Annotated in this window: 59 protein-coding genes (2 of these 59 cut by a window edge); 47 read left to right on the forward strand and 12 right to left on the reverse strand. The window is 38.3% G+C overall.

Translation table 11 applies throughout. The annotated features are described in order from the left end of the window. The 14 genes from bcd to ACE38V_RS03645 all read left to right on the forward strand — a co-directional run. Positions 1-173 carry the 3' end of a branched-chain amino acid dehydrogenase gene (gene bcd / locus ACE38V_RS03580; protein ID WP_375839782.1) on the forward strand. It extends 922 nt beyond the left edge of the window, so 173 of the gene's 1095 nt are visible here — the last part of the coding sequence; its start codon lies beyond the left edge, outside the window; the stop codon is at positions 171-173. Positions 174-350: 177 nt separating this feature from the next. Continuing rightward, entirely contained in the window at positions 351-1457 is a 1107-nt protein-coding gene (buk, locus tag ACE38V_RS03585; RefSeq protein WP_375839783.1) for a butyrate kinase, read from the forward strand. A 16-nt stretch (positions 1458-1473) separates the two neighbouring features. Further along, positions 1474-2895: a dihydrolipoyl dehydrogenase gene (gene lpdA, locus ACE38V_RS03590; protein ID WP_375839784.1), complete on the forward strand. Its 1422-nt coding sequence runs from the start codon at positions 1474-1476 to the stop codon at positions 2893-2895. A 236-nt stretch (positions 2896-3131) separates the two neighbouring features. Beyond that, the gene (locus ACE38V_RS03595) at positions 3132-4124 is read left to right on the forward strand and encodes a thiamine pyrophosphate-dependent dehydrogenase E1 component subunit alpha (protein ID WP_375839785.1); all 993 of its coding nucleotides are present in this window, start codon (positions 3132-3134) and stop codon (positions 4122-4124) included. Between the two features lie 16 nt (positions 4125-4140). Continuing rightward, on the forward strand, positions 4141-5124 hold the full coding sequence (locus tag ACE38V_RS03600; RefSeq protein WP_375839786.1) for an alpha-ketoacid dehydrogenase subunit beta: 984 nt from the start codon (positions 4141-4143) through the stop codon (positions 5122-5124). Between the two features lie 63 nt (positions 5125-5187). Next, complete coding sequence (locus tag ACE38V_RS03605) at positions 5188-6486, forward strand: dihydrolipoamide acetyltransferase family protein (RefSeq protein ID WP_375839787.1); 1299 nt, start codon at positions 5188-5190, stop codon at positions 6484-6486. Positions 6487-6672: 186 nt separating this feature from the next. Continuing rightward, a complete protein-coding gene (locus ACE38V_RS03610; RefSeq protein ID WP_375839788.1) occupies positions 6673-8508 on the forward strand; it encodes a methylmalonyl-CoA mutase family protein in 1836 nt (611 codons plus the stop codon). Next, entirely contained in the window at positions 8501-10699 is a 2199-nt protein-coding gene (gene scpA, locus ACE38V_RS03615; protein WP_375839789.1) for a methylmalonyl-CoA mutase, read from the forward strand. Before ACE38V_RS03610 ends, scpA begins: the two co-directional genes overlap by 8 nt. Continuing rightward, positions 10692-11822, forward strand: a complete 1131-nt coding sequence (gene meaB, locus ACE38V_RS03620) for a methylmalonyl Co-A mutase-associated GTPase MeaB (protein WP_375839790.1) — start codon at positions 10692-10694, stop codon at positions 11820-11822. Before scpA ends, meaB begins: the two co-directional genes overlap by 8 nt. 370 nt (positions 11823-12192) lie before the next feature. Continuing rightward, positions 12193-12630 (forward strand): BrxA/BrxB family bacilliredoxin, encoded by a 438-nt coding sequence (locus ACE38V_RS03625; RefSeq protein ID WP_375839791.1) that lies wholly within the window; start codon positions 12193-12195, stop codon positions 12628-12630. Between the two features lie 249 nt (positions 12631-12879). Further along, positions 12880-13662 (forward strand): transporter substrate-binding domain-containing protein, encoded by a 783-nt coding sequence (locus ACE38V_RS03630; protein WP_375839792.1) that lies wholly within the window; start codon positions 12880-12882, stop codon positions 13660-13662. Positions 13663-13838: 176 nt separating this feature from the next. Beyond that, positions 13839-14498, forward strand: coding sequence for an amino acid ABC transporter permease (locus ACE38V_RS03635; RefSeq protein WP_375839794.1), 660 nt, complete (start codon positions 13839-13841; stop codon positions 14496-14498). Beyond that, positions 14491-15213 (forward strand): amino acid ABC transporter ATP-binding protein, encoded by a 723-nt coding sequence (locus tag ACE38V_RS03640; RefSeq protein ID WP_375839795.1) that lies wholly within the window; start codon positions 14491-14493, stop codon positions 15211-15213. Before ACE38V_RS03635 ends, ACE38V_RS03640 begins: the two co-directional genes overlap by 8 nt. Before the next feature lie 97 nt (positions 15214-15310). Continuing rightward, positions 15311-16303 carry an aromatic acid exporter family protein gene (locus tag ACE38V_RS03645; protein WP_375839797.1) on the forward strand — a complete coding sequence of 331 codons (993 nt, stop codon included), beginning with the start codon at positions 15311-15313 and terminating at the stop codon, positions 16301-16303. A gap of 102 nt (positions 16304-16405) precedes the next feature. Here ACE38V_RS03645 and prli42 read toward each other — a convergent pair whose 3' ends face one another. After that, on the reverse strand, positions 16406-16501 hold the full coding sequence (gene prli42 / locus ACE38V_RS03650) for a stressosome-associated protein Prli42 (RefSeq protein ID WP_375839799.1): 96 nt from the start codon (positions 16499-16501) through the stop codon (positions 16406-16408). Between the two features lie 248 nt (positions 16502-16749). On the opposite strand from prli42, the gene mce reads away from it, so the two are divergent. The 6 genes from mce (at position 16750) to gndA (ending at position 23778) form a co-directional block, all read left to right on the forward strand. After that, positions 16750-17172: a methylmalonyl-CoA epimerase gene (gene mce, locus ACE38V_RS03655; RefSeq protein ID WP_375839801.1), complete on the forward strand. Its 423-nt coding sequence runs from the start codon at positions 16750-16752 to the stop codon at positions 17170-17172. Beyond that, positions 17165-18715 (forward strand): acyl-CoA carboxylase subunit beta, encoded by a 1551-nt coding sequence (locus tag ACE38V_RS03660; RefSeq protein WP_375839802.1) that lies wholly within the window; start codon positions 17165-17167, stop codon positions 18713-18715. Before mce ends, ACE38V_RS03660 begins: the two co-directional genes overlap by 8 nt. A gap of 264 nt (positions 18716-18979) precedes the next feature. Further along, positions 18980-20101: a M20/M25/M40 family metallo-hydrolase gene (locus ACE38V_RS03665; RefSeq protein WP_375839803.1), complete on the forward strand. Its 1122-nt coding sequence runs from the start codon at positions 18980-18982 to the stop codon at positions 20099-20101. A 264-nt stretch (positions 20102-20365) separates the two neighbouring features. Next, the gene (locus tag ACE38V_RS03670) at positions 20366-20833 is read left to right on the forward strand and encodes a chemotaxis protein CheW (RefSeq protein ID WP_375839805.1); all 468 of its coding nucleotides are present in this window, start codon (positions 20366-20368) and stop codon (positions 20831-20833) included. A 120-nt stretch (positions 20834-20953) separates the two neighbouring features. Continuing rightward, positions 20954-22231, forward strand: coding sequence for a DNA polymerase IV (locus ACE38V_RS03675; RefSeq protein ID WP_375839807.1), 1278 nt, complete (start codon positions 20954-20956; stop codon positions 22229-22231). Positions 22232-22368: 137 nt separating this feature from the next. After that, entirely contained in the window at positions 22369-23778 is a 1410-nt protein-coding gene (gene gndA / locus ACE38V_RS03680) for an NADP-dependent phosphogluconate dehydrogenase (RefSeq protein ID WP_375839808.1), read from the forward strand. A 74-nt stretch (positions 23779-23852) separates the two neighbouring features. Here gndA and zwf read toward each other — a convergent pair whose 3' ends face one another. After that, positions 23853-25355 carry a glucose-6-phosphate dehydrogenase gene (zwf, locus tag ACE38V_RS03685; RefSeq protein ID WP_375839810.1) on the reverse strand — a complete coding sequence of 501 codons (1503 nt, stop codon included), beginning with the start codon at positions 25353-25355 and terminating at the stop codon, positions 23853-23855. 300 nt (positions 25356-25655) lie between these two features. Here zwf and rnz point away from each other — a divergent pair, with 300 nt between their 5' ends. Beyond that, entirely contained in the window at positions 25656-26591 is a 936-nt protein-coding gene (gene rnz, locus ACE38V_RS03690; RefSeq protein WP_375839811.1) for a ribonuclease Z, read from the forward strand. A 44-nt stretch (positions 26592-26635) separates the two neighbouring features. On the opposite strand, the gene namA is transcribed toward rnz, so the two are convergent. Continuing rightward, positions 26636-27655 (reverse strand): NADPH dehydrogenase NamA, encoded by a 1020-nt coding sequence (namA, locus tag ACE38V_RS03695; RefSeq protein WP_375839813.1) that lies wholly within the window; start codon positions 27653-27655, stop codon positions 26636-26638. Positions 27656-27747: 92 nt separating this feature from the next. After that, the gene (gene proC, locus ACE38V_RS03700) at positions 27748-28593 is read right to left on the reverse strand and encodes a pyrroline-5-carboxylate reductase (protein ID WP_375839814.1); all 846 of its coding nucleotides are present in this window, start codon (positions 28591-28593) and stop codon (positions 27748-27750) included. A 496-nt stretch (positions 28594-29089) separates the two neighbouring features. On the opposite strand from proC, the gene ACE38V_RS03705 reads away from it, so the two are divergent. Next, positions 29090-30055, forward strand: coding sequence for an MBL fold metallo-hydrolase (locus ACE38V_RS03705; protein ID WP_375839816.1), 966 nt, complete (start codon positions 29090-29092; stop codon positions 30053-30055). Between the two features lie 15 nt (positions 30056-30070). Beyond that, positions 30071-30862: an SDR family NAD(P)-dependent oxidoreductase gene (locus tag ACE38V_RS03710; protein ID WP_375839817.1), complete on the forward strand. Its 792-nt coding sequence runs from the start codon at positions 30071-30073 to the stop codon at positions 30860-30862. 361 nt (positions 30863-31223) lie between these two features. On the opposite strand, the gene ACE38V_RS03715 is transcribed toward ACE38V_RS03710, so the two are convergent. Then, positions 31224-31418 carry a YqzH family protein gene (locus tag ACE38V_RS03715; protein ID WP_375839818.1) on the reverse strand — a complete coding sequence of 65 codons (195 nt, stop codon included), beginning with the start codon at positions 31416-31418 and terminating at the stop codon, positions 31224-31226. Between the two features lie 156 nt (positions 31419-31574). Between ACE38V_RS03715 and ACE38V_RS03720 the strand changes: the two genes are divergently transcribed. Both ACE38V_RS03720 and ACE38V_RS03725 read left to right on the forward strand, forming a co-directional pair. Further along, the gene (locus tag ACE38V_RS03720; protein WP_375839820.1) at positions 31575-32834 is read left to right on the forward strand and encodes a Y-family DNA polymerase; all 1260 of its coding nucleotides are present in this window, start codon (positions 31575-31577) and stop codon (positions 32832-32834) included. A gap of 172 nt (positions 32835-33006) precedes the next feature. Further along, complete coding sequence (locus ACE38V_RS03725) at positions 33007-33300, forward strand: YolD-like family protein (protein WP_375839821.1); 294 nt, start codon at positions 33007-33009, stop codon at positions 33298-33300. A gap of 455 nt (positions 33301-33755) precedes the next feature. Here the strand turns inward: ACE38V_RS03725 and ACE38V_RS03730 are convergent, their stop codons facing one another. Then, the gene (locus ACE38V_RS03730; protein WP_375839822.1) at positions 33756-35543 is read right to left on the reverse strand and encodes a GMC family oxidoreductase; all 1788 of its coding nucleotides are present in this window, start codon (positions 35541-35543) and stop codon (positions 33756-33758) included. Between the two features lie 262 nt (positions 35544-35805). Further along, complete coding sequence (locus tag ACE38V_RS03735; protein WP_375839824.1) at positions 35806-36018, reverse strand: CDGSH iron-sulfur domain-containing protein; 213 nt, start codon at positions 36016-36018, stop codon at positions 35806-35808. 180 nt (positions 36019-36198) lie between these two features. Here ACE38V_RS03735 and ACE38V_RS03740 point away from each other — a divergent pair, with 180 nt between their 5' ends. Continuing rightward, positions 36199-36747: a hypothetical protein gene (locus tag ACE38V_RS03740; protein ID WP_375839825.1), complete on the forward strand. Its 549-nt coding sequence runs from the start codon at positions 36199-36201 to the stop codon at positions 36745-36747. Between the two features lie 74 nt (positions 36748-36821). On the opposite strand, the gene ACE38V_RS03745 is transcribed toward ACE38V_RS03740, so the two are convergent. Both ACE38V_RS03745 and ACE38V_RS03750 read right to left on the reverse strand, forming a co-directional pair. Next, positions 36822-37745 carry an alpha/beta hydrolase gene (locus ACE38V_RS03745; RefSeq protein WP_375839826.1) on the reverse strand — a complete coding sequence of 308 codons (924 nt, stop codon included), beginning with the start codon at positions 37743-37745 and terminating at the stop codon, positions 36822-36824. Between the two features lie 90 nt (positions 37746-37835). Continuing rightward, positions 37836-37967 carry a hypothetical protein gene (locus ACE38V_RS03750; RefSeq protein ID WP_375839828.1) on the reverse strand — a complete coding sequence of 44 codons (132 nt, stop codon included), beginning with the start codon at positions 37965-37967 and terminating at the stop codon, positions 37836-37838. A 196-nt stretch (positions 37968-38163) separates the two neighbouring features. On the opposite strand from ACE38V_RS03750, the gene ACE38V_RS03755 reads away from it, so the two are divergent. The 4 genes from ACE38V_RS03755 to ACE38V_RS03770 all read left to right on the forward strand — a co-directional run bounded on the left by ACE38V_RS03755 (position 38164) and on the right by ACE38V_RS03770 (position 41306). Beyond that, positions 38164-39351, forward strand: a complete 1188-nt coding sequence (locus tag ACE38V_RS03755; protein ID WP_375840129.1) for an acetyl-CoA C-acetyltransferase — start codon at positions 38164-38166, stop codon at positions 39349-39351. Between the two features lie 319 nt (positions 39352-39670). Continuing rightward, positions 39671-39916, forward strand: coding sequence for a YqkE family protein (locus ACE38V_RS03760; protein ID WP_375839829.1), 246 nt, complete (start codon positions 39671-39673; stop codon positions 39914-39916). 77 nt (positions 39917-39993) lie between these two features. After that, a complete protein-coding gene (locus ACE38V_RS03765) occupies positions 39994-40893 on the forward strand; it encodes a PhzF family phenazine biosynthesis isomerase (RefSeq protein ID WP_375839831.1) in 900 nt (299 codons plus the stop codon). 20 nt (positions 40894-40913) lie between these two features. Next, on the forward strand, positions 40914-41306 hold the full coding sequence (locus ACE38V_RS03770) for a thiol-disulfide oxidoreductase DCC family protein (RefSeq protein WP_375839832.1): 393 nt from the start codon (positions 40914-40916) through the stop codon (positions 41304-41306). A 43-nt stretch (positions 41307-41349) separates the two neighbouring features. Here the strand turns inward: ACE38V_RS03770 and ACE38V_RS03775 are convergent, their stop codons facing one another. Both ACE38V_RS03775 and mciZ read right to left on the reverse strand, forming a co-directional pair. Continuing rightward, the gene (locus ACE38V_RS03775; RefSeq protein WP_375839834.1) at positions 41350-42276 is read right to left on the reverse strand and encodes an aldo/keto reductase; all 927 of its coding nucleotides are present in this window, start codon (positions 42274-42276) and stop codon (positions 41350-41352) included. 214 nt (positions 42277-42490) lie between these two features. Next, complete coding sequence (gene mciZ, locus ACE38V_RS03780) at positions 42491-42634, reverse strand: Z-ring formation inhibitor MciZ (protein ID WP_375839835.1); 144 nt, start codon at positions 42632-42634, stop codon at positions 42491-42493. A 76-nt stretch (positions 42635-42710) separates the two neighbouring features. Here mciZ and ACE38V_RS03785 point away from each other — a divergent pair, with 76 nt between their 5' ends. Beyond that, the gene (locus ACE38V_RS03785) at positions 42711-43256 is read left to right on the forward strand and encodes an NUDIX hydrolase (protein ID WP_375839836.1); all 546 of its coding nucleotides are present in this window, start codon (positions 42711-42713) and stop codon (positions 43254-43256) included. Positions 43257-43259: 3 nt separating this feature from the next. Continuing rightward, positions 43260-44426: a TIGR00375 family protein gene (locus ACE38V_RS03790; protein WP_375839838.1), complete on the forward strand. Its 1167-nt coding sequence runs from the start codon at positions 43260-43262 to the stop codon at positions 44424-44426. A gap of 56 nt (positions 44427-44482) precedes the next feature. Here the strand turns inward: ACE38V_RS03790 and ACE38V_RS03795 are convergent, their stop codons facing one another. After that, on the reverse strand, positions 44483-45046 hold the full coding sequence (locus ACE38V_RS03795; protein WP_375839839.1) for a GNAT family N-acetyltransferase: 564 nt from the start codon (positions 45044-45046) through the stop codon (positions 44483-44485). 175 nt (positions 45047-45221) lie between these two features. Here ACE38V_RS03795 and spoIIM point away from each other — a divergent pair, with 175 nt between their 5' ends. The 15 genes from spoIIM to ACE38V_RS03870 all read left to right on the forward strand — a co-directional run. After that, on the forward strand, positions 45222-45860 hold the full coding sequence (gene spoIIM, locus ACE38V_RS03800) for a stage II sporulation protein M (protein ID WP_375839841.1): 639 nt from the start codon (positions 45222-45224) through the stop codon (positions 45858-45860). 141 nt (positions 45861-46001) lie between these two features. Further along, on the forward strand, positions 46002-46460 hold the full coding sequence (fur, locus tag ACE38V_RS03805; RefSeq protein ID WP_375839842.1) for a ferric iron uptake transcriptional regulator: 459 nt from the start codon (positions 46002-46004) through the stop codon (positions 46458-46460). 151 nt (positions 46461-46611) lie between these two features. After that, positions 46612-46839: a YqzK family protein gene (locus ACE38V_RS03810; protein ID WP_375839844.1), complete on the forward strand. Its 228-nt coding sequence runs from the start codon at positions 46612-46614 to the stop codon at positions 46837-46839. A gap of 5 nt (positions 46840-46844) precedes the next feature. After that, a complete protein-coding gene (xerD, locus tag ACE38V_RS03815) occupies positions 46845-47738 on the forward strand; it encodes a site-specific tyrosine recombinase XerD (protein WP_375839845.1) in 894 nt (297 codons plus the stop codon). A 232-nt stretch (positions 47739-47970) separates the two neighbouring features. Beyond that, a complete protein-coding gene (gene deoB, locus ACE38V_RS03820; protein WP_375839847.1) occupies positions 47971-49152 on the forward strand; it encodes a phosphopentomutase in 1182 nt (393 codons plus the stop codon). A gap of 12 nt (positions 49153-49164) precedes the next feature. Continuing rightward, on the forward strand, positions 49165-49986 hold the full coding sequence (locus ACE38V_RS03825) for a purine-nucleoside phosphorylase (RefSeq protein ID WP_375839849.1): 822 nt from the start codon (positions 49165-49167) through the stop codon (positions 49984-49986). Between the two features lie 136 nt (positions 49987-50122). Beyond that, positions 50123-51427 (forward strand): pyrimidine-nucleoside phosphorylase, encoded by a 1305-nt coding sequence (locus tag ACE38V_RS03830; RefSeq protein WP_375839850.1) that lies wholly within the window; start codon positions 50123-50125, stop codon positions 51425-51427. Positions 51428-51604: 177 nt separating this feature from the next. Then, positions 51605-52774, forward strand: coding sequence for a D-alanyl-D-alanine carboxypeptidase family protein (locus ACE38V_RS03835; protein ID WP_375839852.1), 1170 nt, complete (start codon positions 51605-51607; stop codon positions 52772-52774). A 145-nt stretch (positions 52775-52919) separates the two neighbouring features. Continuing rightward, positions 52920-53270, forward strand: a complete 351-nt coding sequence (gene spoIIAA / locus ACE38V_RS03840; protein ID WP_375839853.1) for an anti-sigma F factor antagonist — start codon at positions 52920-52922, stop codon at positions 53268-53270. Between the two features lies 1 nt (position 53271). Next, positions 53272-53712 carry an anti-sigma F factor gene (gene spoIIAB, locus ACE38V_RS03845; RefSeq protein WP_375839854.1) on the forward strand — a complete coding sequence of 147 codons (441 nt, stop codon included), beginning with the start codon at positions 53272-53274 and terminating at the stop codon, positions 53710-53712. A gap of 13 nt (positions 53713-53725) precedes the next feature. After that, positions 53726-54484 carry an RNA polymerase sporulation sigma factor SigF gene (gene sigF / locus ACE38V_RS03850; RefSeq protein ID WP_375839855.1) on the forward strand — a complete coding sequence of 253 codons (759 nt, stop codon included), beginning with the start codon at positions 53726-53728 and terminating at the stop codon, positions 54482-54484. A 216-nt stretch (positions 54485-54700) separates the two neighbouring features. Beyond that, a complete protein-coding gene (locus ACE38V_RS03855; protein ID WP_375839856.1) occupies positions 54701-55321 on the forward strand; it encodes a stage V sporulation protein AA in 621 nt (206 codons plus the stop codon). Then, complete coding sequence (locus tag ACE38V_RS03860) at positions 55311-55733, forward strand: stage V sporulation protein AB (RefSeq protein ID WP_375839857.1); 423 nt, start codon at positions 55311-55313, stop codon at positions 55731-55733. Before ACE38V_RS03855 ends, ACE38V_RS03860 begins: the two co-directional genes overlap by 11 nt. A gap of 60 nt (positions 55734-55793) precedes the next feature. Beyond that, positions 55794-56402 (forward strand): stage V sporulation protein SpoVABEA, encoded by a 609-nt coding sequence (gene spoVAEA, locus ACE38V_RS03865; RefSeq protein WP_375839858.1) that lies wholly within the window; start codon positions 55794-55796, stop codon positions 56400-56402. Beyond that, positions 56356-57671, forward strand: the 5' portion of a protein-coding gene (locus ACE38V_RS03870; RefSeq protein WP_375839859.1) for a spore germination protein. Its footprint extends 163 nt past the window's final position; 1316 of the gene's 1479 nt are visible here — the first part of the coding sequence; its start codon is at positions 56356-56358; the stop codon falls past the right edge of the window. Before spoVAEA ends, ACE38V_RS03870 begins: the two co-directional genes overlap by 47 nt.

Raw genomic sequence — 57671 nt, forward strand, 5'->3', positions numbered from 1 at the left:
AAAAAGTCGAAATGATATACAACAATATTGAGAAGGTCATCGAGATTGCTTCACGAGATGGCATTCCAACCTATAAAGCGGCCGACAGGATGGCTGAGGAACGGATTGAAAGAATGCGTAATTCTAGAAGTCAGTTTTTACAAAATGGACATCATATATTAAGTCGCAGATAGTAAAGAATTTTAACCAAGAGGCTGGCTAGACATGAAGGAACTATCACTACCTTTTCACTTGATTGTGTCTAAATGGGTAGTACTTCGTTAAGGCCGGTCTTTTGTGTATAATAAGCTTGTATTAATGATTAATCAGATTTTTGCTGATTTATTTATTAACAATGGGGGTTTAACAATTTGCAAGAGGTTCAGTTTCGAATTTTAATTATAAATCCAGGCTCCACCTCAACAAAAATCGGTGTTTTTCAAAATGAACAATCCCTTTTTGAGAAAACAATTAGGCATGATACAGAAACCATTAATACATTTAACACCATTATTGAGCAGTATGAATTTCGGAAAGAAACCATCTTAGAAGCATTAGATGATGAAGGAATTAATATTCATAAGTTTCATGCTGTATGTGGCAGAGGCGGCCTTCTACGTCCAATTGAAGGAGGGACCTATGCAGTTAATGATGCTATGCTGAAGGATTTAAGGGAAGGCTTTTCTGGACAGCATGCCTCTAATTTAGGAGGAATACTCGCTTATGAAATTGCATCCGGATTAAACATACCAGCTTTTATCGTTGATCCCGTTGTTGTAGATGAAATGGATCCAATTGCAAAAATATCTGGTTTTCACCTAATTGAAAGAAAAAGTATTTTTCATGCCTTGAATCAAAAAGCGGTTGCGAGGAAGGTTGCAAAGGATCTTAAAAAGAAGTATGAAGAATTAAATTTAATTGTAGCTCATATGGGTGGGGGGATTACTGTAGGTGCCCATAAGAATGGAAAAGTCATCGATGTGAATAATGGTTTATATGGTGAGGGTCCATTTAGCCCAGAGCGTGCCGGAACAGTACCGGCAGGCGATTTAGTCGCTTTATGTTATTCTGGAGAATATTATTTTGATGAAGTCATGAAGAAGCTGGTTGGACAAGGCGGTTTGGTTGGCTATTTAGGGACCAGTGACGCTTTAGTGGTTGAAAAGCTAATTTCAGCGAAGGATAACGAGGCGAAATTGATTTATTCTGCAATGGCTTATCAGGTGGCAAAGGAAATTGGAGCTGCAAGTAGTGTTTTATCAGGTCGTGTGGATGCTATCGTACTAACGGGCGGCCTTGCCCATGGACAGGAATTTGTGAAAGAAATCAGTCAGCGCATAAACTGGATAGCGGATTGCATTGTTCATCCAGGAGAAGATGAGCTGCAAGCGTTAGCCGCGGGTACTTTACGTGTTCTCCTTGGGGAGGAGCCGGGAAAAGAATATTTTGGATGCTTTGTATCGCAAGCTTTCAAATGATGAGGAGGAAGCAAAGATGGCAACTGAATATGATGTGGTTATATTAGGCGGGGGAACTGGAGGCTATGTCACTGCAATTCGCGCTTCTCAATTAGGCTTAAAAACAGCTATAGTAGAAAAGGAAAAGCTGGGAGGAACATGTCTGCACAAGGGATGTATTCCAAGTAAAGCACTATTAAGGAGTGCGGAGGTTTATCAAACCGCTTTAAAAAGTGAAGAATTTGGTGTTTTCACTAATGAAGTTGCCTTTAATTTTGCCAAGGTGCAAGATAGAAAGGTAAAAATCATTGATCAATTATATAAAGGTGTCCAGTTTTTGATGAAACAGGGAAAAATCGATGTGTATGAAGGTATAGGGCGTATTTTAGGTCCATCTATTTTTTCGCCAACAGCCGGAACTGTTTCTGTTGAAATGAATAATGGTTCTGAGAATGAAATGTTAATCCCCAAAAACCTTATCATTGCAACAGGTTCCAGACCTCGCACATTACCTGGACTTGAAATTGATGGGGAAAAAATCATGACATCTGATGAAGCGTTGGCGATGGAAGATTTACCAAAATCGATTTTGGTTATCGGTGGGGGTGTCATTGGCATTGAGTGGGCGTCTATGCTTCATGACTTTGGAGTTGAAGTGACTGTAATAGAATATGCTGATCGCATTATTCCAACGGAAGATCGAGAAATTTCAAAGGAAATGCAGCGTTTATTGAAGAAAAAAGGGGTAAAACTGGTAACAAATGCAAAAGTACTACCTGAAACCTTAATAAAAGATGCGAATGTCAGTATCACTGCTGAAGTAAAAGGAGAGCAAAAGGTTTTTACGGCAGAAAAGATGTTGGTTTCAGTAGGGCGGCAAGCAAATGTCGAAGGATTTGGACTTGAAAATACCGAGATTCAGTTAGACAAAGGCGTGATTGTTACCAATGAATTCTACCAAACAAAGGAATCCCATATTTATGCGATTGGCGATTGTATAGGTGGTTTACAACTTGCTCATGTAGCTTCACATGAAGGAATTCTTGCAGTTGAGCATATTGCTGGAGAAGATCCGACCCCAATGGATTATCGGCTTGTTTCCAAATGTATTTACAGTGCACCTGAGGCTGCTAGTGTAGGCTATACAGAGGAAGAAGCGAAAGAAAATGGCTTTCATGTAAAGATAGGGAAGTTTTCATTTCGCGCGATTGGAAAGGCACTTGTGTATGGGGAGGCTGATGGGTTTGTGAAAATCATTGCTGATGCAGATACCAATGATATTTTAGGTGTTCATATGATTGGGCCCCATGTAACAGATATGATTTCAGAAGCCGGGCTTGCCCGTGTATTAGATGCGACACCTTGGGAAGTAGCCCATACCATTCATCCACATCCTACTTTATCGGAAGCAATTGGTGAAGCGGCATTGGCGGTAGATGGATTGTCCATTCATTCTTAAGGAGTAAGAGCCTACAGCAACACTAATTGAAACACATATGGGCAGTACAATAATACGTTATACAAAGGGGATACTTTTTTATACGTAAAGAAAGTATAAATTGGCAGCAAAGAAGAAACTCGACGTAGTGGCCAATTTTAGGAATTTAGTATAAGGGCAACTACGCCTCTGTCTTCGCCCTTAGGGGCTCGACAATCGGCGAGTTTTCTTTACATATCGTTTAAGGAGGGAATGAAATGGGTGAAAATCGCCATCAAGCTTTAGGATTAAGCGATGCAAAAGTGTTGGATATGTATGAGACGATGCTTTTAGCAAGGCGTATAGATGAACGGATGTGGCTGTTAAACCGCGCTGGAAAAATACCATTTGTCATCTCATGCCAAGGACAGGAGGCAGCACAGGTTGGGGCAGCATTTGCTCTTGATAAGGAAAAGGATTACGTCCTTCCCTATTATCGGGATATGGGAGTGGTTCTAACTTTCGGGATGACGGCCCGTGATTTAATGCTGTCAGGATTTGCAAAGTTTGAGGATCCAAATTCAGGTGGACGACAAATGCCTGGGCATTTCGGACAAAAAAAGAACCGGATTGTGACTGGATCATCACCTGTTACCACGCAAGTACCTCATGCCGTGGGGATTGCACTAGCGGGAAAAATGGAGGGCAAAGATCTTGTTACTTTTGTAACCTTCGGTGAAGGCTCATCTAATCAAGGCGATTTTCATGAAGGAGCTAATTTTGCTGGTGTGCATAAATTACCGGTTATCTTCATGTGTGAAAATAATAAATATGCCATCTCGGTCCCCGTTGAAAAGCAGTTAGGGTGTGAAAGGGTGTCAGATCGGGCTATAGGATACGGGATGCCGGGTATTACGGTTAATGGTAACGATCCACTTGAGGTCTATCAAGCTGTGAAAGAAGCGGTTGAACGCGGACGTAGAGGAGAGGGTCCAACCCTTATAGAGACCATTTCCTATCGTCTAACCCCTCATTCGTCTGATGATGATGACAGAAGTTATAGAGAGAGAGACGAGGTAGAAGAGGCCAAAACGAAGGATCCCATTATTACGTTTGCAGCTTATTTAAAAGAAGCCGGAATTTTAAATGATGATTTACAAGAAGAAATCAATCATCGCGTGATGAGTATGGTGAATGATGCGACTGATTATGCGGAAAATGCTCCATATGCAAATCCGGAGCATGCATTGAAATATGTTTATGCCGAATAGGAAGGGGGAAAAAAGTATGGCAGTCATTTCTTATATAGATGCCGTTACGATGGCCATTCGGGAAGAAATGGAGAGAGACAATCGTGTTTTCGTATTAGGTGAAGACGTAGGGAAAAAAGGTGGAGTTTTTAAAGCCACTCAAGGTCTTTATGAACAATTTGGAGAGACGAGAGTGATCGATACTCCTCTTGCTGAGTCCGCTATTGCTGGAGTAGGTATTGGTGCTGCAATGTATGGTATGCGTCCGATTGCTGAAATTCAATTCGCTGATTTTATTATGCCAGCTGTAAACCAAATTATTTCAGAAGCAGCAAGAATTCGTTATCGTTCAAATAATGATTGGAGCTGTCCGATTGTCGTGCGAGCACCATATGGTGGTGGCGTTCATGGAGCACTTTATCATTCACAATCCGTTGAAGCTGTATTTGCTAATCAGCCTGGTCTGAAAATTGTGATGCCATCCACACCTTATGATGTTAAGGGTTTATTGAAGGCGGCGATTCGTGATGAGGATCCTGTTTTATTCTTTGAACATAAACGGGCCTATCGCCTAATTAAAGGTGAGGTTCCAGAGGATGATTATGTTCTCCCAATCGGCAAAGCAGAAGTGAAAAGAAGTGGTGAGGATATCACTGTCATTACATATGGACTATGTGTTCATTTTGCGCTTCAAGCAGCTGAAAAGCTTGCGAAGGATGGAATTTCAGCGCATGTTTTAGATTTGCGCACCATTTATCCATTGGATAAAGAAGCCATTATTGAGGCCGCAAGAAAAACAGGGAAAGTGTTACTAGTTACGGAGGATACAAAAGAAGGAAGTATTATTGGTGAAGTGGCCGCAATTATCGCAGAAAATTGTCTCTTCGATTTGGATGCGCCAATTAAAAGACTAGCAGGACCGGATATTCCTGCTATGCCATATGCTCCAACGATGGAAAAATATTTTATGGTGAATCCCGAAAAGGTTGAAAATGCAATGAGAGAACTTGCTGAATTTTAAATCGAGAGTATGAATCCACTAAGTAAGTGAACAGGAAGGTAAAGCAAGAAGGAGGTATATCCATTGGCTTTAGAACAAATTATCATGCCGCAATTAGGGGAAAGTGTTACAGAGGGGACCGTAAGCAAATGGCTTGTTTCCGTAGGTGATCACGTAAATAAGTATGATCCTCTCTTAGAGGTCATGACAGATAAAGTAAATGCAGAGGTACCATCGTCCTTTTCAGGAGTGATTAAAGAATTGCTTGCGGCTGAAGGCGATACGCTTAAGGTAGGGGAACTAGTCTGCACGATTGAAGTTGAATCGAAAGAAACATCTGATATAGAAGTCTCAAAGGCTTCCCAAGAACAGCAAAATTTTCAATCCATCTCAACAACGGTGCAGGGGAATTCGAAAAAGGCTCGGTACTCTCCAGTTGTATTAAAGCTTTCCCAAGAGCACGGAATTGATTTAACAAAGATTGAAGGCTCTGGAGCTGAAGGAAGAATTACAAGAAAAGATCTATTAAAAATCATTGAATCAGGTTACATAACAAAGAAAGAAGAAACAAAACCATCAAGTGAAGAACAAACGAGTCCTACCAAAACGCAGGCTCCAGTATTCACTACCGAAAGCAATACTCCTCTAACGACATCTGTTTCAAATGTTCAAGGGATTCCTGGAGATATAGAAATTCCTGTTAACGGAGTCCGTAAGGCAATTGCGACCAATATGCTTCGTAGTAAACAAGAGGTACCACATGCTTGGACAATGATTGAAGTGGATGTAACCAATCTTGTCAATTATCGTCAATCCATAAAAGACGAATTTAGAAAAACAGAAGGATTTAATCTTACGTATTTTGCCTTTTTTGTTAAGATTGTTGCGCAAACTCTTAAAGAATTTCCGCAAGTTAATGCGATGTGGGCAGGCGATAAAATTATCCAACGAAAGGATATTAATCTTTCCATCGCGGTTGCCACAGACACAGGATTATTTGTTCCTGTCATAAAGAACGCAGATGAAAAATCCATTAAAGGAATTGCTCGTGAAATTCAGGAGCTTGCTCATAAGGCTCGAACGGGGGGGTTAAGTTCTGCTGATATGCAAGGTGGAACATTTACCGTGAACAATACAGGTTCATTTGGTTCCGTTCAATCAATGGGAATAATTAATTATCCGCAAGCTGCTATCTTACAAGTAGAATCAATTGTTAAACGACCAGTGATCATGAATGGTGGAATGATTGCCGTTCGAGATATGGTCAATCTTTGTTTATCACTTGATCATCGTGTTCTTGATGGCCTTGTTTGTGGTCGTTTCCTACAGCGAATAAAAGAAAAATTAGAAAATATTTCAAAAGAAAATACTTCCATTTATTAAGCGCTGCATCTGCAGTGCTTTTTTCTATTATTAAATAATTAATGGACTATTCATTGCTACTCTTTCCTGTGTATACTAAAATAGAGATAAACAAAAAGATTTAGAATTTTTGTATAATTTCACATGAGCCATCATGAAGGGAGGGAGTGCTGTCTGTTTTGACAGCTCAAAATGAGTATTGATAATATGTTGCACAATACTTTTACAAGAAAAACAGTCGAAGAATGGACTGAAAAAGCAGAAGAAACATTAAAGGGGAAGGCGATTCAAACACTTGCCAGACATACTTATGAAAACATCAATTTGAAACCGCTTTATACGCGCTTGGATCAAGAAAACCATTTCACTATATCGGAATATCCCGGCTTGGGTGATTTCAGAAGGGGGAATTCTCCTCTTGGCTATCTCACTCAGGAATGGAAAATTGCGCAAAAAATTGAAGGAAACTCCGCACCTGAGCTTCATGAAAATGTCAAATCTGCCTTAGAAAGGGGGCAGACGGCAATATCTTTTGCTGTTACAGAAGAAGTGATTACTCAACTGAATGACATTGTAGGAGATTTATATCTTCAATATCCATTTAGCCTTGATGCAAAGGACTATTTCGAACAGGTTATCTCGGAATTAGTTCAATGGAATCATCTGGATAAGATCTCGGGATACATTGCAAGTGATCCCCTTGCGAAGCTTGTTACAGACGGGAATCTGCAGGATACTATTAATGGTATTTATCATAAGTGGGCGCGAACGATAGAAAAAGCTAATCTACACATGCCAAATCTTAAAACTATTTTAGTAGATACAACTCCATATCATAACGGTGGAGCAAATGCAGTTCAAGAAATTGCTTATGCCTTATCAACAGCAGTCTTTCATATTGAAAATCTAAAAAATGAGGGACAGGAGATTCAAGCTATTTTTAGAAATCTTGTATTTAAATTTGCAATCGGGGCGAACTTCTTTGTGGAAATCGCCAAGCTTCGAGCTGCCCGTTTACTTTGGAGTAAAATTGCTGAAAGCTATGGGGTCGATGAAGAATACAGACATATGACGATTTCAGCTGAAACCTCTTTGTTTACAAAAACGCAATATGATCCATATGTAAACTTGCTAAGAGGAGGAAATGAGGCATTCGCAGCTGTACTTGGAGGCGTGGAATACTTACATGTAACTCCATATAATGAAGTGTTTGAAGAGGTCAATTCTTTTTCAGATCGAATTGCCCGTAATACGCAATTAATTTTGAAGGAAGAGGCCCATTTAACAAAAGTAATTGACCCTGCCGGAGGTTCATGGTATGTGGAATATTTAACTGATGGGATTACGAACAAATCATGGGAGCTTTTTCTTGAAATTGAGGACCAAAACGGGATTTACGATCGTCTATTAGCAGGATGGATTCAGAAACAAGTGAAAACAGTGAGAAATAAAAGAGAAGTAGATGCTTCTACAAGAATACAGAGTATTATCGGAACCAATATATACGCAAATCTTTCTGAAAAAATAGAGGTTCAGAAAGGACAAGTTGTTGCCACCATTGAACAAAAGGCACAAATTGAACCAATTAAACCGACAAGACTTGCAAAATCTTTTGAGCAATTGCGTCAAAAAGCAGAAAAATTGGGTGGAATTCGAGTAGGCTTAATCTGCCTGGGAGCATTAAAGAATCATAAAGCCAGAGCTGATTTTATTTCAGGATTTTTATCTCCTGGTGGAATTGCTGTGCAAAAAAGTGATGCGATTGATTCCTTGGAGCAAGTGCTTGATTTTATGAATAAAACAAAGGCAAATCATTATTTTGTTTGTGGCAGCAATAAACAATATACATTGACGGCTCTTGAAATGGTTTCTTCCATTCATAAAGAAGATCCTGATGTTTCCCTATATTTAGCGGGGGTTCCAGATGAAGATCAGAATGAGTGGGAAAAAGCAGGTATTAAACAATTCATTCATCTCAAGAGCAACTGTTATGAATTTCTTTCTTCTCTTTTACAAGATACGGAGGTGAAGGGACATGAGTAAACCAAATTTTAAAAATATTTCTCTCGAAAATATATCTCTCCCTTCAAAAGGTGAATGGAAAAAGAAAGCAGAGAAAGAAATTGAACAATCACTGGATGATTTGCTTTTTGAAACAAATGAACAAATTAAGCTAAAACCGTTATATACAAGTGAAGATCGCGAGGGGCTTGAGCATGTTGACAGCTTACCAGGGCTTCCTCCATACTTGCGTGGCCCATATCCAACGATGTATGTCAATCGTCCATGGACAGTTAGACAATACGCTGGGTTCTCTACGGCTGAAGAAAGCAATGCCTTTTATCGCAGGAACCTTGCCATGGGTCAAAAAGGCTTATCTGTTGCTTTCGATTTAGCCACACATCGCGGCTATGATTCAGATCATCCACGTGTAGTTGGGGATGTTGGGAAAGCGGGAGTTGCGATTGATTCTATTCTGGATATGAAAACGTTATTTGATGGAATCCCGCTTGATCAAATGTCTGTATCAATGACGATGAATGGGGCAGTACTGCCAATCATGGCCTTTTATATTGTCACAGCTGAAGAACAGGGAGTCAGTCAGGAAAAACTTTCTGGAACCATTCAAAATGATATTTTAAAGGAATATATGGTACGGAATACGTATATTTATCCTCCAGAGATGTCTATGAAGATAATTGCTGATATTTTCGAATATACATCAAAATACATGCCGAAATTTAATAGCATCAGTATTTCCGGTTATCATATGCAGGAAGCAGGAGCCCCAGCAGATATTGAACTTGCTTATACATTGGCTGACGGTTTGGAATATGTAAGGACTGGTATCAGGGCAGGTATTAATATCGATTCCTTTGCACCAAGATTGTCTTTCTTCTGGGCTATCGGTATGAATTATTTTATGGAAGTTTCCAAGATGCGGGCTGGAAGATATATTTGGGCAAAAATGATGAAATCCTTTGAGCCCAAGAATCCAAAGGCATTAGCACTTCGTACCCATTCACAAACATCTGGCTGGAGTTTAACGGAACAAGATCCTTTTAATAATGTAATTAGAACATTAATCGAGGCCCATGCAGCTGCGATGGGACATACGCAATCCCTACACACGAATGCCCTTGATGAGGCAATTGCGCTGCCAACGGATTTCTCAGCAAGAATTGCCCGTAATACTCAGCTATATTTACAAGAAGAAACAGGAATTACCAATGTGATTGATCCTTGGGGCGGCTCCTATTACGTGGAAGCCTTAACCAACCAATTAATTGAAAGAGCCTGGAAGCATATTGAAGAAATTGAGAATCTGGGTGGTATGGCAAAGGCAATTGAAACCGGACTTCCAAAAATGCGGATTGAAGAGGCGGCAGCAAGAAGACAGGCACAAATCGATTCTGGCAAAGAAACGATCATCGGTGTTAATCGCTATCGCTTAGAACAAGAGGAAGCAATTGAAATTCTTGACATTGATAATACAGCTGTTCGGTTAAAGCAAATTGAAAAATTAAATCAATTAAAATCCACTAGAGATGAAGAGAAAGTTCAAGCTGCTATAAAAGCAATAACAGAAGCAGCGGAATCAGGAGAAGGTAATTTGCTTGCCCTTTCTGTTCAGGCGGCAAGAGTAAGAGCTACTTTAGGCGAAATATCATCTGCAATTGAGCGTGTAGCTGGTCGTCATCAGGCAACCATTCGCTCGATCAGTGGTGTTTATAGTTCTGCATTTTCTAATGATGAAGAAATTGCTGAAGTGAAGAAAATGACGGATGAATTTTTAGAAAACGAGGGTAGAAGACCTCGGATTCTCATTGCAAAAATGGGTCAGGATGGACATGACCGAGGGGCTAAGGTGATTTCAACGGCATTTGCGGATTTAGGTTTTGATGTGGATATCGGTCCTCTATTCCAAACTCCAGAGGAAACAGCTCTACAAGCGGTGGAAAATGATGTCCATGTTGTTGGGATGAGTTCCCTTGCTGCAGGTCATAAAACCCTTTTACCTCAATTGATTGGGGAGCTAAAGAAATTAGGACGTGAGGATATTCTTGTCGTAGTTGGCGGGGTTATTCCTGCTCAAGATTATCAATTTTTATATGATCATGGTGCAGCAGCGATATTTGGTCCAGGAACAGTAGTCCCAGTGGCTGCACAAAAGGTGGTTCGTGCTATCTATGAAAAGCTAGGCTATGAGGAAGTGGCCGAAATACATGAATGATGATAAAAAGCCTGAATGGAGTGATCCAGAGCATCCTGAATCTTTTTCAACGGTGATCAAAAAAGGGGTCATCCGCAAAGAGGAAGCCGTGGAAATCAAAAAAACATCCCGTTTTCAAAAAAGATCGAAGAATGATCCAACGATTGAGGAGTTATATAAGGGAGTTCTCACCGGCGATCGAAGTGTAATTGCACGAGCTATCACTTTAATTGAAAGTAATGCTGAGCACCATTTTAAGAAATCACAAGAATTGCTGCAAAGATTATTGCCACACTCCGGATCTTCTATTCGCATTGGCATAACCGGTGTCCCTGGAGCAGGAAAAAGCACTTTTATCGAGGCCTTTGGCATGTTTCTCTGCAACTTGGGATTAAAGGTAGCCGTGCTAGCGATTGATCCGAGTTCCAGTATTAGTGGAGGGAGTATTCTCGGGGATAAAACGAGAATGGAACAATTGGCACGGAATCCGAGAGCTTATATTCGTCCATCCCCATCTGGGGGAAAGCTTGGTGGGGTTCATCGAAAAACAAGGGAAACGATGCTTGTTTGCGAGGCGGCAGGGTTTGATGTAATACTCATCGAAACAGTTGGAGTTGGTCAGAGTGAAGTGATCGTTAGAAATATGGTCGACTTTTTCATGCTTCTGGTTTTGACTGGTGCGGGAGATGAATTGCAGGGAATGAAGAAGGGAATCATGGAAATCGCTGATACGATCATTGTGAATAAGGCTGATGGTGACAATAAAATCAATGCCCTGAAAACAAAAGAAGAGTATAATCGCATTTTACATTTCCTTCAGCCGGCAACAAAAGGCTGGGTTACGAAAGCCCACGCCTGTTCATCCCTTGCACAAGTTGGTATTGAAGAAATTTGGAACATGATTCGAACGTTTGAAGAGAGCACAAAAGAAAATGGCGTTTTTTATGACAGAAGAAGAGAACAGACGAAAGATTGGATTTATGCCATGATTATGGATCAGCTTCAGGTTAGTTTTTTTCAAAATCCTGAAGTGAAGCTGCTTCTGCCAAAGATGGAAAATGAAGTGATTTGTGGTGATCGCACCGTAACCTCCGCGGTTGAAAATTTATTTAAGGTTTTTTATCGGAATTTAAAAATGGACTAGAATAAGTCACTGTTCTGGAAAGAAGCTGACAAATGTCAGCTTCTTTTTAATACTTAAAGGAAGCATAAATTGGCAGCAATGATGAAAATTCGACGTAGAAGCCAATTTTAGGAATTAAGTATAAGTGCACAAAGGGAGGCTTCCGAGAGACGCTTCGCAGCCGAAAAAAGCGCTTTTCTTTTTTCGGTGAACTACGCCTAATCTTCGCCTGAAGGCTCGCCAATCGGCGAGTTTTCTTTAAATGAAATTTAGATATTGGAATGCTTTGAAGAGTGAAAATGATATTTGTAAGGTTGTAATGTTTGAAATAAAGTCGGCTTTATTGCTATTATAATCGTATAGTGAATACAAAAATAAGGAGCGGGTTCTCATGAATATGGATTTCAATCTATTTATGAATGATGTCGTGCGTCAGGCTAGACAAGAAATTGTTTCAGCAGGTTATCAGGAATTAAAAACCGTTGATGAAGTTGATGAAGCATTAAATAAAAAAGGAACTACCTTGGTTATGGTCAATTCTGTATGTGGATGTGCAGGTGGAATTGCAAGACCTGCCGCAGCACATTCACTTCATTATGATAAAAGACCGGATCATTTAGTAACGGTTTTTGCGGGTCAAGATAAGGAAGCAACTGAAAAGGCACGCAATTATTTTACAGGTTTTCCACCTTCTTCCCCTTCCTTTGCCCTTCTTAAGGATGGTAAGCTTTGCAGAATGATTGAACGTCATGAAATAGAAGGACATGAACCAATGGAAGTGGTTCAGAAACTACAAACTTCATTTGAAGAGTATTGCGAAGAAGTATAACCATGAATGATAAGTAGCTAAAGCTCCGAGAAATCGGAGTTTTTTTTATGCAAAAATTTAATAGAATAATAAATCGATATTTATAAATAATAATTTTATTGCATAAAAATTAATTTGTGTTAAAATACAAATTGTTATTTCATTTATTAATCGCTCGATTTATTTATTATTTATTTGTATAAAATATGATTATATACTCAGTTCGATTAATAAAATAAATTTTCTGATAATTATAGGAGGAAAATAAATATGAAAAAAGTATTATCGATGGTTTCTATGACCATCCTTTTAGTTGGGTTGTTAGCAGCGTGTGGAACAGGTGACAAGAATCAATCAAATGGTGCTAAAGATAATCATTCTAAAGTTTTAACAATGGGTACATCCGCTGATTATGCTCCATTTGAATATGTCGATACTGAAAAAAGTGATGAAATTATTGGATTCGATGTGGATATTGCTAAAGCAATAGGTAAGAAACTTGGCTACACCATTCAAGTGAAAGATATGGACTTTAGCGGATTAATTCCCGCTCTTCAAGCTAGTCAGGTTGATTTTGTGCTTGCGGGGATGACACCAACGGAAGAAAGAAAAAAGAATGTTGATTTTTCTGATCTCTACTATCAAGCAAAAAATTTGATTGTGACAAAAAAGGATAGCAAAGTAAAAACAGTTGAAGATTTAAAAGGAAAGACAGTTGGTGTTCAACTAGCTTCTATTCAAGAAGGGGTAGCGAAGGATTTAAAGAAAGACATCAATCTTAAGGTGGAAAATCGGAATCGAATTCCTGAATTGATTCAAGAAATAAAATCTGGCCGTTTTGATGCAATTATTATTGAAGATACAGTCGCGAAGGAATACTTCAAAAAGAATCCTGATCTTGCTGGGTTCACATTAAAGGGATCAGAAGAAGCAGGGAATGCGATTGCCTTTCCAAAGAATAGTAAATTGACGAAGGATTTCAATCAGGCATTAAATGAAATGAAGGAAAATGGTGAAATAGATAAGCTGATTGTGAAATGGTTTAACAAATAAAAAGTGAAAACTGACTAGTGATGGCGAAAATAATACGAGGATAGCTCTGAAAAAGGTTGAAAGTTTAATCTGGATGAAACGAGGATTAACACCATTTTCAAAAGAGCTGCCTCGTTTTCCACTAATGGTCTTTCTTATCCGTTTTCTTTTCTAATATATCGTGAGGAGGTTCATGTATGAATCTAGATTTTACGCCTATCCTCCCATCGGTTCCCTATATCTTAAAAGGGATTGGTGTGACTCTACAAATTGTCATTATTGCTGGGTTAATAGGATTTGTTCTAAGTATTCTACTGGCATTATTAAAAATTAGTAATATTAAAGTTTTAGGTTGGTTTGCCGATCTTTATACATCCGTTTTTCGCGGAACACCTTTAGTCTTGCAGCTTATGCTGATTTATTTTGGTTCTCCCCAAATCTTCGGTTATCAAATTGAACCATACAATGCTGCCATTCTTTCATTTGGATTGAATTCAGGGGCCTATATTTCTGAAATTATCAGGGCTGGGATATTAGCTGTTGATAAAGGGCAAAGTGAAGCTGCCTTGGCATTGGGGGTTCCATATCGGAATATGATGTGGAATATTATTTTACCCCAGGCAATGAAAAATATTTTACCTGCTCTTATGAATGAATTTATTTCATTAACAAAGGAATCTGCTATTGTCACGACAATCGGTGTTACGGATATTATGCGCCGTGCCTATATTGTCGGTGGAGACAAGTTCTCCTTCTTTGAGCCACTGTTAATTGCTGGGCTCATTTATTATTTAATGGTTATCTCCTTAACATTCATTGGAAAAGCAGTTGAAAGGAGAATGAGACGCAGTGATTAAGGTAGAAAATTTGCATAAATCCTATGGAAAGCTTGAAGTATTGCAGGGAATAACGACTTCTATCGCAGAAGGTGAGGTTGTTGCTATTATTGGACCATCGGGATCAGGAAAGTCGACCTTTTTAAGATGTATAAATTTACTTGAAGCACCAACAAGTGGTAAAATTTGGATTGGAGATCAAGAAATTACCGATAAAAAAACAAATATTATGAAGGTTCGCCAAAATGTGGGAATGGTTTTTCAGCACTTTCATTTATTTCCCCATAAAACCGTCCTCCAAAATTTAACGTACGCGCCGATGAAGGTAAAAGGATTTTCAAAAACAGAGGCTGAGAAAAGTGCGCTAAAATTGTTGGAAACAGTGGGTTTATCTTCGAAGGCATCAGAATATCCGAATCGCTTATCTGGTGGACAAAAGCAGCGTGTGGCTATTGCAAGGGCATTAGCCATGCAGCCGAAAGTCATGTTATTTGATGAACCAACCTCAGCGCTTGACCCAGAAATGGTAAAGGAAGTGCTTGAAGTTATGAAATCATTAGCACATACCGGGATGACAATGGCGATTGTTACTCATGAAATGGGCTTTGCAAAGGAAGTAGCAGATCGGGTTCTCTTTTTGGATGGTGGCGTTTTACTTGAGGATACGGAACCTAATGAATTTTTTACACAGCCAAAAAGCAAAAGAGCACAAGAATTCTTGCAAAAAATGCTTTAATAAGGATATTCTATGAGAAGATGATGCAGAGATCATCTTCTCAATTTTTTTCTGAAAGATGAAGGCAGTAATAAATTGGACGAGGAGACACTAGGATATGAGATTTAAAATCGGCTATCGTACGATTAAAACAGCACTAGGAATGACGATTTCGATCATGCTTGCACAATTACTGGGTTTACATAATTTTGCTTCAGCAGGAATACTGACCGTTTTATGTATTAAAGTTACAAAGCTGAAGTCGATTCGGGCTTCCTGGGATCGGATTTTGGCTTGTATCATTGCGATGATATTTTCATCGGTCTTTTTTGAATTATTTGGCTATCATCCTGTTGTGATTGGTCTTATGATCTTATTTTTCATTCCGACTGTTGTGATGTTTCGGGCAAGTGAGGGCATTGTATCTAGTACAGTCATTATCATTCATCTTTTTATGGCCCGACATGTAACTTTAGACTTACTTGTCAATGAATTAGGAATTATTTTTATTGGGATTGGCGTCGCATTAATTATGAATCTTTACATTCCAAGCCTAGATAATAAGCTTAAGGATCATCAACGGAAAATTGAACAGAACTTCAAAAAGATATTTGATGAGATTGTCCTTTATTTAAGAACGCACGACAGTAGCTGGGGTGGAAGGGAAATTACTGAAACATCCAAATTGATCGATGAAGCCCGCCAACTTGCATTTCTAGATATTGAGAATCATTTTTTACGAAATGAAAATTTTTATTACCAGTATTTTAAAATGCGCGATAAGCAGTTTGAAATCATTGAAAGAGTGCTGCCGATTGTGACTTCTCTATCACTTGAAGTAGAGCAGGCAAAGATGATTGCAGATTTTCTTGAAGAGCTCTCAGAACATATTCATCCTGGAAACACCGCCATCATTTATTTAGATAAAATTCAAAGAATGCGTGTAGAATTTCAAAACATGGATTTACCAGTAACAAGGGAGGAATTTGAAACAAGAGCTGCCTTGCTTCATTTTGTGGGAGAAATGGAGGAATATTTAATTATTAAAAGTAATTTTTACCGTATAGATCATGATAAAAAAGGGAAGCTAAAGGCGATATTGGGGTTATAAAAGGTGAACTTGTAAAAAATGTATAGAGTTGAGTATAAATAAAAAGCCTTAAGCATCAATATAAATGCTTAAGGCTTTTATTTTGCTGTCCATGTTCTCATTTTAAAGAAAAGCTGTTATTCCAATTAAAAGGGTGGAAGCAAGCATGGCAAAAAGCATTAAATAAACAAAAACCTTTCTTGTTTTCTTATTTCTCAAGGTGCATCCTCCTTTTTCTTTATATCATTATTTTACAAGGAAAATCATTTAAGGACAACTGCATGAATTTTGCAGGAATTCATCGAATATTATCGAAAATTTTAAATATGAAGAAAATTTTAAGTTCGTATTTTTCATTTTATGATATATTAATAGATGTCAGATTAGTTCGATTATTATTGTTTTTCATGAATACCAATGGTAAAAAGCTATTTATTTACGAAAATAATAAGAAAGGTGTGGGAGAGTTGATAAAAAAAATAGATCATATCGGCATTGCGGTCAAATCATTAGAGGAAACATTACCATTCTATACCAATGTATTGAAGCTCCCTCTATTGGGCATTGAAGAAGTGGAAAGCGAAAAATTAAAGGTTGCCTTTCTTAAAATTGGAGATGCAAAGCTTGAGCTATTAGAACCGACTAGCGCTGAAAGTACAATCGCAAAATTCCTTGAAAAAAGGGGACAAGGTATTCATCATGTTGCGTTAGGAGTCGATTCCATTCAGGATCGAATTAAAGAAATAAAGGCAAAGGGTATTCGAATGATTCAGGAAGAACCAAAAATTGGAGCTGGGGGAGCTCTAGTTGCCTTCATGCATCCTAAGTCAACTGAAAGCGTTTTATTTGAACTTTGTGAAAAAAAGGGAGAGGGAGAGAAACATGATTGACATCTATGAAAAAATCAATGAGCTTTATGACCGGAAACGAGAGGTGGAATTAGGAGGCGGAGATGACCGGATTGATAAGCAACATGAAAAGGGAAAATTAACAGCAAGAGAACGGATTGAATTATTAGTAGATCCTGGTACATTTGTTGAGCTCAATCCATTTATTGAGCACCGTTGCAAGGACTTCGGCTTAGAAAATCAAAAGGGGCCTGGAGACGGAGTTGTTACTGGTTATGGGAAGGTTAATGGAAGACCTATTTACTTATTCTCTCAGGATTTCACGGTTTTTGGTGGAGCCTTAGGTGAAATGCATGCCAATAAAATTGCCAATGTAATGGATCTTGCAGCCAAAAACGGTGCGCCTTTTGTTGGCTTAAATGATTCTGGTGGGGCAAGAATTCAAGAAGGCGTTGTTTCATTAGATGGTTACGGGAAGGTTTTTTATCGCAACTCGATTTATTCCGGGGTCATTCCGCAAATTTCCGTCATCATGGGACCATGTGCTGGCGGAGCAGTGTATTCACCAGCGATCACCGATTTTGTTTTAATGGTGGAAAAAACAAGTCAGATGTTTATCACAGGTCCAAAGGTTATTGAAACGGTCACTGGTGAAAAGATTTCAGCAGAGGACTTAGGTGGCGCGAAAGTTCATAACTCGATCAGTGGGAATGCCCATTTTCGCGGTGAATCGGAACAAGAGGTCATTGAACAGGTACGTCATCTATTAAGCTATTTACCACAAAATAATGAAGAAAAGCCACCAACTGTTGAAGTGGATGAGGAAAGCGATTATCGCCCTGATTTAACCGATGCCATTCCATTTGATGCCATTCGCCCTTATGATGTACGAATTGTCGTTGAACAGGTTGTAGATAAAGGTTCCTTTATGGAAATTCATCAAGACTTTGCGAAAAATGTTGTCGTCGGTTTAGCTAGAATAAAAGGGGATGTTGTTGGCCTCGTTTGTAATCAACCGAAGTTTATGGCGGGAGGCCTTGATATCAATTCATCCGATAAGGCATCACGTTTTATTCGTTTTTGTGATTCCTTTAATATTCCGATTATCACGTTTGAGGATGTCACAGGATTCTTCCCAGGAGTTAAACAAGAGCATGGAGGGATTATTCGTCATGGAGCAAAAATCCTTTATGCCTATTCAGAAGCCACTGTTCCAAAGCTAACGATTATTTTAAGAAAGGCTTACGGTGGAGCCTATGTTGCTTTAAATAGTAAATCAATTGGTGCCGATCTTGTCTTTGCATGGCCAAACGCAGAAATTGCAGTTATGGGTTCGCAAGGTGCCGCCAATATTATTTTTGCCAGAGAAATTCAGAAAAGTGAAAATCCGGAAGATACAAGGGCACAGAAAATTGACGAGTATCGGGATAAGTTCGCGAATCCTTATGTTGCTGCGAGCATGGGAATGGTCGATGATGTTATCGATCCACGCGATACAAGAATCAAAATTATCCAAGCATTAGATATGCTGCGCCATAAGAAGGAATCACGTCCAAATAAAAAACATGGAAATATTCCTTTGTAATTAGATGGAAGAGGGGGAAGTTGATTCTCCCTCTGATTATTTAACACTATTTCTATTTTCTAAAAAGAAGACCTTCAGTAATTCTTTATGCTCCTCATCAGTTATTCTTTCTGCATCGAACTTTCAAACTTTGAGTTTTAACGAAATTCACATTATTCAAATGCTATTTTACTGGCCTAAGCTGGATCTGACAATATGTTTGCGATTCATGTTCTATTAAAGGTATACTAAAATAGGGAAAATACATATGGAGGTTAGGCATTTATGATTAATCAAGAGAGATTGTTAAATGAATTTCTTGAACTTGTGCAAATTGATTCAGAAACTAAATATGAATCTGAAATTGCAAAGGTGTTAAAACAAAAATTTTCCGATTTAGGAGTTCATGTTTTTCAAGACGATACGACTGCCCAAACTGGACATGGGGCGGGAAATTTAATCTGTACTTTAGAGGCAACAAAAGATGGAGTAGATCCTATTTATTTTACCTCACACATGGATACAGTTGTACCTGGTAAAGGTGTTAAACCATCTATTAAAGACGGTTATGTGGTGACAGATGGAACAACTATTTTGGGTGCGGATGATAAAGCGGGACTTGCCGTAATGCTTGAAATTGTCCGAGTATTGAAAGAACAAAATATTCCTCATGGAAAAATCGAATTTGTCATTACGGTTGGGGAAGAATCCGGACTAGTCGGTGCAAAGGTTCTTGATTCTAGCAAAATTACAGCGAAGTACGGTTATGCGGTTGACAGCGATGGACTAGTAGGAAATATCGTGGTTGCCGCTCCTACACAAGCTAAAGTGAAAGCTGTTATCTATGGAAAAACAGCTCATGCAGGTGTTGCACCGGAAAAAGGCGTTTCTGCTATTACGATTGCTGCAAAAGCGATTGCGAAGATGCCATTGGGACGTATTGATGAAGAAACAACTGCTAATATCGGCCGCTTTGAAGGCGGTTCACAAACTAATATTGTATGCGATCGTGTCGATATTCTCGCTGAAGCTCGTTCCCTAATAAATGAAAAAATGGAAGAACAAGTACGCAAAATGAAAGAGGCTTTTGAAAGTGCCGCAAATGATATGGGAGGAAAAGCTGAGGTAGAGGTTGAAGTCATGTACCCAGGCTTTAAGTATGGCGCCGAAGACCATGTTGTTGAAGTGGCACGTAAAGCGGCCGTGAAAATTGGCCGAAGCTGTGAACTTTTGAATAGCGGTGGAGGTAGTGATGCAAATGTCATCGCTGGATTTAACATTCCAACTGTTAACCTTGCTGTGGGATATGAAGAAATACATACAACTAATGAACGTATGCCAGTGGAAGAACTTTATAAGCTAGCAGAAATGGTTATTGCCATTGTTGAAGAGGTTACTGCTTCATAATTTTTTGCTATTGCTAAAATGGAGGACCGGACCTTCATGGTTCTCCTTTTTTATCCCACTCTTAACGGACAGTAAGACTCCCACTTCAAGATTCTGAGAATACAAAGAAGATAAGTGGGAGATCAACTGTCCGTAAAGGTCCGATAAGTTCAACTAACCATCAGTGGGGGATGAATGAAAACCCCCACTGATGGAAGTTTCACTTTATTGAAATGCTAGGTTTTAAGAAAATTTTTCAGTGAATCGAAGTCAGGAGGATGAAACATGACTGATTCCAATAAGGTTGTAGTCTTTCAAGTAAGGAATGAGGAATATGCGGTTCCCATTCAATTTGTCATGTCTATTGAAAAACTAGAGGGAGTAACCCCAATTCCTCATTTGCCAAGCTATGTTCGAGGAATTGTCAAGGTAAGAGGGGAACTCATTCCTGTCATTGATATAGAGCAAATTTTTTATAACCATTCTCTTCCAATGGATGAAACCGTGAGGATAATTATACTGCAAACCGAAATGCTTTCTATAGGGATTCTTGTCCAAGAAGCAAAAGAAATTCTCGATATTCCAGAAGAAAATATCAAACAAGTGGGACTAGTTGCTTATCAAAAAACAAGCTATTTTACAGGCGTGGCCAATTTAGAATCGAGATTAATTACCATTGTCGATCCGACCATTCTTGTTCAGTCCTTAGAGGGAATTAAAGAAATTCAAGAGTTTATGATGAAACAAGTATAGTTTATTTTCACAGCTACTTAATGTGGTAGCTGTTTTTCTTTTGAGAAGCTTAAGGCTCGGTGGGAAGTTCTTTTCGAAGATGGTAAAATAGGGTTGAATTTGTTTTAGGGAAGTGTCGACATGAAGGAAATGTATCCAAAGAACGGCAAGGTAATTTTACATGTTGATATGAATAGCTTTTATGCTTCCGTCGAAATGGCTTATGACCCATCACTGAAGGGGAAACCATTAGCAATAGCGGGAGATGCTTCAGAGAGACGGGGAATTATTGTCACAAGCAGCTATGAAGCACGAAGGAAAGGTGTTAAAACTACCATGCCTTTATGGCAGGCTAAAAAGCTATGTCCGAATCTTATTGTCATGAAGCCGAACTTTGAGCGTTATCGTGCTGCTTCTCTAGGGATGTTTGAAATTTTAGGAGAGTATAGTAAGCTGGTGGAGCCTGTATCAATAGATGAAGGATATATGGATATAACAGATAGCTTTGAATTAGGCGCTCCTCTCGAAATCGCCACATCCATCCAAAACCAAATTTTAAATCAGCTTGATCTGCCTTGCAGTATTGGAATTGCCCCCAATAAATTTTTGGCGAAAATGGCCTCAAATATGAAAAAACCGATGGGGATAACGGTGTTACGAAAACGGGATATCCCGCCTATTTTATGGCCCATGGATATTGAAGAAATGCATGGTGTTGGGAAAAAGACAGCGGAAAAACTAAGAAAAATCAATATCCTAACGATTGGTGACCTCGCCCATTCCCAGGGAATTTTGTTAAAATCCATTCTTGGAATTAATGGGATTCGTTTAAGAGAAAGAGCAAATGGTATCGATCATAGACGGGTTGATCCAGAATCCGTTTCGGATTTTAAAAGTATAGGAAATTCAACTACATTGCCAAGAGATACCACAAATCAGCAGGAGCTATTTCAAGTATTAAATAAGCTAGCGGAAAAGGTAGCTGTCCGCTTAAAAAGAAAGCAAGTATTTGCGACAGCATTAAATGTCATGATTCGTTATAAAGATCGAACAACCTACACAAGAGGAAGAAAGCTGAATAATCCTGTTCATACCCAAGAAGAGATTTTTGCAATCGCTAAAGAGATTTTTTTAAAGCATTGGAATGGGGATCCGATTCGTCTTCTTGGCATTACAGGAAATGATTTAATGGAAGAAAATCAAGTAGTCAAGCAACTGGATTTATTTTCCTATGAAAAGGATGCCAAACAAGAGCCTTTAATTCAGACGGTAGCTAAGCTGAAAGAAAAATTTGGCGATAGCATCATCGAAAATGCTAGCAACCTGAAACCTCGCCAAAAACAAGACAATGTAGGGACAGATACGAGCTTCAACAAAGATTTTCTTCATTCCTATTTAACGGAAGAAAAAGATTCTTAATTACTGGTTTTAATTCCAGCACTATTTTGAAACAATAAAGTTAAGGTTTGATTAGTTGCAACAATAAATGAAACTTGTTAAAGTATAGTGGATTCAGCTTAAGATTGGCTATATCAGGTTAGAAGGGAAGTAAAAGTATGAGTAAACAACAAATTGGTGTTATCGGTTTAGCAGTAATGGGGAAAAATTTAGCTTTGAATATTGAATCAAGAGGATACACGGTTTCCGTCTACAATCGTTCAAGCGAAAAAACAGACGAAATGTTGAAAGAAACTGAAGGAAAAAATATTGTAGGGACATATTCAATCGAAGAGTTTGTCAATTCTCTAGACAAGCCTCGCAAAATTATGCTGATGGTAAAAGCAGGTGCTCCAACAGATGCAACCATTGAACAATTAAAACCTTATTTAGAAAAAGGCGATATTCTGATTGATGGTGGTAATACTTATTTTCAAGACACCCGCAGACGTAATCAAGAATTAAGTGAAATGGGAATTCATTTTATCGGAACAGGTGTTTCAGGTGGAGAAGAAGGCGCACTACGCGGACCATCTATTATGCCAGGAGGTCAAAAGGAAGCCTTTGATTTAGTAGCACCAATCTTTAAGGATATCTCTGCAAAAGTAAATGGGGAACCTTGTACAACTTATATTGGACCAGATGGAGCAGGTCATTATGTCAAAATGGTTCATAATGGCATTGAGTATGGAGATATGCAATTAATTTCTGAATCCTACTTTTTATTAAAACAAGTTCTTGGCTTAAGTGCTGAGGAATTCCATCAAGTGTTCTCCGAATGGAATAAGGGAGAGCTTGATAGCTATTTAATCGAGATTACAGCTGATATTTTCACAAAAATGGACGATGATACAGGTAAGCCTCTTGTTGATATGATTTTAGATACTGCCGGTCAAAAGGGAACAGGCAAATGGACAAGCCAAAGTGCACTTGATTTAGGTGTTCCTCTTCCAATTATTACGGAATCTGTATTTGCCCGCTTTATTTCTGCGATGAAAAATGAACGTGTGGCAGCAAGCAAAATTCTCAGCGGTCCGGAAAAACAAAGCTTTAGCGGTGATCGTGAAGCCTTTATCGAATCCGTTCGTAAGGCTTTATATATGAGTAAAATTTGTTCCTATGCTCAAGGGTTTGCCCAAATGAGAGCGGCATCCGAAGAATTTGGCTGGGATCTTCGTTATGGAGAGATTGCGATGATTTTCCGTGGAGGCTGTATCATTCGCGCACAATTCCTGCAAAAAATTAAAGATGCTTATGATCGCGATGCGAAGCTTGCGAATTTGCTACTTGACCCTTACTTTAAGGAAATTGTGGAAAGCTATCAACATGCATTGCGCGATATTATTGCATTGGCAGTGCAAAATGGAATTCCAGTTCCATGCTTCTCAGCTGCCTTATCTTACTACGACAGCTATCGTACCGAAACATTACCTGCCAATCTCCTGCAAGCTCAACGTGATTATTTTGGTGCACACACATATCAAAGAACGGATAAAGAAGGAATTTTTCATACGAATTGGTTGGATTAAAAGGAAAAGGATAATAAACAAAACAAAGCCGCGTACATTTTATTTGTACACGGCTTTGTTTTGTTTGAAGAAAATTAACATGTCTCAACTTCTAAATCAGCCATAGGCCACCAGAAGAATCCGTCTTTTTCAAGTAGCTCATCAGCGGCTTTCGGTCCTTTTGAACCTGCTGGATAGTTCGGGAAGTTTTCTTCCTTTGTATTTTCCCATACTGCAGATATTTTATCGACAAAACTCCAAGAAAGAGCAACCTCATCCCAATGGGTAAAATTGGTTGCATCTCCATGCATGCAATCATCGAGTAATTTTTCATAGGCTTCAGGTGTATTCAGCCCATTAATTCCTTTGTTTGCAAAGTTTAGCTTAATCGGTGTGGCATTTAAGCTTTGCCCTGCCTTTTTGGCGTTAAGGTGAAGCGTGATCCCTTCCTCCGGTTGAATATGAATGACAAGTAAATTTGGTTGTAACGCTTGCTCTGTTTGATAATAGAGGTTCATCGGAATATCTTTAAACTGGATGACAATTTTTGTTGATTTGGTGCTTAGTCTTTTCCCTGTGCGAATATAAAATGGTACACCCGCCCAGCGGAAGTTATCAATCATAAGCTTTCCGGCGACATAAGTTTCCGTATTTGACCTAGGATCGACCATTTGTTCTTCACGATAGCCAAGTAATGTTTTCCCGTTTAAATCTCCTGCTCCATACTGTCCTCTGATAAAATATTCATTCACTTTATTTCCTTCAATTGGTCGTAAGGCTTTTAGCACTCTTCCCTTTTCCGAACGAATTTCATCTGTTGTTAATTTAATAGGCGGTTCCATCGCAAGTAATGCCACCATTTGAAACATATGATTTTGCACCATATCTCTTAAAGCACCGCTCTTTTCATAATAGCGACCGCGTTCCTCTACTCCAAGTGTTTCACTTGATGTAACTTGAATATTAGAAATGTAGCGGTTATTCCATAAAGGTTCAAAGAGGGCATTTGCAAAGCGGATTACTTCAATATTTTGGACCATTTCTTTCCCTAGATAATGATCAATGCGATAAATTTCATTTTCGGAAAATGCTTTGCGAATTTGTTTATTTAAGGCTTTGGCTGATTCTAAATCATGACCAAATGGTTTTTCAATTACAAGCCGTTTAAAGCCATCTACCATCGTTAGTCCATCTTCTTTTAAATGAATCGCAATGGTTCCAAAAAATTCAGGCGCCATCGCTAAATAAAAGATTCGATTACCATCTAACTGATAATGGGAATCTAGATCCTCTGCCATTTTCTTTAGGCTAGCATAAGAAGCTGAATCCGTCACATCATGTGAATGGTAATAAAAATGTGTCGCAAATTCATCAACAAGAGCTTGCTCTTGTGCAGATGATTGAACGGAATTTTTAATATTTTGTTGGAACTGCTCATTGGACAGAGGTCTTCTAGCAACACCAATTACTGCAAATTTTTCTGATAAATTCCCTTTTTCAAATAAGCGGTAAAGAGAAGGGAATAATTTTCGATTAGCTAAATCACCAGTTGCTCCAAAGATTATGATTAATGCAGATGGTTTTTCATTTGTATTCATTATTTTTTAACCTCTCTTCAATTAGAAATTGATATGTACAATCTTGAAATGTTTTTTCAAAATAATAGTCTTTACAAGTATAAAATTTTATCGATTATCGCGAAAATAAGCAACAATTATGCAATCAATAAACACTCTTTTTATTTTTTTCAAATTTCAATGAACTATCCATTCGATTTTTATCCTTCATTTTATTATGTGAATTTTCATGAATATGTTATAGTAAAGGTCAGAATAGCATGGTTCGGAATCAATGCCAAGTTTTTTAGTGAGCGTTGTTTGTTGGAAAGGAGTTTTTGTATGGAGGTTTTTTTCTTAGGGACGGGAGCCGGAGTACCTGCCAAACTAAGAAATGTAACGGCGATTGCCTTAAAGCTTCTTGATGAACGAGGGTCAGTCTGGTTGTTTGATTGCGGAGAAGCGACACAGCATCAAATTTTAAAAACATCGATTAAGCCGAGAAGAATTGAGAAAATATTTATCACCCATTTACATGGTGATCACCTTTATGGATTGCCAGGCTTACTTGCGAGTCGTTCCTTTCAAGGGGGAGAAACGGAAGTAACGGTTTATGGACCAAAGGGACTGAAGGACTATATCGAGGTTAGTCTTTCTGTAAGTCAAACGTATTTAAAATACCCTCTAAAGGTTGCGGAGATTGAAGAAGGGATTATTTTTGAGGATGATCACTTCTCTGTAGAAGCAAGAGAACTTGATCACGGAGTTCGCTCCTATGGATATCGGATTGTGGAAAAGGATTTACCGGGTGCACTTCTTGCTGATCAATTAAAGGAGCTGGGGATTAAACCAGGTCCTATTTATAAAAAAATAAAAAATGGTGAAAATATCACGCTCGAAAATGGGGAGGTTCTCGATGCCACCCAATTTATTGGTCCAAAACAAAAGGGGCGTGTTGTGACGATTCTGGGAGATACAAGAATTTGTGATGCTGCCTTTACTCTTGCAAGGAATGCGGATCTTTTAATCCATGAGGCAACTTTTTCAAAAGAAGAAGAGGAACTTGCCTATGATTATTTCCATTCAACGACTGTCCAGGCTGCAGAAGTTGCCTTACAATCGGGTGTTAAGCAGTTGTGTATTACCCATATTAGCTCCAGGTATGATCGCCATTCATGGCAGATGCTTGTTGAGGAGGCACAGGAGGTATTTCCTCAAGCCGTCATTGCTGAGGATTTTAAAGAAATTTTGATTTCATTGCCACAAACGGATATATAAGAAAAGCGTGCAAGCTTCGTATACGAAGCTTGCACGCTTTTTGTTTAAATCCAGCCACGTTCATATTGTGTTGGTGTTTCAATCGCTACTCCAAGCTCTTTTGCCGCTGTTCTTGCCCAATACGGGTCTCTTAAAAGAACTCGTGCAAGAAAAATCAAATCTGCTCGGTCATTTTGCAAAATTTCTTCTGCCTGTATACCGGTTGTAATAAGACCGACCGCACCAGTTGGAATGTTGGCCCCGTGTTTAATTTTTTCAGCTAAAGGAACCTGATACCCAGGGAAAATATTGATTCGTGCTGGGACGACAGCGCCTGAGCTAACATCGATAAAATCAACACCTTGTTCCTTCATCCACTTGCTCATGATGACGTAATCGTCTACTGCCAAGCCTTCTTGATGATAGTCATTGGCAGATACTCTAACGAATAGCGGACCATCCCAAACCGTTTTCACCGCTTCAATCGTTTCGCGTAGGAAACGATAGCGGTTTTCCATGGAGCCGCCGTATTCATCTGTCCGTTTATTGGATAATGGTGAAAGAAATTCATTAATGAGATAACCATGAGCTCCATGAAGCTCAATCACATCAAAACCCGCTTTTTTTGCTCTTTCAGCCCCTTTTTTAAAGGCTTCAATGGTCACTTGAATATCTTCATAGGTCATTTCCTTTGGAGTTTTTGACTTCTCATCAAAGGGGATGGCGGATGGGGCAATAATTTCGCCTTCTAACACCGCTTTTCTGCCCGCATGTGCTAGCTGGATGCCCGCTTTTGTCCCATGTTCTTTAATTAAAGTCGTTAACTCCTTTAAGCCATCAATATGCTCGTCATCCCAAATTCCTAAATCTCTTGGAGAGATTCTGCCTTGGGCGGTGACGGCCGTTGCTTCCTGAATAATTAAGCCTACTTGACCAGCTGCTCTGCTTGCGTAATGGATGCGATGCCAGTTTTGAACCATTCCATCTTCATTATGGCTTGAGTACATGCACATCGGGGCCATGACAATCCGATTCTTCATTGTGACATCTTTTATGGTGTAGGGTGTAAAAAGTTTTGCTTCCAATCCAAACGCCTCCTGAATTTGTGTAATCTTATTATAGCTTTAGTATATCAGTGAACAATATGAAAAAGGAAACGTTATGACTTTGTCTCTAATTAAGAGGTCTTTTCCATTTGATTGATTTGCATTGTAATTGCAGCCCCTAATCGTTTGGATTGCGCGGTTGCCTCTTTAATACATTCAATAAAGGCCTTTTGAACGCCATGTGCTTCGAGTACCTTTAATCCAGCCTCTGTTGTTCCGCCAGGACTGGTAACCTCTTTTCTGAGCTGTTCTGGCTGTTTCGTTGAGGTAGATAGCATTTCGGCAGCTCCTATTAGGGTTTGAACGATTAAATCTTTGGCCATTTCCGCATCCAACCCAATCTCTATAGCGCTTTTTTCTAATGCTTCTACGAGATAATAAATATAAGCGGGTCCGCTGCCGGAAAGGCCGGTGACTGCATCTAATTGGTCTTCCTTAACTAAAGTTGCAAGTCCTACTGTTTCAAACATACGTTTGACTGAATTGAGCTGCTTGACCGTAACCATCTCATTGATGGCGAGGGCGGTTGCAGACTTTCCAACCGTTGCTGAGGTATTTGGCATGGCTCTAACAATAGGGAGTGTTTTTCTTGTTAGCATTTGGATCGTATCGATGGATATCCCTGCAAGTACCGATACAATTAACGTATTCTTTTTTAGATAAGGACTTAATTGTTGGATAGCTTCTGCGGCATCTTTTGGCTTCATGGCGAGTACAACCATTTCTGTCCCAGAAATGAGTTCATTCATTTTATAGGAATAGCTGATGCCATATTGTTTTTCCAACGCTTCTAATCTAGCCTGATTGCTTCGATTCGTCATCCAAATCTTTTTACCAGCAATGAAATTTTGCTTTACCATTCCAGAGATGATTGCTTCTGCAATCGATCCTGCTCCAATCACTGTCATTTTTTCCATTATTTAAATCCTCCTATTGATTCTCTATATTTCAAAAGACATATTTGACAAAATAAAAAGACCTTTCATCCTGTAAAGGACGAAAGGTCTTACTTCCGTGGTACCACCTTCATTCACCTTTTCTCTCACCAGAAAAGATGCAACTCGAAGTCCATTAACGCTGGCAACGCGTCTAGGTTTGCCTAGAAGCTCTAAAGGTAGGTTCAGTGGTTAAGAGGACGGTGAAGCTTTTCAGCCATATGAGCTTCACTCTCTTTCGTCATTTTCCATTTACTAGCCTTTGTCAATGCTTTTATCATAAGAATAATTACTTGTGATTATGATAGAGGATAAGCCTATTTGTCAAGGGAATTAATGAAATTTTTTAAATTTTATTTCTAAATTATGTGAAAATAATGACAATTCACAAAAATAACGTTAAACTTATTTCTATAGTTATTATACGCATATATAGGATTATTTACGATGATTACTAGAAGATAGAAGGGGTTATGATATGGCAAGTTGGAAAAATGGGATTGCTAAGATTACATTACCTACACCTTTTCCAGTGGGGGATGTAAATGTGTATGTTGTAAAGGGGGAAAGATTGACTTTAGTCGATGCAGGGGTGAAAACGGAAGCGGCTTGGAATGTATTCACGAGTGAGCTAAAAGAGCTTGGATTATCTCCTCGTGATTTTGAACAGGTGGTGCTGACTCATCATCATCCGGATCATATTGGTTTTTTAGAATATCTTTCACCAGAGATGGAGGTGTATGGTCATCCCATTAATCAAAGGTGGCTTTTGCGCTCCGAACCTTTTCTTTCTGAACATCAACATTTTTTTTATCAGTTATTTACTGAATTTGGAATATCTCGGGAATTTTCCCCCATTATTGATTCCTTGAAAAAACAATTTAAGCATCTACCTAAACGAATACTCACAGGCACCTTAGTAGAAGGAGATATTCCTATAGGATTATCAGAATGGCGGGTAATCGAGACTCCGGGACACGCACAAAGTCATATTGGACTTTTCCGTGAGAAAGACGGGACTTATATCGCCGGTGATCATTTGCTCGCACATATTTCACCGAATCCGATTATTGAACCTCCTCTACCTGGAACATCCGAACGTCCGAAATCTCAGCTGCAATATAATGCATCGTTGCAGAAAATTTTGCAATATCCTATTAAGCTTGTTTATACTGGACATGGTGAAGAGATTACGGATGTACCAGATTTAGTTGAGAAACGTCTTCAGCGCCAGCATCAACGGGCTATGACTGTGAAAAAATGGTTGAAAAGTGAGGCGCTTACTGTGTTTGAAGTATGTATTCGTTTGTTCCCGAAGGTTTATCAACGGGAATTGATGCTGACTATTTCAGAAACAGTGGCACAGCTTGACTATTTGGCATCGATTGGTGAACTGGATATCAATATGGAAAATGGTGCATTGTCGTATATGGTTAAATCATGAGAGGACTGATATGCGGTGAATCGCCTTAAGGGTAAGAATGTCATTATAACGGGAGCATCAGGCGGAATTGGAGCGGAAATTGCTCAGCAATGTGCAGAAAAAGGGGCCAATTTGGTCCTATTAGCACGGAGCAAGGATAAATTAGATACTTTAAAAAGAGAATTAGAGAATCGATATTCAATACAGGTTAAAGTATACCAACTGGATGTTGCCAATAAAGTTCGCGTAGAACAGGTTTTTAAAGACATATTTGCAAGACTTGGACATGTCGATGTTTTAGTGAATAATGCCGGGTTTGGGATTTTTCGTGAAGCCCATGCAGTACAGCTTGACGAGATCCAAGCCATGTTTGATGTCAATGTGATAGGCTTGATGGCCTGCACTTTGATGGTCTTGCCTCATATGCGAAAAAGAAAGAGCGGACATATTATTAATATTGCTTCGCAAGCAGGAAAATTAGCGACCCCGAAATCCAGCGTTTATTCGGCAACGAAGCATGCTGTACTTGGGTTTTCAAATAGTCTGCGCATGGAGCTAGCGGATTTTCATGTGTATGTCACCACGGTTAATCCTGGTCCGATTGCAACGAATTTTTTTCAAATTGCCGATGAGCAAGGCACTTACGTCAAGAATGTCCAAAAAATTATGCTCGACCCGAAATATGTTGCGGAAAAAATCGTGGCTGCCATGCTGACGCCAACAAGGGAAATCAATTTACCCCGCTGGATGAATGCTGGAAGCGTCATTTACGCTCTTTTCCCTCGAGCATTCGAACGAATTGGCAAACGGTTTTTTGATCGTAAGTAAGGAATTGTGTTAATAAGGAAGGCTTCACTGGTCAGTCTCGGATGGGGGTGATTGGTGGGTCTTTTCATTTTGTTGATTTTTTTTGAGGAGATGATGGAGAAAGACGAGGAAACAGCCGGGTAAAGTCATTCATCATAGGACGAATGAATGACAAAAAAGAGGACTTCCTCAAGGGAAAAAGTCGCTCATAAGTCAAATCATTACTCATAAATTCCCTTCTGCTGTCATATCCACCAATTCCACAGATTATGTACCAACCTCAAATCTATAACATCTTTGCTCCTTACTTGATAATGATTGTTTTATGGACAATCCAAGTAATTAAACGAAAAGCTACCCTTTATATTCAGTCCCACGTTTTTTAATTGGTTATATATTCATAGACAACATCATGTATTACTTCATAAAGCTCTGTTTCTGCATATGCCGTCCTAGTGATCAGGACTTTTTTATATAGCTCCTCATAATCTTGCGCTGATAAGGGAAATACTTCATTCTCGCGATAATATTTCTTCAAGCTATTTTCAATCATTTTTAAGATTAACTTTTTCTCCATTTGTGCCACCTCACGAGTCATTATAACAGGTTTGGGAGTAGATGATAGAAGGGAAGTAAAAAAATTCCTATTGAAAATGAACGTATATTCTTATATGCTAATGAATAGAATAATACGAACATTTGTTCTTTAATCTGGTGATAAGAGGGTATAGATATGATTGATTACAGCAAGATGCCACATAATAAGATTCTATGCGTGGACATAAAGAGTTTCTATGCCAGCTGTTCAGCTGTTATTGAGGGGGATGATCCCTTAACGTGCTATTTAGCGGTTGTCGGCGATGAAGAGAGGGAAGGAAGCATTGTGCTCGCGGCCTCGCCACAATTAAAAAAGGAATTTGGAATTAAAACAGGGAATCGCCGATTTGAAATACCAAATGATCCTCGTATTAAAATTGTGCCTCCTAAGATGGCGACATATTTAAGGATTTCTACAGAGATTTCACGACTATTTCATCGCTATGTGCCAATGGAAGCGATTCACACGTACAGTGTGGATGAAAGCTTTATTAAAGTCAATGGAGCAATGAAGCTTTGGGGTGATGCCCATACCATTGCTCAAAAAATAAAAAACGATATTGAATGTGAGATGCAACTTCCGTGTGCGGTTGGCATTGGTCCCAATATGCTGATGGCAAAACTATGTCTTGATTTAGAAGCAAAGCATCAGGGGATTTCCGAATGGACCTATGAGGATGTGCAAACAAAATTGTGGAAGGTTTCCCCTTTGCATGAGATGTGGGGGATTGGACGCAGAGTGGAAAAAACATTAAATGGGATGGGGATTTTTACCGTCGGACAGCTCGCTCGCTTTGATTTAAAACAGCTTGAAAAGAAGTTTGGAGTCATGGGAAATCAGCTTTATTATCATGCGTGGGGAGTGGATCTTTCCGAAATGGGAGCTCCTATTATGGAGGGGCAAATCAGCTTTGGCAAAAGTCAAATTCTCCTCCGTGATTACAAACAGGAGGATGAGATCAAAGTGGTGATTTTAGAAATGTGTGAGGAAGTAGCCCGAAGAGCCCGTACGGCATGTAAGGCAGGAAGGACCATTAGCTTCGGGCTGGGTTATAGTCAGGATGAATTTAGTGGCGGCTTTTACCGTTCGAAATCCGTTTCACAGCCAACGAATATTACTATGGACCTCTATCGTGTTTGTTTAGAACTTTTTCATCAGCATTATGAAGGGAAAACGGTGCGGCAAATTTCCATTGCATTAAGCAATATCGTGGATGATACGGAGCTTCAGCTTAGCCTTTTTGATTTGGATGGCTGGAAAAAGCGGGATCTTGGCTATGTGGTAGACTCTCTCCGCAGACGTTTTGGATCGGATGCCTTACTTCGGGCCGTGTCTTACACAGAAGCGGGGACGGCAAGGCATCGGGCTAAGCTAATTGGAGGACATAAAAGATAGGAGGGATTGAGATGATCCGGGATCGAGGGCGGATGAAATTTATATTAAATGTCAATAAGTTAATACTCAATTTAATAATGATAAGTAAATTTATAAGATGTTCCACAAAATATAAGAGGAAAGTTGGTGTTATGGTGTGATCCGTGACAGGGGCAGGATCAAGTGGGTTTCGATGATGTTACCAGAACATGTAAAATTACTAAGAGAGTACAATGAAAGTTTAGATAAAATTGAAAAACCAGTTTTGGATGAACAAAAATATGAAGAATTTAATGAAGTTGTCTGTGGGGCAATGGAAAAGAAAATGGCATTACAATTTACTTACTATCAAAAAGGAGAAATGAAACAACTTGTCGGAAATATCCATTGCATTGATTATTTAAAAGGTGAGTTACGTATTGGTGATAACTTGGCTGAAAAACAAATTTTAAAGTTAGAGGATATTATTGAAATTAATAATTATTAAGATTTATATTATAGCAATTAAAAGAATCCATTTTAAAGATTGACCAAAATGGATTCTTTTTTGTAAGTTTCAAAAACCTTTATAAAAGGTATTTATTAAGGAAATGAAGATGATGTTTACTTTAGATATTTTGGAAAAATGTTACCATCTTCTTCCCAAATTGGTTACAAGCTTGACCCTAGTAGGAGTTTATTAAATTCCAAAAAGTCAGTCGTCACACGAAGTAGCGGCTGGCTTTTTTCATAATTCAGACACTTGGATACCGAGTGGATAATAATGGGGAGGAACCTTTTTCCGTCCTCTTCTGAAAGAAAGAGGAAGATGAAATTAAAATCCAGAGGAGGATTAAGAAATTTACTGGTCCTTTGAACAGGAGGTTAGGTGGCAGATAAAGTTTGGCAGGAAATGGTTGGTTTTAAAAATTTTTTGCCTTATCTTAATCCTCAAATCTTTCTTCAGCTAGATTCCGAGCTTTCTTCCCAATCTCCAGAACTGTCCTCACAATCTTCTGCAAAATCCTTAAATTTATCGAAGTCAACTACTAAAGGATGTGGATCATTTTGAATAAAACGCACAGCATTCAATCCTATCATTTGGGCTGGTATTGAAGTATTGCCGTCTGGTAAAATCGGGGCAATAGAAAGGTCAGCTACCTTCAGGTTTTTGGTTCCAAAGACATTTAGAAAAGAATCTACAACTCCCTCACAGATGTTGGTTCCCATTTTACATTGTCCTCCAAAATGGGTGAAAATGGAATAAGATGCTCTAACAAAAGCAGCTAATTTATCTCGCTTTTCATTCTCATTTTGTATTTGGAATACACTTTCATCAGGAAAAACTACTTGATAGATTCCTCCAGGATCAAGCTGACGAGCCCTCACGATCATGTTATACGTCTCAATATATTGATCCACCATGAAATTTAGGTCATTTGGATCTGCCAACGGGTTTAAGTCAATGGTTGGATATGCCTCTGGATCGCTATGGGAAACCATGACGGTGCCTCGGCTTCTTGGATTTACATCTACAATACCAATACTCATAATATTACTGGGATTTGCTGGGTTAAAATCCCAACCATTTATCGTAATTTCCTGACTTGGCACAAAGATTGGCAATGGAAAACCTAATATTTGAAGGCGCCGTCCACCTGTTGGATTATCAACTTTTTTAAACGCTCCAAATGCCCCTGGCTGATTAGGATCAGCAGCCAATACTTGAAGAAGTCTTCCTGTTTCCACTCTAATCCCCATACCGACAAAATTGTGTGTTTGAAAGTTGTATCCGACATTGGGGCTTTCTACTATAGTTGATATGCCTGCTTTGGCTAAATCTTCAGACTTGCCAATCCCTGAGCGTTGAAGTATGACGGAGGAAAATTGGCCTGCAGAGACTATAATACCTTTCCGTGCGTACATTACACGTGAAACTCCGTTTTTAATATATTCAACACCCACAGCGACAAGGGACCCTTTTATCCGATCAAATATTATTTTGTTTAGGGTTGTTTTAGCTAAAATGATTAATTTTCTCTTGCTAACCCCAAATTCATCAGATTGGAATTCATTTCCTTGAGTGACAATTTGGCCGTTTAAATATCCGGTTGCTGTCGAGGAGCGAACCAATTTTCCGTTTTCTACCTTTTGGGTAAATTGGCCTTTTGGGGTTGCGACATCTCTTATTCCTGTATTGTAATCCTCCTCAATTGGGATTTTAAAGACTTCTGAAGTTGCTTGAGCTAAGGTTTGAATTAATCCTTGATTAGGAATGTTTTGTTGTCTAATAAAAATAGGGCCGTTACGTCCGCGTTCTTGCGGGCTTTGTGTCAATCCTGTATAGGTTTCATTTTCAATAAATAATGAGCGAATACTATTGTAATTCCATATGCTATTGCCAATTAATTTTGCCCATGCATCATAAAGATCACGACTGCCACGTACGGCCAACATATGATTATGTTCAGAACTTCCGCCGATGGCTCGTCCACTTTGTGTTATGAGCTGACGACCAATCGTTTGCTCAAGTATAGTAGTGATATTAAATGAATGTCTATTATCACTAGCATTCATAAAGGAAACTAAAATATTGGGACTGCTTAATTCCTCCGTCATGTTTGTTCCTGCTTCAAGCACTAGGACACTAGTGTGACGATTGTCTGTTAGTTTTTTTGCGATAATTCCTCCTGCTGTTCCAGCCCCAATTAAAATATAATCAAAAACATTATTCCTAGCTTTTCTACTCAATCAATCATCTCCTTTCATACTATTTAAATTATGATAAAAAAATTGAAAAGAAATGATTTTTTTTCCTATTTTTTATGAATTTTCGCTATTTGTTTGGCTAACGGGAACACTATAATATGATTGTTGGAAAGATTCATCATTGAGATGATTTACAGATGAGTCTCTTCATATCGTAGATCATTTTGGTGAAGCTCATTGTTTAAGGCAATCAACGATTGTTGATGTACAATTAATGGAGGAATAAGATCGTAAAAAAACGATCTTATTCCTCTTCTTTTTTCGGTGCTCGTACCACGGAAGAAAAATTTCCTTTATGGTTTCCGTCACAAAAAGGTTTTTTGGAAGACAAACCGCAGCGGCAAAGAGAGAAGCTTGGCTTTGTTTCAAATTGATTTCCTTCCGCATCCACTAGTTCAACATCTCCTGTAATTCGCAATGAACCATTATCATTTACCTTAATTGTTACTTTTGCCATCTGAAATCCCCCTATTTCTTTTTCACTATATACTACATCTATTGAAAAAAAACGTGAATTAGAAGTTCTTTTTTATTTGGTTCTCCTTGCTCTGATCAAAAAGAAAAATCATTCATATTTTTGAATGGAAGAACATGTATTGATAGTAATGGAAAAATTTTCATGCATGGGAGGAATGGGATGAGGACGGGGAAATACGGGGTATGGCTTATTTGTCTCTTTTTTCTTTTAACAGGCTGTAAATATGATACTGTCGAGGAGGCCATTAAGAAGGATATTCCTTTTAATATCATTGAAGTGATCCATATAGAGCGTGTCCAATCGGGGGTCATTGTTTTATATACGACTAAACAAAAGAATCATTTTCAGCCAATTGAGGCGCTCGCGGTTGCTTTTATCAATGGAAGTGATAAAACGGGTTGGGAAAATTTAGGGAATAACCATTGGGGGTATAATAATGAACATCAAGATTTTTCGATTTACCCCAATACATTTTATAAATTTGATAAAAAGGGCAATATAAAGCAAGAAATCCCCGTTGTCTACGGCGTGATTAAAAATCCGGCGATTAAATCCGTTCAGGTATTAGGGAAAGAGCGAAAATATGAGGATGCCCAAATGATTGAAAAAAATAAAATCCGTTATTTTTTCCGATTGGATACATATGAAAAAAGCAGGGGAGTTACAGAAGAAGGAAAAATAGTGTCACAAATCTCTAATCTACGTTGATTGGATTCTGTAATTTAAACAATACCATCATTAGAAAGGAGCAGGGATGATTTAAAGACCTACTCCTTTCTATTTCATCTCAAATAATTGACTGGAAAAACATACTCTTCCAAAAATTGATCTATCACCTTTTCATAATCGGCTTTATTTTCATTTAAAGACTGGGCATGGCCGCCGTTTCTTGCGATGTACAGCTTTTTTGGCCCTTTTTTCTTTTCATATAACGCTTTTGTCATTGCTGGTAAAATATAATCGTCTTTTTCACTATGAATAAAGAGGATGGGATTATGAATATTTTCAATCACGGTTATGGGGGAGAGGTCTCGCAATGAATATTTTTCACGAATTTGCAGGAAAAGCTCAGCAAGCGGCAAAAAAGGCTTCGCTGGAAGCTTCATTTCCGTTTTTAAAATCTTCGAAAGCTGATCTCTGAAATCTGAAAATGGGCAATCGGCAATATAGAAATTAGCGCCATCCTCTAACATTCCAGCATACATGAGCATTGTTGAAGCCCCCATGGACTCTCCGTGAATTCCCAAAAAAAGGTCAGAACCCTGATCCGCTTTTAACCAATCAACAATTGCTTTAAGGTCATATTTTTCAAAATAGCCATAGCTTGTGGTTTTTCCACCCGATTCTCCGTGTCTGCAGTGATCATAAATAACTACATTGAATCCCCGTTCGAGAAATAAATTCATATATTTGACCGAGTTCATTTTATTTTCCGTTACCCCGTGTGAAATAATCACATAACGTTTGGTCTGATGAGGCTCTACAACAATGGACTTTAATAAATATCCAAAGGGAGAGTCAATGAACACTTCACGTTTGGGTAAATGTTTAAATCGCAGGGGATTTAGCCTGCCTGCCTTTTTTTCGCGTTGAATAATCAGGGCATCTTCCTTCTTTTGGATATACATAATTCGGTTCGTAAAATAAACTCCTAATGAGGTAAGTACAGCAAGAAAGGAAAAGAAAACACGGAGCAGCTGTTTCAACAGAAATCCCTCCGAACATCTTTTTCTTTATTTTACCATCTGAATAAAAGTTAAAAAAGGAGAAACCTAGGAAACCCAGGTTTCTCCTTTTTATTGCGGTGCATTTTGTCTTTTAGTTGGATGAATGGCTTTTTCTAAATCTTCAACTGCCATCGCTTCTTTGCCCGTATCGACATTTGGTTTTCCCTTTTGACTATAACCTTTTTCACGCTTTTGGCTCATCTTGATTGCTCCCTTCTATTACATCTCAATAAATAAGATGGATGGAGGGTAGCGAATTTATTCATTTTTTTCAATTTATGGGTATTTATAATGAAAAAATAAGAATTTTATAAAAATTAGAGGAATTCTGCTTTTTTGTCCAGTATAATGATAAATGAATAATAGTATTGAACAAATTAAGGGGATGAATGAAAAGATGTCAGCAACAGAGGTAGTCGTTGTAAGCGCTGTCCGTACAGCTATTGGTACCTTTAATGGGAGCCTAAAGGGGATACCGGCACCAGAGCTTGGAGCAATAGCAATTAAAGGGGCGCTTGAAAAAGTAGGAGTTAGTCCGCAAGAAGTGGATGAAGTTATTTTAGGAAATGTCCTTCAAGCAGGGCTTGGCCAAAATCCGGCCCGACAAGCTGCATTAAAGGCTGGTTTGCCTGAAACTGTTTCTGCTTTTACAATCAATAAGGTTTGTGGTTCTGGCTTAAAAGCGGTTCATTTAGCAACGCAAGCAATTATTGCCGGGGATGCAAATGTCGTTGTTGCTGGTGGAATGGAGAACATGAGTCGCGCACCTTATTTATTAAATAATGCACGTGAAGGCTTTAAAATGGGCGATCAAAAATTAGTTGACAGTATGATTCAGGATGGTTTATGGTGTGCATTTAATGATTATCATATGGGGGTTACGGCAGAAAACTTAAGTGAAAAATACGGAATTAGCCGCGAAGAGCAGGATCAATTATCCCTAGCAAGCCAGCAAAAAGCTGAACAGGCGATTGAAGCAGGCAAATTTAAGGATGAAATTATACCAGTAGCAGTTCCTCAGCGTAAAGGTGATCCTGTGATTTTTGATACAGATGAGCATCCAAAAAAAGGTTCTACCATTGAAAAGCTCGCGAAGCTCAGACCATCCTTCAAGAAAGACGGGACCGTTACGGCAGGTAATGCTTCCGGTCTGAATGACGGCGCAGCAATATTACTTGTGATGAGCAAGCAAAAAGCAGATGAATTAGGCCTGAAGCCGCTTGTGACGATTAAAGCAAATGCCAGTGCCGGCGTGGATCCAAGCATCATGGGAATTGGTCCGGTAGCAGCGGTGAGAAAGGCACTAGATAAAGCAGATCTCTCAATTGACGATTTAGAACTAATTGAAGCAAACGAAGCCTTTGCTGCTCAATCCTTGGCTGTTGACCGCGAATTGCATTTTAATCAGGAAGTATTGAATGTTAACGGTGGTGCGATTGCACTTGGACATCCAATTGGAGCAAGTGGTGCAAGAATTCTAGTAACATTGATTCATGAAATGCAGCGCCGAGAAGCGAAAAAAGGCTTGGCTACTCTATGTATTGGCGGCGGACAAGGGGTCGCAACGATTGTAGAATTAGCTTAGGTAAAAAATAAGACTGTTTTCGCGAATTCAGGTTGAAGCTTTTTTTTTGATAAATTGCAGTCTATTAAGTTCGAAAGAAAAGCCTAGCTAGTATGATTTCCAAAACGTACTAAGTCTGAATCAGAAAAACATTGTTCTAAATAGCAACAATCTTAGAAAAAAATAATGAATTATAGGAAAGTACAGCGAAATGCTGTACTTTTTTATAAAGGATAAAAAACAATTCTCGAAAGGGAGAAACTGTTTGTTTTTTCATCGAGAACCCTTTGGAAATAGCGTGAGGATGTTATAATAAAGAAAAAATAAAAGAGGGATTGTCATGAAAAAACATCAAGCAAAGCCAAAACAAAAATCAGATGATAAACCGCTCACCTTGGGTGATCTTCTAAATAAAGAGCTAGTCGATCAGTTAAAGGAAAAAAAGACGGCATTAAAGATAGAAGAGGATCATAAGCGAGAAATGGAAGAACAACGTAAAAGAGAAGAACGTAGACAAAGAGAAAAAAGTAAATCTTTTGAAGAGCTTTTAAATGAAAGTGAGCTTGATTGGAAGAAATATAAATAAAATCCATTTTGCACCAGTTGCTGACTTGGGTGTAAAAGAAGGATATTCAAACTCTTTTTCATAACTAGGGGGAGAAGATGAAATCGATAACGGTATACCATTACGATGCATTTAGCCATATTCCAAATAAGGGGAATCCAGCTGGAATCGTTTTAAATGGCGATCAATTATCAGAGGATGAGATGCAGAATATTGCCTATAAAGTGGGGTTTAATGAAACAACCTTTCCGTTAGAGTCTGATGTGGCAGATTTAAAATTACGTTATTTTACACCTGGTCATGAAATGAATTTATGTGGTCACGGTACTTTAGCAACAATTTATTGTTTGAAATCAAAAGGCCTCCTTAAGGATAAAAATCAGTTAATGATTGAAACAAAGGCAGGAATTTTACCCATAAAAATAATGTGGGAAGCAAAGGATCGGTTGAATATAATGATGAAACAGGCTACACCTCAATTTAAACCTTATACAGGGTCTATAAAGGAACTTGCATCAGCAATTGGGATTGAACCAGATGACATTGATAGAAGCCTGCCGATCATGTATGGAAGCACAGGGACATGGACGCTTTTAGTGCCGATAAAGAGTCTTGCAACATTTTCAAAAATGATTCCTTGCAATTCCTCGTTTCCATCTATATTAGCTGAACAACCCACTTCATCAATTCATCCATTTACGCTGGAAACTTATCATTCTGATTGCACCATGCACGGAAGGCATTTTTCTTCTCCTTACTCTGGAACCATTGAGGATCCTGTGACAGGTACAGCTTCAGGGGTGATGGGTGCATATTATGCAAAGTATATCAACCGCAACTTCACAAGGGAGCTCAACCTGATGATTGAGCAAGGACAAGAAATCAGTAAAGCTGGATTTGTTAAGGTTAAGGTTAAGGTCTATCACGAATATGATGATTATGAGGTTGAAATTGCGGGGACGGCAGTCTATGTAAACGAATTTGTGATATCGAAATAATCATTTTAAGGAGTTGAGTTATGAAGGGAATTATCCTATTTGATGGGGAATGCAACTTTTGCAACGGAAGTGTGCAGTTTGTCCTCAAGAGAGATGCTAAAGCCCATTATCAATTTGCTTCTTTGCAAAGCGAGATTGGCAAGAAATTGCTAAAACAATATCATATTCCTGAAAATGTTGACAGCTTAGTCCTTATCGAGCAAAAGCAATATTATCTCAAATCGCAAGCTGCCCTTCGTATTTGTAAAAATCTAAGGGGGATTTGGAAGCTTGGATCATTGTTTTTCGTTATACCGACTCCAATTCGAGACGTGGCTTATGATTTTATTGCAAAAAAGCGTTATCAATGGTTTGGTAAAAGTGAAAGCTGTATGCTCCCAACTCCTGATATGAAAAAGCGATTTTTAAGCTAAAAGGGCGTTCCGTTCAATTGGTTCGCCCTTTTTGTATCGGTATTTACAATCGATGCTCTTGATACTGGTTTTCTATTAAAAGGGAATGAATCATTTCTAATTCCTCGGCACTTAAACCTTTGCCCATTATTGCACGTACATTTTCTTTTAATTGTTGGATGGAGCTTGCGCCTGCAATGACTGATGTGACACCTGAATCAGCTAACAAATACTGAAGGGATATTTCTGTTAAGGAGCGCTTTTTAGCAACCTTTTCTTTTAATTCTGTTAACACCTTTTGAAGGTCCTCAAAGCTATAGTCAAGATACCCTTTTTCTTGGACAGCAGTAGAGGCCTTATCAAGCATGGCTTCGCTTAATAGCCCTTTGGCAAGCGGTCCTCTGGCAACTATGCTGATTCCGTTTTTCTTAAGCAATGGCAAAGCCTGCTCTTCAGGCCGACGATCGAGGATGCTGTATTGCATCATCACGGATACGATATTCGATTTTTGTACATATTCTTGGATGACGGTTGGTCGGATTGAGGAAATGCCATAGTAGCGAATGAAACCTTCTGCTTGTAGTTCTTCAAAGGCTTCAATCGTTTCATCAATAGGGTCAGACAGTGTTCCCCCGTGTAATTGATATAGATCGATATAATCCGTATCGAGACGTTTTAAGCTTTGTTTGACAGCTTCTTTTATGTATTTTTTAGATGAATCAAATCTCCAGCCTGCTCCATTTTCATTCCAACGATTGCCTACTTTTGTGGCGATAATGACCTTATCACGGACAGAATGAAGCACTTGTCCAACAAGTACTTCATTCATTCCTTTGGCGTATAGGTCAGCGGTATCAAAATAATTAATTCCTTCTTCCAAAGCGGCTTCAATGATTGCTCGGGCATGCTTTTCATCTGTGCCCAAAGACATACAGCCTAAGCCAAGCTCGCTAATGGAAAGATTGGAGCTTCCTAATTGTCTTTTCTCCATAAATGTTCACCTCATAGTTCATTGTAATGGAGGTTTCTTATTGCTACAAATTTCAAGATAAGGAAAAAGATAGACAAGGTTTTCTTTTGCTGACAATCTGTTTTTGGCTAAGCTAAGTTTGAATAAAGAGGCATTAAAATCATGTATTTTTCTAAAATTATCACTGTGAAATCAGACAAAATGGGACATACTTGTGGAAGAAAGATGATCCTGCCTACGAATGAGGAATTTTGCTTGAAATAGATGTGGTCCAATCTTTTAGTAAGGTATAATATTGGAGATTCTCACGAAGCTTTTGTTTTACCTCCCATGCTTTGCCAACAAGAATGACTCCTTTATCATGAACATACACTTTCATTTTCATTATCCCCCATCTCTAGTATGATAAAATGTATGAATAACCAATATATGCTTAGAACAGGAGTGGCAAAATAATGAGTTGTCTTGAAGAAAAAACAATCAATACAGAAAAAATCTTTTCAGGAAATGTCATTAGTCTTCAAGTGGATGATGTGGAATTACCAGACGGCAAGCATGCAAAAAGGGAGTTAATTAAGCATCCAGGAGCTGTCGCTATCCTAGCCATAACGGACGAGAATAAAATTGTGATGGTTGAGCAATATCGAAAGGCCATTGAAAGAGAGCTCGTTGAAATTCCAGCTGGAAAACTAGAAAAGAATGAGGAGCCTAAGAATTGCGCCAAAAGAGAATTAGAAGAAGAGACCGGATATGTTTGTGAAAGTTTAGAATGGTTGATCTCCTTCTATACGTCACCTGGATTCGCAGATGAAATTTTGCATCTTTATGTCGCAAAGGGATTAAAACAAAAAGAAAATGCCGCACTTCCGGATGAAGATGAATTTGTTAATCTGATTGAGTTGACACTTGATGAGGCCCTTCAATATATAAAGAATCAAAGAATCTATGATGCGAAGACCGTGTTAGCTATTCAATATCTCCAATTACAAAAGGCACTTTAAATAGTGCAGCAATATTATGCTGATTTACATATTCACATCGGAAGAACTTCATCTGGGCGAGCAGTAAAAATCACAGGTGCCAAAACCCTAACCTTTTCTAATATTACCCGACACGCGAGAGATAAAAAAGGATTGAATATGATTGGAATCATTGACTGCCATTCTCCAGAAGTCATTCTTGAAATGGAAAACTTAATGCAGAAAGGAGAATTAATTCAGCATAAGGATGGCGGACTTGTTTTTGGAGGATTGTCCATTATTCCAGGCTCTGAATTAGAAATATATGATGAAAATTGTAAAGGACCGATTCATGTTCTGGTTTTTTTGCCCACATTAGAGCTCATGAAGGACTTTTCAAACTGGCTTAGCGGTCATTTAAAGAATATCCATTTAAGCTCACAAAGAATTTATGTCTCAGGCCGAGCCCTTCAGGATAAAGTGAAGGAGATGGGCGGGCTGTTTATTCCTGCGCATGTTTTTACGCCTTTTAAAAGCTTATATGGAAAAGGCGTAAATAAATCGCTTAAAGAGGTGTTTGATCCGTTAAAGATTGATGCCATTGAGCTTGGACTTAGCTCAGATACAAGCATGGCAGATCAATTGGAGGAATTGCATGCTTATCCCTTTGTAACTAACTCGGATGCGCACTCCTTAGGAAAAATTGCTCGTGAATATCAGACGATTCAGATGGGGGAGCCAACTTTCAAGGAATTAAAGTGGGCTTTAAAGGGGATAAAACAGCGAGCAATCACCGCCAATTATGGATTGGATCCTTTGCTCGGAAAGTATCATCAAACCGTATGTGAAAAGTGCTTTACACCATTGCTAGAGGGGGAAACGAAATGTTCCCAATGCGGCGGCGAGAAATTTACTAAGGGTGTTGCAAACCGAATCTTAGAATTAAGAACATCTTCAACTCCGAAGGCAGGGCGCCCGCCATATTTTCATCAAGTTCCACTAGATTTTATCCCAGGGCTTGGGCCAAAGCTTCTCGACCGGCTGCTAGATCATTTTGGCACGGAAATGGCGATTTTGCACCAGGTTCCGTTTGCATCACTTCAAGAGGTAGTACCAGTAAAAGTTGCTGAATTGATTGTAAAAGCTAGAGAGGGCAGACTTAGCTTGAAAACAGGCGGGGGTGGAAAATATGGAAAGGTATCTCAAAAATAAATAAGGAAAAATAAAGCCAATCGATTGGAATAAATGTTTCATCGATTGGCTTTGTTTTACTCACGGATTTTTGCAAAGACACAAGTATCACGAAGATTCTTTCCATCTACACTTAATTGGTTTTTTCGTAATATTCCTTCTAGTGTAAAGCCTAATCGTTCTGGAATTCGCCGACTATTCATATTTAAAGGGTCGCATCTTATTTCAACACGGTTGGCATCAAGTTTTTCAAACGCGAATGTTGTTAAACTATTAACTGCCTCTGTTATATAACCGTTTTTTTGATATCGACAATCACACCAATAACCAATTTCAAATTGACGTACATCCCAATTGATGCGATGTAGACCCGTTCCACCAATAAATTGGTCGTCTTCCTTCCGATAGATATGAAGGCGAATATCTTCCCTTAAAATATATTTGGCATAAGCTTTTCGAATCCCTTCCTCTAGCTGTTCGATGGATTCTATTCTTTGTGCCCATGGCATCCATTTCTTTAGCTCATCCCTCGAATAGGAAATGGCTTCACTAATGATTTTTCCATCCCCAGGTAGACTTGGTCGAATGTAAAGTCGTTCTGTTTCAATTCTCTCTGGAAAATCAAGCAAAATATGGCTCACTTTTCTCACTCTCCCTTTAGATTAAAGAAGATTATAGCGAAGAATTGGACGAAATCCAATCGATTTTCAAAAAAAATAAAACTAGTATTTTTTCTTACAAAATACTAGTTTTGCGAGTCATAGAGAAGGAGGTGAACGCATAAGCTTTACTAATAGTTTTCAGGGAGGATAAGCGATGAAACGAAAATGGAACCAGAATTCAATTGTTAATCATATTAGTGAACATTCTTCAATTTATATATTTATTATTGTCTTATTCTTAATGGGAGTCATTTTTGGTGCCATCGTGGTCAATAGCTTGAGTATGACGCAAAAGGAAGACTTGTTTTATTATTTATCGCAATTTTTTGGACAAGTATCTGCTGGAAAGGTCGCTGCATCAAAGGATCTATTTATTCAAAGCTTTCTTCACAATAGCAAATTTATCGGGCTTTTTTGGCTCTTAGGTATTTCCATTATTGGCTTGCCTGTCATCTTAATTTTACTCTTTATGAAGGGGATGGTTGTCGGCTTTACGGTTGGTTTTTTAGTCAATCAAATGAACTGGAAGGGATTTTTGTTATCGTTTGTCTCGGTCCTCCCGCAAAATTTCATTATCATTCCGATATTTATTATTGCGGCAACACTTGCTGTTTCTTTTTCATTAAGAATGGTAAAAAGAGAGTTTATGAAAAAAATGGGTCAACCTTTTTTACCGATGTTTAGTAAATATTTGCTTGCCTTTAGTGTAGCCCTCCTTTTTATTGTTTTCGCTGCCGCAATAGAAGCGTATATTTCCCCAACTCTCATTAAATCTGTGATACACTCCATTTAATGAGGGCGTCATTTATAAATATTTTATAATAGTTACTTTATAATAATTATTATTGAGTCTAAATTATAATAATTTTATTTTGAAACGAAGAAAGTATCTGTTATAATGAGAATTGACAGTGGCGGGGGAGGAAATACCAGAATGGAAACGAGAATTGATAGAATAAAAAAGCAGTTGCATTCATCCAGCTATAAGCTAACACCGCAGCGAGAAGCGACCGTTCGCGTCTTGCTTGAACATGAAGAGGATCATTTAAGCGCAGAAGATGTATACCTCCTTGTAAAAGAAAAATCGCCAGAGATTGGTTTAGCAACTGTTTATCGAACTTTAGAATTACTATCTGAACTGAAAATTGTAGATAAAATTAACTTTGGTGATGGTGTTTCAAGATATGACTTGAGACAAGAAGGGGCTGCACATTTTCACCATCATCTGGTCTGCATTGAATGTGGGGCAGTTGATGAAATTCAAGAAGATTTGCTTGAGGATGTTGAAGCCATTGTCGAAAAACGGTGGAATTTTAAAATAAAAGATCATAGACTGACCTTTCATGGAATTTGTCATCGTTGTCAAGACAAAATAGCGGGTGAAACGGACTAGGAGGCTGACACAATTTTGTCAGCTTTTTTCATATTTGCTCCATATCATTTATCATGAAAAGAAGAGGATCTATTAATTGATTATCAATTAGGTATAAATCTCGTCCAAAATGGCATAAGTTGTATATATAGATCATTTTGGAGGAAGAACGATGAAATCGTGGCTAACCCTTATTTTTCAAACACTAAAAGTATTTATTCTTTTTACAGGTTGTACGATTCTTTTCTATTTTGGAATAACGTGGTTAAATGAGGAGTATCAGGACTATCATCATTTTGACGAACCTAAAGGAACGGCTGTAAAAGTTTCAACTGGGGAGCATGGTGGACAAACCTCATGGCTTGACCGGTTAATTTTGTTTTATTTAAATGGGGAGTAATGAACGTGGAAAATCATTTGAAGGATTTTATCCATTTTTTAATCGTTGAAAAAGGCCTAGCAAAGAATACAATCGTTTCATATGAAAGAGATTTAAAAAGCTATTTAACATACTTAAAGGAAATAGAAAAAATAGGTGATTTAAATCAGGTGCAAAGGGTGCAAATTGTCCATTTTTTAGGAAAATTAAAGGAAGAGGGAAAGTCTGCTAAAACCTTAGCAAGACATGTAGCCTCCATTAGATCCTTTCATCAATTTTTAATCAGAGAAAAGGTGACAAGTCAGGATCCTTCTGTTCATATCGAAAGCCCTCAAATGGAAAAATCATTACCAAAGGTACTGAGTTTAAAGGAGGTTGAAATCCTACTTGATACTCCAAAACCAATTGATCCCTTTGGTATGCGGGATAAAGCGATGCTTGAACTCCTTTATGCAACAGGAATCCGAGTCAGTGAATTAATTTCCTTGAATTCCGGAGATGTTCATTTAACGATGGGATTTGTGCGCTGTATTGGGAAAGGGAATAAGGAAAGAATTATTCCAGTAGGAAAGACTGCTTTACGAGCAATTAGCGAATATGTGAGTCATGGAAGACCTAAGCTACAATCGAAAAATAACCATGATGAGGCTCTCTTTTTAAATCATCATGGAAAAAGATTAACGAGACAGGGTTTTTGGAAAATCCTCAAAAGGCTGACCAAAGAAGCAGGGATAAATAAGGATCTCTCCCCGCATACATTGCGACATTCTTTCGCAACCCATTTATTAGAAAATGGAGCGGATTTGCGGGCTGTTCAAGAAATGCTCGGTCATGCCGATATTTCCACAACCCAAATCTATACTCATGTCACAAAAACTCGCTTGAAGGATGTTTACAGTCAATTTCACCCTCGGGCATAAGTGGATGATTCATAATTTCATAGATTGTTCAAAAAGCTGCCAAAAATTTTGGTGGCTTTTTTATTGTCATTTTCAGCTATAATTTAGTAAAATATAGATGTCAGACTTCTGACTTCAATTATTTATATGTTAACCATCTCGGGTTAAGGGCAACCTATTCGTATATGAAACCGGATTCAAAATGCTTAGTATGCAATATTATATATTGCTTGAATATAAAGGAGGAGTTTACATGACAAATCAATTTAAAAGAGTTTTTATCATTGTTATGGATTCAGTTGGGATTGGTGAAGCACCTGACGCTGAGAAGTTTAATGACAAAGGTGCAGATACTTTTGGCCATATTGCAGAGAGTATGAACGGACTACATATGCCTAATATGGGAAAATTAGGTTTAAGTAATATTAGAGAAATAAAAGGAATTGAAAAACAGGCTAAGCCACTTGCCTTCTATACGAAAATGCAGGAAGCTTCTAATGGAAAAGATACGATGACAGGACATTGGGAGATTATGGGCCTTCATATTCAAACTCCATTTCAGGTTTTCCCTGATGGTTTTCCACCAGAATTAATTTCTGAACTGGAGGAAAAAACGGGAAGAAAGGTAATTGGTAATAAACCGGCAAGTGGAACGGAAATTCTTGATGAATTAGGCGAAGAGCATATGAAGACAGGTGATATGATTGTCTATACTTCTGCTGATTCAGTTCTACAAATTGCTGCGCACGAGGAAATCATCCCACTTGATGAGCTGTATAAAATTTGTAAAATTGCTAGAGAGCTTACTTTAGATGAAAAATATATGGTTGGACGTGTAATTGCAAGACCATTTGTTGGTGAGCCAGGAAACTTTAAACGAACACCAAATCGTCATGATTATGCTTTAAAACCTTTTGAAAGAACGGTAATGAATGATTTAAAAGACTCAGGGTTTGATTGTATAGCGATTGGGAAAATCTCTGATATTTATGATGGAGAAGGCGTAACAAAATCTCTTCGTACTGTCTCTAATATGGATGGTATGGACAAATTAATTGAGACCTTAAATATGGACTTTACGGGCATTAGCTTCTTAAACCTCGTTGATTTTGATGCATTATATGGTCATCGCAGAGATCCAATCGGCTATGGTAAAGCATTGGAGGAATATGATGCAAGATTGCCAGAGGTTTTTGCTAAAATGAAGAATGATGATTTACTCATTATAACGGCAGATCACGGTAATGACCCAGTACATCATGGAACAGATCATACGCGTGAATATGTTCCGCTTATTGTTTATTCAAAGAGTTTTGCTGAAGGAAAAGAGCTTCCTATTCGTGAAACTTTTGCAGATATTGGTGCAACAGTGGCGGAAAACTTTAAAGTGAAGATGCCTAATCACGGAAAAAGCTTTTTAAAAGAACTAAATTAAGGGGAGATTTTTGTGGAATTTGCTCAAGTTCAGAATGCTGCCAATTTTTTAAAGAATAAATTTGAACAACCACCAAAGATTGGATTAATTCTTGGTTCAGGTCTTGGGGTATTAGGAGACGAAATAGAGAACTCTGTCAAAATTCCTTACCGAGAGATACCTGATTTTCCGGTCTCTACTGTTGAAGGCCATGCCGGTCAGCTTGTATTTGGCGATTTAAATGGGATTCAAGTAGTAGCGATGCAGGGACGCTTTCATTATTATGAAGGGTATAGTTTCGATAAAGTAACCTTCCCTGTTCGAGTGATGAAAGAGCTAGGTGTGGAAACAATCATTGTGACCAATGCGGCTGGAGGAGTGAATGAAAGCTTTTCACCAGGTGATTTAATGCTTCTTTCTGATCATATTAATAATATGGGCTCTAATCCGCTCATTGGCCCAAACGATCCTAAATTCGGCGTGCGTTTCCCCGATATGTCGGAAAGCTATTCCAAAGAGCTCAGACAAATAGCAAAAGAGATAGCTCAAAAGCTACAAATTCAAATTCAAGAGGGAGTATATGTTGGAAATACAGGGCCAACCTATGAAACTCCTGCTGAAATTCGGATGATCCGTAGTTGGGGCGGGGATGCTGTTGGGATGTCAACTGTTCCCGAAGTCATTGTGGCTCGACATAGTGGAATGAAGGTATTAGGAATTTCTTGTATCTCAAATATGGCAGCAGGGATCTTAGATCAACCGCTAAACCATGAAGAAGTCATAGAGACAACTGGAAAGGTAAAAGTGAATTTCTTAAAATTTGTCAAAGAGTTAGTAAAGGAAATTGGTGCATAAGGTTTAATATTATGTCATTCTTTAACACGTGCTCCTCTTTTGCAAACGCGAAATCCTTGCTTTATCATTTGTTTTGCTTAAGTTAGAAATTTGTTTTCTCTGTATTCATCTTAAATTATACAAAGTGGTGAGAAAAATGAGAATGGTTGATTTAATTGAAAAAAAACGCAATGGTCAAGAGCTCTCAACAGACGAAATTCATTTTATTATTCAAGGATATACAGATGGAACGATTCCGGATTATCAAGTAAGTGCTCTAACAATGGCTATCTATTTTCAAGGGATGAATGATCGCGAAAGGGCAGATTTAACTATGGCCATGGTTGAATCCGGTGATCAAATTGATCTTTCTGAGATTGAAGGCATTAAAGTGGATAAGCATTCAACAGGTGGCGTAGGCGATACGACAACATTAGTATTAGGACCACTTGTTGCAGCAGTGGGTGTTCCAGTAGCAAAAATGTCAGGAAGAGGATTAGGTCACACAGGTGGAACCATTGATAAACTCGAATCTGTTTCTGGATTTCATGTAGAAATTGATAAGAATGAATTTATTAAACTAGTGAACGATAATGGAATTGCTGTTATTGGGCAAAGTGGAAACTTAACCCCGGCAGATAAAAAGCTTTATGCTTTAAGAGATGTAACGGCTACTGTTGATAGTATTCCATTAATCGCAAGCTCCATTATGAGTAAGAAAATTGCAGCTGGAGCAGATGCTATTTGTCTTGATGTGAAGACAGGTGCTGGTGCCTTTATGAAATCACTTGATGATGCGAGAGAACTAGCCAGTGCGATGGTACGGATTGGAAACAATATTCAGAGAAAAACGATGGCAGTTATCTCTGATATGAGCCAACCATTAGGCTACGCAATAGGAAATGCTCTTGAAGTCAAGGAAGCAATTGATACATTAAAGGGTGAAGGCCCAGAAGATTTAACTGAACTATGCTTAACTTTAGGCAGTCATATGGTATATTTGGCAAAAAAAGCAGATTCATTAGCACAAGCTCGAGAATTGCTGAAGAATGCTATCAAAAATGGTTCTGCATTAGAAAAATTCAAGACCTTTTTAAGTGCACAAGGTGGAGATGCATCTGTAGTTGACAATCCAGCTAAACTACCTCAAGCGAATTACATAATGGAATTAGCTGCAAAAGAGTCAGGGTATGTAACTGAAATCATCGCGGATGAAGTTGGAACTGCAGCCATGTTATTGGGGGCAGGTCGGGCAACAAAGGAATCGCAAATTGATTTAGCCGTTGGACTTGTCCTTAATAAGAAAATTGGTGATAAGGTCAATAAAGGTGAGTCACTCGTTACAATTCATAGTAATTTTGCGGATGTTCAGGAAGTTAAGGAAAAATTATATAAGAGCATTCAATTAAGCAATGAAAAAATTACTCCCCCTCCATTAATTCATGAAGAAATAACTAAATAATGAATAGATAAAAAATGCCAAGGGCGAATATATCGTCCCTTGGCATTTTTTTTATGACTTGTCACCATCAAATGATTTCGATAAGTAGGAAAAGCAACGAAAAAGTAAATAGTAAATTTTGTATATATTTAATGAAAATGGAAAAAATGTGATTATTAAGAATGGAGGGTTACTGTCATGAAATGTTTTGTTGCTTCATTGTTAGCTTTAACATTTATTACATCAAATTTTGTAGCGAGCGCTTATGCAAAAGAAGAAACAGGCGTACAGCTAGTCGACGATGCAAAATCTGCGGTCTTGATTGAGAGAGATACAGGTACCGTCATTTATGATAAGGATAGTAAAGAACGCTTACCCCCAGCCAGTATGACAAAGATAATGACAATGTTATTAATAATGGAAGCGATTGACAAAGGTAGCTTAAAAATGAATGAAAAGATTAGGACGAGCGAGTATGCAGCATCAATGGGAGGATCGCAGATTTTCCTGGAGCCTGGTGAAGAAATGACAACCGAACAGATGCTAAAAGGAATTGCGATTGGCTCTGCGAATGATGCATCCGTTGCTGTCGCAGAAAGACTTGCTGGTTCTGAAGAAGCTTTTGTCGGGCAAATGAATAAAAAGGCAGCTGAATTAGGTTTGAAGGATACGCATTTTCAAAATGCAACGGGATTGCCAACAGATAATCATTATAGCACCGCCTATGATATGGCAATGATGGCAAAAGAACTTCTAAAATATGAGCAAATCACTAAATTTACCGGAACCTATGAAGCTTATTTACGCGAAAATAGTGATAAAAAATTTTGGTTAGTGAATACGAATCGCTTAGTAAAATTCTATCCTGGTGTTGATGGCTTAAAAACGGGTTATACCAATGATGCAAAATATTGCCTTACAGCAACAGCGCAAAAAAATGGCATGCGTGTTATTGCCGTGGTTTTTGGGGCATCAACCTCCAAGGTTCGAAATGCACAAGTAACAAAATTGCTTGACTATGCTTTTAGTCAATATGAAACACATCCAATGTATAAACGAAACCATTTATTAGGAAAAGTCACCATCAGTAAGGGTGAAAAAAGGACGGTTGACGCTATCACAAGTGAGCCAATTAGCTTATTGACAAAAAAAGGGATGAACATTAAAGATGTCAACCAAAAAATTGTTTTAAGCAAAAATATAAAGGCCCCAATTAAGAAGGGGGATCGAATCGGTACGCTTAAAATTACAAAGGATGGTAATACACTTGTCACAAGTCCACTGCTCGCTAAGGAGGATATCCAAGAGGCAAGTTGGTGGGGACTTTATAAACGCTCTTTAAGCATGTTTACAAAATCGGGGGAATAAAATTCATTCTATTCAAATAAGCATGTCGAATCATTGATGTAAATTTCAATTTTTTAGCGAAAAGACACTAGTTTTGTCCATAAGAAGGAAATTGTTGAAAAAATATCGAATTGACTCACTAAACCAAATAAGGAGGCAATGGCTAGTGAGTCTTAACATTCATTTGGAAACGAAAGAAGATGTACTTTGCATCCGTTTGAGTGGAGAACTTGATCACCATTCGGCAGATCTATTGCGCGAACAGGCAACAAACATAATCGAAAATGAAAAGATTCGCCATATTGTTTTAAATTTAGAAAACCTTACCTTTATGGACAGTTCTGGACTAGGTGTTATTCTTGGCCGATATAAACAAATTCAGCCACTTCAAGGTGAAATGGTTGTATGTGCAATTTCTCCATCTATCCAAAGACTGTTTGATATGTCAGGCTTATTCAAGATCATTCGATTAGAGCCGACTGAAGAATATGCTTTGCAAAGATTGGGGGTTGCCTAATATGAAAAATGAAATGAAGCTTCAATTTCGCGCATTAAGTCAAAATGAATCTTTTGCGAGGGTAACAGTTGCAGCCTTTGTTGCCCAGCTTGATCCTACAATGGATGAATTGACCGAGCTGAAAACGGTTGTATCGGAAGCAGTTACCAATTGTATTATTCATGGCTATGAAAATGATGAAAATGGAATTGTCTATATTTCCGTACGGATTGAAGATGGTTTTATTGATATGACAATTAAGGATAAAGGGAAAGGAATTACAGACATAGAAGAAGCGAGACAACCCCTTTTTACAACAAAACCAGAATTAGAAAGATCAGGAATGGGCTTTACGATCATGGAGAATTTCATGGATGAAATTGAGATACAATCCGAGCTTGGGAAAGGTACGGAAGTACGATTAAGGAAGCATTTATCAAAGAGCAAAATGCTATGCAATTAAGGGAGTCTTGCCTATGGATGTGGAGGTTAAATCAGATAAAAAGGAAACGTATTTAAAAGATCATGAAGTGAAGAAATTGATTAAGAAAAGTCAGGAAGGCGATCAATCTTCACGTGATTTAATTGTTCAAAAGAATATGCGTTTAGTTTGGTCAGTCGTTCAGCGGTTCTTAAACCGGGGTTATGAACCAGATGATTTATTTCAAATTGGGTGTATCGGTCTGTTGAAATCCGTAGATAAATTTGACCTGACATATGACGTGAAGTTTTCCACCTATGCTGTTCCGATGATTATTGGTGAAATTCAAAGATTTATTCGTGATGATGGGACAGTGAAAGTGAGTCGTTCATTAAAGGAATTAGGGAACAAAATCCGTAAAGCAAAGGATGAATTATCTAAATCACTTGGTCGAATCCCAACGATTAATGAATTGTCAGAGTATCTGGACATTCCAACTGAGGATATTATCCTTGCGCAAGAGGCAGGAAGAACGCCGTCTTCCATTCATGAAACGGTTTATGAAAATGATGGGGACCCTATCACTTTATTAGATCAAATTGATGATGGAAATGAAGGGAAATGGTTTGATCAAATTGCATTAAAAGAAACAATAAGTGAGCTGGATGAGCGAGATCGACTCATTGTTTATTTGCGATATTATAAGGATCAAACACAGTCAGAGGTAGCCGAAAGACTTGGAATTTCTCAGGTGCAGGTATCAAGGCTGGAAAAGAAAATATTGAAATTTATGAAAGACCGTATGGAAATTTAATTCCATACGGTTTTTTTTGAAGAATCGGAAGGTGCCTGCATTATATGCTTGTCACCCCTCTCTAGCTGCTTCCGCTGTTTATGCTCCAGCGACTAGGGGTTCGAGGTTATAAGCCGCTTTCACCTTTCCTTTTAACCATTTATTGGTCATCATGAAGTCAAAAATTGTAACTCATACTATTGTTATAAAGAAATAGTTGTGTGGGGAGTGAACAGCATGGGAAGAACGATTTACATTCGTATGCGTCATCGTGTTCAAGTTCAGCCGCACCAAATGGTAGTTCTTAATGATGTCGCCCAAATTATTGCGGATGACGAAATGTTAAATCTGCTAAAGGAACTTGAGATTTATCAAGTTTCCCCAAAAGATAAAAACACCATCATAATGGATGTAATGGTGGTAATTAAAGAAATTTCCCGAATTATTCCTGGGACTGAAATACAAGTATTAGGTCCATCACAAACGATTATTGAAGTGGTATTAAAGAAAAGAAAGGTTTCAGTTCCATTATTTTTTCTTGTCTGGCTTTTACTCTTTTTTGGTTCCGCACTGGCTATTATGAATTTTCATGATGATGTTAGTATGCAAAGTGTTCATCAAAGGTTATACAAAATGATTACTGGAAAAGAAGTTGCTCAACCACTTATCTTTCAAATTCCTTATTCACTTGGACTAGGCCTTGGAATGATTCTGTTTTTTAATCATATTTTTCAAAAAAGATTTAATGAAGAGCCTAGTCCATTAGAAGTTGAAATGTTTAATTACCAGCAAGACTTAGATAATTATGTCATTATGTATGAAAACAAAGAGACTTTAAAAAAATTAGATGATCATTGAAATCTTATTCATTATCTTTATCGGTTTTGCTGGTGGTCTGGCAGTTGGTTCAGGATTTGTTGCCTTTTTAACGGTTTTAGGAATCATACCAAGGCTAACGCAATTAACGAAAACGATGAGATTGATTCAATGGTATGAATGGGCAGTAGTAAGTGGAGCGATTATGGGGACCTTTGCCAGCTTATTGGATCCAAAATTGATACTTCCAATCGGATTTTTACTTCCAATCGGAGTCTTTAGTGGAGTATATAATGGAATGCTTGCAGCAGCTTTAACGGAGGTACTAAATGTGTTACCTATTCTAGCAAAGCGGATCAATATTGATGATAAAATTATTATTCTTGTCATGGCTTTTGTTTTTGGAAAAATATTCGGTTCATTATTTCAATGGATTTATTTTGTTTCGGAATGATCGAAATGATAAGTCTCAGTAAATTTTGTGTAAATATGATTAAGGAAGGAACATCCAATTATGAAAAATCGAAGGCGAATTATAATCGTCACCGATGGGGATGATTATGCAAGAAAAACAGTAGAGTTTGTTGCTAGACAATTTGGTGGTAGATGTATATCAATGTCTCACGGAAACCCCTCTGTTCTTTCTGGTCCTGAAATAATTGGATTAATTAAAAAGGCTCCAAATGATCCGGTTTTTGTTATGTTTGATGATAGCGGTTTTGTCGGAGAAGGAACAGGTGAAAGAGCCATGAAATATGTAGCAACCCATCAGGATATAGAAGTTCTAGGAGTAATTGCGGTTGCTGCGAAAACAAAACAAAATGAATGGACAAAGGTGGATGTTTGCATCGACCGGGATGGTGAACTAACTCCTTATGGAGTAGATAAATTTGGAATTCCAGAGATGGAAATTGGCAGAATGAACGGGGATACGGTTTATTGTTTAGATGAATTAGATGTCCCCATTATTGTGGGAATAGGAGATATTGGGAAAATGGCAAGAAAGGATCATGTAGAAAATGGTTCTCCCATTACAAAAAAAGCAGTTGAACTGATTTTAGAAAGGAGTGGGTTTAATGCCAGAGATGATTCAGAAACAAATTCCAATCTCCGATTCACTTAAAAAGAATGAACAATATATGAAGGACCGAGTAGGGCTCGGAGTTAGCTTTGACTTAGGCGTTCGTAAAATTCATGTCTTAAAAAAAGAATTAAATATTTATTATGTTAATGGCTTATGTGATACGCGATTCATTATTGCGATTTTGACAGAATTAATGAGGGCTAATGATTTTGAAAAGCAAACCTCAAAGCTATATGAAATTGTAGAAAATCGATTAGTGAATCAATCTTTAAAGCCAATTCAATATATGGATGAACTCACTGATCAAGTATTATCCGGATTAATTGTCGTTTTGATGGAAGGAGAAACGACAGGCTTTGTTATTGATGTAAGAAGTTATCCTGGCAGGCAGCCACAGGAACCTGATACAGAAAAGGTAATCAGAGGTTCTCGAGACGGATTTATTGAAAATATTATTATTAACACAGCATTAACAAGAAGACGAATTCGTGATGAAAGACTGCGTTTTGAAATCCTTAAAATAGGAGAAAGATCAAAAACAGATGTAGCAATCGGTTATCTAAAGGATGTTGCGAATCCAGATTTAGTTGATATTTTAAAGAAGGAATTAGAATCTATCGAAATCGATGGTGTCCCTATGGCAGATAAAGCGATTGAGGAGTTCTTAGTGAGGCAAGGCATCAATCCTTATCCGCTTGTCAGGTATACAGAAAGAGCAGATATTGCGGCTACCCATTTATTAGAGGGGCATGTCATTATTTATGTAGATACTTCACCAAGTGTTATTATAACGCCAACGACTTTTTTTCACCATTTACAACATGCAGAGGAATATCGACAGTCACCAACGGTTGGAACGTTTATTCGTTGGGTAAGATTTATAGGAACTCTTGCGTCATTATTTTTGTTACCACTTTGGTTATTAGTTGTCCTTGAACCATCATTGCTGCCAAAAAAAATTGCTTTTATCGGACCAAATAAAACTACGCATATCCCGGTGATTATTCAGATGTTTTTGGCAGATTTCGGGAATCTGATCTTAAGGATGGCTGCGATTCATACTCCAACTGCTCTATCAACAGCCATGGGCTTAATTGCTGCTGTCCTTATTGGGCAAATTGCCATTGATGTAGGTTTATTTGTCCCTGAGGTAATCTTGTATATTTCCATTGCGACGATCGGAACGTATTCGACACCTAGCTATGAGCTTGGGATTGCTAATACTTTGGCGAGATTAATGCTTCTTATCTTTGTATCTGTATTCCATACGATTGGGTTTATTGTTGGTGTAACCCTATTTCTTCTTTT

The organism is Cytobacillus sp. Hz8, from assembly GCF_042263505.1.
Taxonomy (GTDB): domain Bacteria; phylum Bacillota; class Bacilli; order Bacillales; family Cytobacillaceae; genus Bacillus_BE.

What these genes read in the sequence shown, in the direction of transcription:
- ACE38V_RS03705 (WP_375839816.1), top strand. Translation starts at nt 29,090, where the DNA reads ATGGCAAGTTGGAAAAATGGGATTGCTAAGATTACATTACCTACACCT.
- lpdA (WP_375839784.1), top strand. Translation starts at nt 1,474, where the DNA reads ATGGCAACTGAATATGATGTGGTTATATTAGGCGGGGGAACTGGAGGC.
- ACE38V_RS03675 (WP_375839807.1), top strand. Translation starts at nt 20,954, where the DNA reads ATGAAGGAAATGTATCCAAAGAACGGCAAGGTAATTTTACATGTTGAT.
- ACE38V_RS03830 (WP_375839850.1), top strand. Translation starts at nt 50,123, where the DNA reads ATGAGAATGGTTGATTTAATTGAAAAAAAACGCAATGGTCAAGAGCTC.
- ACE38V_RS03755 (WP_375840129.1), top strand. Translation starts at nt 38,164, where the DNA reads ATGTCAGCAACAGAGGTAGTCGTTGTAAGCGCTGTCCGTACAGCTATT.
- meaB (WP_375839790.1), top strand. Translation starts at nt 10,692, where the DNA reads ATGAATGATGATAAAAAGCCTGAATGGAGTGATCCAGAGCATCCTGAA.
- zwf (WP_375839810.1), bottom strand. Translation starts at nt 25,355, where the DNA reads ATGAATACAAATGAAAAACCATCTGCATTAATCATAATCTTTGGAGCA.
- ACE38V_RS03630 (WP_375839792.1), top strand. Translation starts at nt 12,880, where the DNA reads ATGAAAAAAGTATTATCGATGGTTTCTATGACCATCCTTTTAGTTGGG.
- ACE38V_RS03810 (WP_375839844.1), top strand. Translation starts at nt 46,612, where the DNA reads ATGAAATCGTGGCTAACCCTTATTTTTCAAACACTAAAAGTATTTATT.
- ACE38V_RS03645 (WP_375839797.1), top strand. Translation starts at nt 15,311, where the DNA reads ATGAGATTTAAAATCGGCTATCGTACGATTAAAACAGCACTAGGAATG.
- ACE38V_RS03715 (WP_375839818.1), bottom strand. Translation starts at nt 31,418, where the DNA reads ATGGAGAAAAAGTTAATCTTAAAAATGATTGAAAATAGCTTGAAGAAA.
- ACE38V_RS03660 (WP_375839802.1), top strand. Translation starts at nt 17,165, where the DNA reads ATGATTGACATCTATGAAAAAATCAATGAGCTTTATGACCGGAAACGA.
- gndA (WP_375839808.1), top strand. Translation starts at nt 22,369, where the DNA reads ATGAGTAAACAACAAATTGGTGTTATCGGTTTAGCAGTAATGGGGAAA.
- ACE38V_RS03625 (WP_375839791.1), top strand. Translation starts at nt 12,193, where the DNA reads ATGAATATGGATTTCAATCTATTTATGAATGATGTCGTGCGTCAGGCT.
- deoB (WP_375839847.1), top strand. Translation starts at nt 47,971, where the DNA reads ATGACAAATCAATTTAAAAGAGTTTTTATCATTGTTATGGATTCAGTT.
- spoVAEA (WP_375839858.1), top strand. Translation starts at nt 55,794, where the DNA reads ATGAAAAATCGAAGGCGAATTATAATCGTCACCGATGGGGATGATTAT.
- ACE38V_RS03855 (WP_375839856.1), top strand. Translation starts at nt 54,701, where the DNA reads ATGGGAAGAACGATTTACATTCGTATGCGTCATCGTGTTCAAGTTCAG.
- ACE38V_RS03750 (WP_375839828.1), bottom strand. Translation starts at nt 37,967, where the DNA reads ATGAGCCAAAAGCGTGAAAAAGGTTATAGTCAAAAGGGAAAACCAAAT.
- proC (WP_375839814.1), bottom strand. Translation starts at nt 28,593, where the DNA reads ATGGAAAAAATGACAGTGATTGGAGCAGGATCGATTGCAGAAGCAATC.
- ACE38V_RS03720 (WP_375839820.1), top strand. Translation starts at nt 31,575, where the DNA reads ATGATTGATTACAGCAAGATGCCACATAATAAGATTCTATGCGTGGAC.
- spoIIAB (WP_375839854.1), top strand. Translation starts at nt 53,272, where the DNA reads ATGAAAAATGAAATGAAGCTTCAATTTCGCGCATTAAGTCAAAATGAA.
- ACE38V_RS03785 (WP_375839836.1), top strand. Translation starts at nt 42,711, where the DNA reads ATGAGTTGTCTTGAAGAAAAAACAATCAATACAGAAAAAATCTTTTCA.
- ACE38V_RS03725 (WP_375839821.1), top strand. Translation starts at nt 33,007, where the DNA reads ATGATGTTACCAGAACATGTAAAATTACTAAGAGAGTACAATGAAAGT.
- spoIIM (WP_375839841.1), top strand. Translation starts at nt 45,222, where the DNA reads ATGAAACGAAAATGGAACCAGAATTCAATTGTTAATCATATTAGTGAA.
- mciZ (WP_375839835.1), bottom strand. Translation starts at nt 42,634, where the DNA reads ATGAAAGTGTATGTTCATGATAAAGGAGTCATTCTTGTTGGCAAAGCA.
- ACE38V_RS03835 (WP_375839852.1), top strand. Translation starts at nt 51,605, where the DNA reads ATGAAATGTTTTGTTGCTTCATTGTTAGCTTTAACATTTATTACATCA.
- ACE38V_RS03635 (WP_375839794.1), top strand. Translation starts at nt 13,839, where the DNA reads ATGAATCTAGATTTTACGCCTATCCTCCCATCGGTTCCCTATATCTTA.
- ACE38V_RS03670 (WP_375839805.1), top strand. Translation starts at nt 20,366, where the DNA reads ATGACTGATTCCAATAAGGTTGTAGTCTTTCAAGTAAGGAATGAGGAA.
- scpA (WP_375839789.1), top strand. Translation starts at nt 8,501, where the DNA reads ATGAGTAAACCAAATTTTAAAAATATTTCTCTCGAAAATATATCTCTC.
- ACE38V_RS03735 (WP_375839824.1), bottom strand. Translation starts at nt 36,018, where the DNA reads ATGGCAAAAGTAACAATTAAGGTAAATGATAATGGTTCATTGCGAATT.
- ACE38V_RS03760 (WP_375839829.1), top strand. Translation starts at nt 39,671, where the DNA reads ATGAAAAAACATCAAGCAAAGCCAAAACAAAAATCAGATGATAAACCG.
- ACE38V_RS03765 (WP_375839831.1), top strand. Translation starts at nt 39,994, where the DNA reads ATGAAATCGATAACGGTATACCATTACGATGCATTTAGCCATATTCCA.
- ACE38V_RS03770 (WP_375839832.1), top strand. Translation starts at nt 40,914, where the DNA reads ATGAAGGGAATTATCCTATTTGATGGGGAATGCAACTTTTGCAACGGA.
- ACE38V_RS03600 (WP_375839786.1), top strand. Translation starts at nt 4,141, where the DNA reads ATGGCAGTCATTTCTTATATAGATGCCGTTACGATGGCCATTCGGGAA.
- ACE38V_RS03860 (WP_375839857.1), top strand. Translation starts at nt 55,311, where the DNA reads ATGATCATTGAAATCTTATTCATTATCTTTATCGGTTTTGCTGGTGGT.
- ACE38V_RS03610 (WP_375839788.1), top strand. Translation starts at nt 6,673, where the DNA reads ATGTTGCACAATACTTTTACAAGAAAAACAGTCGAAGAATGGACTGAA.
- ACE38V_RS03740 (WP_375839825.1), top strand. Translation starts at nt 36,199, where the DNA reads ATGAGGACGGGGAAATACGGGGTATGGCTTATTTGTCTCTTTTTTCTT.
- rnz (WP_375839811.1), top strand. Translation starts at nt 25,656, where the DNA reads ATGGAGGTTTTTTTCTTAGGGACGGGAGCCGGAGTACCTGCCAAACTA.
- fur (WP_375839842.1), top strand. Translation starts at nt 46,002, where the DNA reads ATGGAAACGAGAATTGATAGAATAAAAAAGCAGTTGCATTCATCCAGC.
- ACE38V_RS03775 (WP_375839834.1), bottom strand. Translation starts at nt 42,276, where the DNA reads ATGGAGAAAAGACAATTAGGAAGCTCCAATCTTTCCATTAGCGAGCTT.
- sigF (WP_375839855.1), top strand. Translation starts at nt 53,726, where the DNA reads ATGGATGTGGAGGTTAAATCAGATAAAAAGGAAACGTATTTAAAAGAT.
- ACE38V_RS03595 (WP_375839785.1), top strand. Translation starts at nt 3,132, where the DNA reads ATGGGTGAAAATCGCCATCAAGCTTTAGGATTAAGCGATGCAAAAGTG.
- ACE38V_RS03665 (WP_375839803.1), top strand. Translation starts at nt 18,980, where the DNA reads ATGATTAATCAAGAGAGATTGTTAAATGAATTTCTTGAACTTGTGCAA.